The organism is Polyangium sp. 15x6 (genome assembly GCF_029960785.1).
Taxonomy (GTDB): domain Bacteria; phylum Myxococcota_A; class Polyangia; order Polyangiales; family Polyangiaceae; genus Polyangium.
The window spans coordinates 1-55,343 of sequence record NZ_JASBQE010000074.1; the positions used below are offsets into that span (position 1 = coordinate 1).

Genomic DNA, 55,343 nt, shown 5'->3' on the forward strand with positions numbered 1-55,343 from the left:
TGCGTACGCGAGGGCAACCGCGCCGCCGCCGCCGCCTGCGCACGCGGGGCCGTCCACGCCGCCGCCTGCTGCGGTCCCCACGCCGTCCGCGCCGCCGCCTGCGGTCGCTCCGCCGCCCGCGGCTCCGACGTGGCAGCCCCCGAACGACAACGAGCCGACGCCCATCGCGCCCGCGGCGGCCTTGGCTGCGCCTCCGCCGATGGTCGTGGCGCCTCCGGCATACGTCCAGGCCGAGCCGGCTCCCCAGCCTGCGTACGTGGATCCGCAAGCGCAGCAGCAGCAGGCGTACGCGCAGCAGCAGCCCGCGCAGACGCCGGAAGAGGCGTACGCGCAGCAGCAGGCGTACGCAGCGTACTACGCGCAGCAGCAGGCCTATGCGCAACAGCAAGCCGCGCAAACGCCGGAGGCGTACGCGCAGCAGCAGGCGTACGCGGCGTACTACGCGCAGCAGCAGGCGTACGCGCAGCAGCAGCAGGCGTACGCGCAGCAGCAAGCCGCGCAGCAGCCGGCCCAGGGCGAAGAGCTCGAAGAGGCCGAGCTCCTCGACGACGAATCCTGATGAGCTCGAGGGGGCGGTCCCGCCGCCCCCGCCTCACCAGAACACCGACCTCCGCTCCTTCAGCCCGCGGTTCAACATCGACTGGATGGTCGCCTTCACGCGGAGGACCTTCTCTTCGATGATCGCGTCGTCGTCGTCGGGATCGCCGTCGAAGCGCATGGGCTCGCCGAACGTGATCCTGTAGCGCGTGGGCAAGGGGAGGATCCCGCCCGGCAAGAGGAGCTGCGGCAGGATCGGAAAGCTCGGCAAGTGCAGCGTCTTCGCCACGCGACGGAGATTGCCGAGCGAGACGTACTGCTCCTCCGCGCCGATCACGGCCACGGGCACGATCGGCGTGTTCGTCTCGAGCGCAAGGCGCATGAAGCCGAGCCCGAAGTCCGTGAGCTTGTAGCGCTCGGCGAACGTCTTCGTCACGCCCCGCACGCCCTCGGGGAACACGAGGATCGCCTCGCCGAGCTCGAGCAGCCGGCGCGCGTTCTCGGGCACGCCCACGACCTGCCCCACACGCGAGAAGAACGTCGAGACGAACGGGAGCGTCTGCGACCACTTCTCCACCATGCTCCGCACGATGCGCGGCGGCTCCGCGTCGAGGAACATCGAGGCCGCGATGATCACGCCGTCCATCGGGATCTGCCCCGAATGGTTCGCCACGAGCAGGACACGCGACGCGGGCACGCGCTCGATCCCGCTGACGATCGTGCGGAAGTAGAACCGGTGGAAGAACGCCGTGACACCGATCGCGTACTTCGCCCACTCCGGATCGAGCCCGAAGGGATCGACGCCGCCGCCTCCCAAGGGGATCGGGACACGACGCAGGCGCTCCTCGAAGTCGCGGCCGAGCAGCTTGATCCCGAGCTCGCCGATTCCGTCTTGGGCGACGCCGAGGGCCGAGCGCGCGATCGGGAAGGCCTCGTGCGTCGCGAAGGTCGAGAGCCTGCCGAGGGTGCGCGCTGCTGCATCCAGCATGCATGCGAACGTAGCAAACCGAGGGCAACGCAGCACAGCGTGAAGTGCTTGACGTGACGTGCTCCCGAGCTTCACGGTGAGCATCGGGGATCGGGGGGATGAGCGTGACGAACGGGGGAGGCGAAGCGACGCGCATCGCGCCGCGGCTCACGATGCGGCCGCCGCGCAGGGCGAGCGTGAGCGTGGATGGGGACTCTTTACGCGAGCCGAGCGTGGAGAGTGATCGTTCGCATTTGCCGGTGCTCATCACGGGCATCTGCGGGCGGCTCGGGCGCAGGCTCGCCCGGCACCTGCACCGCGAGCGGCCGGTGATCGGCATCGATCGTCGATCGTTTGAGGGCAAACCGAAGGACATCGTCCATCACCAGCTCGACATCCGCCGCAAGAAGACGCAGGACGTCTTCCGCCACGAGCGACTCGCCGCCGTCGTGCACCTCGGCGTCATGCACGATCCGCGCGAGAGCCAGGTCGAGCACCACAGCTGGAACGTCGTCGGCCTGCAGCGCCTCCTCGAGTACGTCGCGCACTACGACATTCCGAAGCTCGTCGTTCTTTCGAGCGCCAACGTGTACGGCCCTCGCCCGGACAACCCGCAGTTCCTCACGGAGGACGCGCCTCTCCTCGGCGGGGCCTCGTTCAGCGAGATCCGCGATCTCATCGAGGTCGACATGCTCGCGCAGTCGTTCTTCTGGAAGAGGCCGCGCACCGAGACCGTGATCCTCCGACCCGTCCACATCCTCGGCGCCGTGCGCAACGCGCCTTCGAACTACCTGCGCTTGCCCGTCATCCCCACGCTGCTCGGCTTCGATCCGATGGTGCAAGTCATCCACCAGGACGACGTCGTCAGCGCCATCGCCCGCGCGCTCATGCCGGGCGCGCGCGGCATCTACAACATCGCGGGGCCGCCGCCGCTGCCCTTGTCGCGCCTCGTCGGCATGACCGGACGCTCGCGTGTCGCCATCCCGCATGGGATCGCGCAGGGCGTCGTCCGCAAGCTCTGGCAGTACCGGGCCACCTCGTTCCCCGCGCCGGAGATCGATCACATCCGCTACGTGTGCATGGTCGACGACACGCGCGCGCGAAACGATCTCGGCTACGCGCCCACGCACGATCTCGCGCAGACCGTGGCCGCGATCGACGACGTCTGCTGAGGCGCCGCGGCTCTCCGCGCGCATCCGCCGTCCGTCCGGGCGTCACGCGGTGATACGTTCGGCGTCCATCTCCCGCCATGTCTCTCCTGCCCGCGCTTTTCGCGGTGACCACCCAGGTGGCCACGCCGCACCTCACCGCGACGCGCGTCTCCACGCCACCGGTCCTCGACGGCCGCCTCGACGAGCTCACCTGGAAACGCGCCAAGGGCAGCGACGCCTTCACGCAGAAGCTCCCCACGCCCGGCGACAAACCGCGTTACCGCACGCTCGTGCGCGTCGTGTACGATGACGAGGCCGTCTACGTCGGCATCGACTGCGAGCAGACGGACGACGAGATCATCGCGCGCCTCACGCGGCGCGATCGCCAGGTCGAGGCCGACGCCGTGACGGTCACGCTCGACACGCGCGGTGATGGCCGGAGCGCGCTCGAGTTCGAAGTCAACGCGGCCGGCGTCCTCTCCGACGCGCTGCGCTTCAACGACACCGAGATCTCGCGCGAGTGGGACGAAATCTGGGACGCGCGCACCGCGCGCACCAAACACGGCTGGTCGGCCGAGTTCAAGATCCCGCTCCGGATCCTGCGCTTTCGCGATCTACCCACGCAGAGCTTCGGCCTGCAGGTCCGTCGCCGCGTCTCCATGCTGCAGGAGGTCGACGAGTGGACGTTCATCCCGCGCGACGCCGGCGGCGAAGTGTCGCGCTACGGCAAGCTCGACGGCCTCTCCGGCCTCCGGCCCAAGGCCGCGCTCGAGCTCAGGCCCTTCCTCGTCGGCGCTCTCCGCTACAGCGAGAGCGAGGCCGAGAGCCGCGGCGCCGGCGTGTTCCCCGCGGGCTCGGCGGGGCTCGATCTGAAGTGGCATCCCTCGCAGAGCCTCACCCTCGACGCCACGATCTTCCCGGACTTCGGTCAGGTCGAGGCCGACCAGGTCGTCCTCAACCTCAGCAACTTCGAACGGTTTTTCCCGGAACGCAGGCCGTTTTTCCTGGAGGGCTCGGACAACCTCGCGACGCCCTTCAAGCTCGTCTACACGCGCAGGATCGGCCGCGCGCCGGGCACGCCGGCCGTGCGCGACGACGAGGAAGCCGTGGGATCTTCGACGCCGGCCACGGTGTACGCCGCGGCGAAGCTCTCGGGCGAACTCGCGGAGGGCGTGTCGGCATTCGAGCTGCTCGGCGTCACCGCGCCCGTCCTCGTCGACGTGAAGCGCGGTGACGGCAGCTTCGTCTCGCGCGTCGCCGAGCCGCTCGCCGCGTTCAAGGTCCTTCGCCTCCGCAAGGACTTCGGCCCTCGCGCCTCGCTCGGCTTCATGGCCACGGCGAAGAGCCGCTTCGAGACGCCGTCCGCGTACCCCACCGTCGGGGCCGCTTCTGGCAGCGGCCAAACGCGCGTGCTTTGTCCCAAGGAACAACTCGTCGCGCAGGGCGCGCGTTGCTTCCACGACGCCTACGTGGCGGGCGTCGACGGCCGCTGGCGTTCGCCCGGCGGCGAGTACGTGATCAGCGGACAAGCCATCGCCTCGCTCGTGCATGACGGCCCGCCGCGCACCCTGCCCGACGGCACCGTCATCTCTTCCGGCGACATCGGCCCTGCGGTGCAGGCGCGTGTCGCGAAGGAGGGCGGCAAGCACTGGACCTTCAACGCCGAGTACGCCGGGCATGGCCGCAAGGTCGACTACAACGACGTCGGCTACATGCAGCGGCAGAACCTCCACGCGTTCACCGCGTCCGTCCGCTACCGGACGCTCGATCCGTGGTGGGTGACGCTCGAGACCGAGACGTTCGTCGACGCGGTCGAGCGCGACACGCTCGACTGGCTCACGCAGGAGCGCATGCTCGTGCTCGGCAACTACACGCGCTGGGCGAACTTCTGGGAGAGCTTCACCGCCATCCACGCCAAGCCCTCGCGCTTCGACGATCGCGAGGTCGGCGATGGCACGGCGCTCGAGCGCGCGCCCCTCTTCGGCGGCGAGCTCTGGGTCGCGACCGATGGCCGGCGCCTCGTGAACGGCGAGGCGTGGGTGATGGTCCAGGGCATCGAGACCGGCATCAACGTGGAAGCCGACGGCCGTTTGTCCGTGCGTATCCTGCCGCAGCTCGACCTCGATCTGATCCCGACCTTCCTCTACACGCGCGGCGAGCCGCGGTACGTCACGACGATCGGCGCGGGCCACGTCTTCGGCCGACTGCGGGCGCAGAGCCTCGGGCTCACGATGCGCGCGACGTACACGTTCACGCCGCGGCTATCGCTCCAGGCCTACGCGCAGGCCTTCCTCGAAGCGCAGAGCTTCGACGGCTTCACCCTTTCGAAGGCGCGTGGACCGGGCAAGGTCGCGCGCCTCGCGGAGCTCCTGCCGTTCGGATCGCCGCTCGACGACGATCCCGACTGGGAGGGCGGATCGATCAACGCGAACATCGTCCTGCGCTGGGAGTACCGGCTCGGCTCGACGTTGTTCCTCGTGTACACGCACGCGCAAGGCGACGGACGCGCGCCTCTCGGCCGGCGCGCAGCGGGCTTCGACTTCGGATGGCTCGGCCCCCGCGCCTCCGAAGAAACGTTGCTGGCCAAACTATCTTACTGGTGGGGCTGAAATCTCTTGCATCGACCGCATCGCGGTCGATGCACCCGAGGTCCAGGGCTGGCCCTGGTCCGGGTCGAGGGGCGGACAGCCCCTCGTCGGGTCCGGGGTGAAACCCCGGCGCTACGCCGTCAGAGCCCGGTACACGCCGCCGGCGTCGGATTCGCCTTGCAGTACGCGGCGTCCTTCGGCGCGCCCACGATGAGCATCGCGTCTTGCGACACGAGCCTCGGGCGTGAGTTCGTCACGGCCTTGCATGTCTTGCCGTCGGACGTCTGCGGCTCGGCGAGCGCACACACGCCGGCCTCGTTCGGCACGCTCCAGGCTTGCCCCGTCGGATAGACGAGGTTCATCGAGTACTGCCCTTCCGGCAGGCAGCCGTAGACGATGTCGAACGGGCGCCCGAAGCGCGCCGCGAGGCTCTGCTTCAAGGCCTCTTCATCGGCGATGATCGCCGTCCCGTCTGCGGCCGTCTTGCGGCTCAGCACGAACACGCCCTTCTTCGATGCATCGACCGGATCGATGCAGATCGCTGCTGGCCGCACCGCGACCGTCACCTCGGGCTCGGCCGACTGGAACGGCGGGTTCATCGGATCCGGCATCGCGGGCGGCAGCTTCGTCGCCGTGAGCAGCAGGTTCTTCAGGAGCGTCAGCCCCTGCATGATCACGCGCGGCCGCGCTTGCGTCTCGATGCGCTTGTCGTTTGCGAGCCGCGGCGCGTTGATCTTCGAGAACACGGACGTCGGGTAGAGCTGCGGCACGTTCGCCGACTCGACCACGTGATCCTCGTTGTTGAGCAGGCCGTCGCCGTTCACGTCCTCGACCGCCATGTAGAGCGTCGCGGCGGGATCCTTCACGGGCATGAAAAACGGCGTGATGGCGGCTGCGTCGATCTCGGTCGGATCGACGCCCGCCGAGAACGTGATGCGGATGAACGACGCGTCGTTCGGGGGGAACGTGGCGAACTCGAAGTCCGACGGCACCACGACCTTGCGCGGATCGGTGTTGCCCGCGACGCTGTCGTCCACGGCCGACGGGTAAAACACGGGGCGTTCGAGCGGGAGCACTTGCCCGAGCGTCACGCCGACGCCGGGCACGTGCACGCCGACCGGCGGGATCACGAGGTTTCCCTTGCCGTCGGGCTCGCCGACGTTGACCTCCGTGTACTCTGGCGCCGCGCCCATGAGCACCTCGGCTGCGTTGTCGATCGCGCCGCCGCCCACGTCGCCGGCCGTCGGCAGGTTCGAGATGGAGAAGGCCGGGTTGAAGTCGCCATCGCGATCGTAAAACCCGCGGAACTGGTACGTCCCGCCGCTCAGCGGCGCGATCGTCCACGTTCCGCTCGCGGTGACGTTCGGCGCCGAAGGATCGGGGCAGCGGAGCTTGCCGTCCTTGTCGAAGACGAGTTTGTCGCGGATGCTCGCGAAGAGCACGTCCCCCGGGATCGCGTCGAGGCTCGCGGCGCCCGTGCCGAGGCCCGAGGGCGGCGGCAGGAGGCGCTTGTCGAACGCGAGCACGACGGCCGCGCCGACGACCCGGCCGTTCTCCGTGCACGGCGGCGGACCCGCGTAGGTCAGCGTTCCTTCGACGACGCCCGCCGGACCGCTGAACCCGGGGATATCTGGGACGAAGGTGTCGAGATCGCCGCACCCGGCGAGCGCGAGGAGCAGCAAGGCAGGGAAGGGAAGCGCGAGGGAGCGGCGCATCCAGGATAGGGGACCTCATCGACGCACGGCCGTCAAGCCGCGGCCGGTTTGTCGCTCGCGGCGGTCAGCCGGCCGCGCGCTTCGACATGGCGTCGAGCACCTCCTGGATCTCCGGGAACCGCCCTGCCGACTGCTTCGAGAAGATCAGCTCGCCGTCGACGATCACGTCGAACTGACTGGGCTTTCCGATCTCGAGCTTGCTGTCGACGTCGAACGCATCCTTGATGGCGGCCGCGAAACTCACGGCCCGGGGCTTGTAGTTTCAGACGTGGCAGTACTTGATCACGACGTTCATGGAGGCCTCCTCGGAAATCCATGGATGCAGCCGCGGGCGAGCGCAAGGGGCAAGCCGCTTCACGCCGAAGGACGTTCGTCTCTCGCGAGCCAGAGAGCGAGGGCGACCGTGAACACGAGCGCCGTGGCCGCGACGAGGACGCCGCGCGTACGCTTGCCGCGTGAACGTGCGCGCGGCTTCTCGCGCGCTTTTTCCGCCGTGGGACGAACCTCGGGCGGCTTCTGCGTGGGCGCCGAGAGCGTGCCGGGCTCGCCGTCCGCGGGCAGATCCTCGCGGTCGAAGATCGCGTCCTCGGCGAGCGCGCGTCGCACGTCCCGGTCGAGCCAGTGCGAGATCCACATGCGTTTGCCTTCGGGGAGCCCGAGCGCGCGGAGCCGTTCGGGTGTCATGGCGCGCGCGACATCCTCCGCTTTTGCCTCGAAATCGTGCAGCAGACGCGCCGATGCGGGCGGATCCTTCCACACGTACCGCGAGGGCCCGACGAGCACGACGTGCGTGCGGCGCGCGGGCGTGCGCGGCGGCTTGAACGCGAGATCCGCGGAGAACTTCCAGCCCTCGTCCGTCCGCGGGAACTGCCGCGCGCGGAGGGTCGTCACGACACACCTCGAGAGCTCGCGCGTCGTCTCATCGCCGTCACGCTCGCCCGGGGATCGCAACGATGCCGTGTCGCCTTTCGGCCGGATCGAAGCCTCGATCGTCACCTTCGTGGCCTCGGGGCGATGTTCGAGGAACCGCTCGTAACAATCGAGGATCGGCCCGCTCCGCGCGCGGAGGACACGCGCGATCGCCTCGCTGCTCGGCGCCACGGCTTTCGGTTCGGCCCGCACCGACTCCACCACGAGCGGGAGCACCGCGCCTTCCTGCGCTTCGTCCGGAGGTGGCTCCGCGCGCGGCGGTTCGCGACGCGCGACGATCACGCGAGGCGTGTCGAACGAGACGTGCGCGGCCGGCGTCATGATCTCCAGCGAGCCTCCCGGCGGCGTGACCACGTCGAGCACGGCGAACGAAAAATTCCGATCCACGTAGCTCTTCGTCCACGCCGCGTCGAACGGCTGCTCGCCCGCGGAGGGGCCGACGACGAAGCCCGAGAGCGTCGATCGCTCCATCACCCACGCGGCCGGAGGCGCCGGCGCGCGTCCGCGGGTGCGTCGCTCGTACGGTTCGACGAGCGCATGCACGAGCGCGGCGAGATCGAGCTTCGGGAGCGGCTCGATCGTCGGCGTACTCGGCGTCGGCAAGCCGAGGAGCACGCGCGGCGCGGCGGGCGCGAGGCGCGCGGCGTAGAGCACGTGCTCACGCCCGCTCGCCTCGTCGTGACTCACGATCACGTAGTCCTCGTGCACCACCGGCGACGGCGTCGCGCCGCCCACGGCCACCGCGCTCGCCGGGGAGGCGAGGGCCACGATCGAGAGCGCGACGAGCGGCGCGAGCGTCTTCATGAGGCCGGGAACAAGCCGTGGCGCCCTTGCAGCTTCAGATCGTTCATCGTCCGCTGCATCGCGCTTCGTACGCGTTCGAAAAGATCCTCCACCGCGTCGGGATCCTCGGCCGCGGAGGGCGGCAGATCGGTGCGGATCGGCGCGAGGATCCGCGTGTGGATTTTCACGGGCGGCGGCAGGTGCGGCAGCGGAATGCCCGCGATGATCCCCCACGGCAGCGCCACGCCGAGCGGCGCCACGTTCGATCGCGCGAGCATCGGCAGCTTGAGCGCCTCCGCGATGCGCCGCCCATCGGTCCAGATGTAGAGCGAGTGATGCGCGCCCACGCTCACCACGGGCACGATCGGCACCTGGTGCCTGAGCGCCGTGCGCACGAAGCCGCGGCGCTTGCCGAACTCGATCTCGTAGCGTCGCGAGAACGGCTTGCACGCGTCGATGTCGCCGCCCGGGAACACGAGCACCGCCGCACCTCGATCGAGCGCGCGCGCCGCGTTGTCGGGGCTCGCCGCGATCGCGCCCGCGGCGTTCAGCCACGCGCCCGCGCCGGGGAAGCGGAACGGCACGTCGTGCATCAGCCCGTACGAGACACGCGCGGGCGAGTAAAGCCTCCAGAACGCGAGCATGTGACAGAACATGTCCGGCGTTCCGGTCATCGCGTTGTGGTTGCCGACCACGAGCGCGGGCCCGGGATCGAACGGCTCTTCGAGCTCGGTCTCGGCGCGGAAGTAGTGGTCGTAGAGCATCCCGAGCAGCGGCATCGCGCGCTCGATGAAGCGCGGATCGCGAGCCTCGAGATCATTCGGGCGCACCTTCGCGCGCGCCTTCTCCGCGAGCGCGGCGAGCCCGTCTTTCAGCGCGTCGACGGGAGGGACTGGCTCATGTGGAACGACGAAAGCAACCACGCATTCCTCGTATACCGAAACCAACAAAAGCGTGCCAAGACCCGCGCCTTGCGTTGGCTTCGAAAGCCGTCGCGCGCCTCGCCCCTTCGTCCTTTTTTCCTCGAATTCGTGCGACGATGGCTCGTCGATACCCCGGCGCCGCGCCCCATCGCGCGGCAGGAGGATTCATGATGTCCGCGCGTTCGATCTTCGCCGTCGCTTGCTCTTTTCTCGCGCTCAACGTGTTCGCTTGCGCCAAAGGTTCGACCGGCGGCGTGGGCGGCGGAGGCGGCGAGGGAGGCGACGACTGGGGTGGTCCTGGACCCGGCTCGAGTTCGAGCAGCAGCGGCTCGGGTGGCAGCGGCGGGAGCGGCGGCGGCGTCCCCATGACCACCTGCGACATGACCACGTCCGACTGCTCCACGTGCTCCGTGTGTTCGCGCGAGAGCGCCGACGGCCTCTGCTTGTCCGAGTACGGAGCCTGCGCCGACAGCCTCGATTGTAGTGACTTCGTCACGTGCATCGACGGGTGCGCGGATGGCGACACGGCCTGCTTCACGAGCTGCGAGTCGGCTTACCCGACCGGGGCGAACCTCTTCAACCAGTACGCCTCGTGCGTGATCTGCAACGACTGCTTCGTGCGCTGTGACGGCGCGAGCGCCTGCAGCGCGCCCTAGATCCCTTCGAGCCGCACCTTCTGGCCGGCGCGCACTCCATGCCGCCGGCAGTACCCCGCGTTCACCTCGACCACGTAACGCGACGGACACGGCACCGAGAACGTCGAGTCGTTCATCGTCGGCGTGTTCTCCTCGATCCCCACGATCGTGCCGTCCGCGTCCACGAACAGCATGTCGAGCGGGATGCACGTGTTGTGCATCCAGAACTGGTGCACCTCGTTCCGCTCGAAGACGAAGATCATCCCGCGCTCCTCGTCCATGTGCTTGCGGTACATGAGCCCGCGGGCGCGCTCGTGATCCCGCTGCGCGATCTCCACGGTGACCGTCTGGTCCTTCACGTCGGCGAACACCACCTTGCCCTCGCGCAGCACGGGCGGCTTGGCGAGATCGTCGGGCGGACACGCCGGATCGGGGCCCGGTTGCGCGAGCGTGCGCTTGGGTTTGTCCTCGGTCGGGTGGATGCACCGCGCCTTCGAGGGGCGATTTTCCGAGGCCTGGGCTTCTTGCCCGATCGGCTCGGGGCGCGCGTCGCGCGTGGGCGGTACCGGCTCCTCCACGCGCGGCTCGCAGGCGACGACCAGAAACCCGAGCGACAGGGCGATGCAGAGCTTCGTGACGGCCATGGCTCGGGCCCCTTCGTAGCACGATGCGAGCCCGCGCTTGACCTTCGCCTCGCCTCGCCGCAAGGGAAAGATCTCCTATGAAACTTCCCTCGATCCAAAGCCCTGCTTTCGCCGCCTTCGCCGCGGCTTCTGCCCTGGTCGTCACCGCCCTCGCGAGCGGCTGTGAGTCGAGCCCTCCCGAGCCCACGGCGGCCCCCGAACGCAAGACCGATGGGCTGATCCAGAACAAGGAAGCGCCCGGCCAGCCCGAGAAGAGCGCCCGGCCGCGCATCCAGCTGCCGAAGCCCACGAAGAAGAAGGTCTCGGCCAAGCCCGTTGCCGAGGTCAAGCCGAGCGAGGACGATCCGGTCAAGGGCAAGTGGACCCTCGCCGACGCCACGAAAGGCCTGCCCGCGGGCAAGAGCCTCGTGGCCACCATCGAGACGGACCAGGGCAACCTCGAGTGCACGCTCTTCGAGGACAAGGCGCCCATCACCGTCGCGAACTTCGTCGGCCTCGCGCGCGGCGTTCGCCCGTGGAAGACGCCCGAGGGCAAGTGGGAGAAGAAGCCCGCCTACGACGGCACGATCTTCCACCGCATCATCAAGGGCTTCATGATCCAGGGCGGCGACGCCAAGAAGAACGGCTCGGGCGAGGCCGGGTACGTGATCCCCGACGAGGTCTGGGAGGACGCGAACCACGATCGTCCCGGCCTTTTGTGCATGGCGAACCGCGGGCCGAACACGAACAGCGCGCAGTTCTTCATCACGGACGAGGCGGCGTTCCACCTCGACGGCGGCTACACGATCTTCGGCGAGTGCGCGCCGGTGGACGTCGTGCACAAGATCGCCTCCGTTCCCGTGGTCCGCGAGAAGCCGGAGAACCCGCCCGTCATCAAGAAGGTCACCGTCACCCGCAAGTGATCTTTTCTGCGCCGATCCCGCCTCGTCCTCGCGGCGCGCGCGAAAAAATTCGGTTACGCTTCGGGCATGCAGAAGCGGCTTATCTTGGTAGCCGCCGCGCTTGGCCTCATCGTCCCGGCCGCGGGTCTCGGCGGGTGCGGCAGCTCGATCGTGCGGGAGACGGAGGGCCAGGGCGGCGGCGGCGGCGAGGGCGGGGACTCCTCGAGCAGCACCGCGACGGGCCCCATCTGGGACGCGGGCAAGGACGCGTTCGACGAATACATCGATCCCGGTTGCCCCTCCACGCCGCCGCCGATCGAGGACTTCCAGTGTGATCCCTTCGATCAGCTGAACAGCGGCTGTTTCCCCGGCGATGGGTGCTTCATCTTCGTCTCGTACCCGAGCGAACCCTGCGGCCAGGAGGTCTACGGCGCGTTCTGCGCGCCCGCGGGCTCCGGCGTGCAGGGGGATCCGTGCGGCAGCAACACGGGCCTCTGGTGCGCGGCGGGGTTTGCCTGCGTCGTGACCGGCTCGGGCACGCAGTGTGTTCAGCTCTGTCCGCTCGATGGAAACGACGGCTGCCCGTCCGGCCTCGTGTGCGAGCCGATCGACGTCGAAGGGTTCGGCGGATGCCTGTGAAGCGTTTGCGGAAGGCGCGCGGCGGACGAAGCCTGATCGGACTCTCACTCGCCGCGCTCTCGGGCACGTTGGTGGCCGCGGGGATCGTGGCGGGCGGCTGCGGCGCGCGCACGCCGCTCGACGTCGGCCCGCCCCAGCCTCCTTGCTTCGTCGACTCGGATTGTCCCGGCCACAAGAACCTCTGCGAGCCCGTCTACTGCGACCTCGCAGCGGGCGCGGAGGCGGGCGCCCCGCGGAACGGCGGCCTCTGCGTCGATCTGCCGCCCATCGTTTGCGACGACAACGATCCCTGCACGGACGACGCGTGCGTCCCGAAGACGGGGCAGTGCACGTACGAGATCGCCACGCGGGACAACGACGGCGACGGCTTCCGCGGCCCGCGCCCCGGCACGCAGCCGGGTGATCCGAACGCGTGCGGCGACGACTGCGACGACAAGAGCGAGCTCGCGTATCCAGGCGGCACGGAGGTCTGCGACGGCGTCGACAACGACTGCAACGGCGTCGTCGACGACGGCGCGACGTACATCCCGCTCCTCAACGAGCCCATCCGCCTCTCGGGCGACATCGCGCCCGCAGGCACCGGCGGCCTCGCGTGGAGCGGGACCTCGTACGCGGCGGCGTACACGGGCACGGTCTCCGGCTTCTCGATGCGCCTCAACATGCTCGCGCCGACCGGTGTCCCGCTCGGCCCCGAGGCGCCGATCGTCTTCCAGAACGGCGACAACGCGGGCGGCCCGATCGTGTGGGTCGGCGATCGATACGGCATCGCGTGGCAGGATCGTCGCAGCGGCGACTACGAGGTGTACTTCACGCTGCTCGACGAGAGCGGCGCGAAGGTCCTGCCCGACACGCGTCTCTCCTTCGCCGAGGGTTTTTCGATCAACGTGTCGCTCGGCTGGACCGGCGGCGAGTTCATCGTCGCGTGGCAAGACGAGCGTGAGGGCCTCTTCGATCTCTACGCGCAGCGCCTCTCCATCGACGGCGCTCCGATCGGCGGGAACGTGAAGCTCACGCAGGCCTTCAACGTGGGCAACGAAGCGCCGCAGATGGCGGCCGGCCTCTCGTCGATCGGCGTCGCCTGGGCGCCCGGCGACGCGCTCCAGCACTTCATCCAGTTCCAGGTCTTCAACCAGGATCTCACGCCGCGATCGCAGGCCGTCTCGCTCACGCAGGGGAGCAGCGACTCGGTCTACCCCACGGTCGTCTGGAACCAAGATCGGTACGTCGTGGCGTGGTTCGACAAGACGGCAAACCCCAAGGCCATCTACGGCGCCGTCGTGGACGAGGACGGCAACATCCTCGTCGAGCCCAAGGCGCTCACGAACCCAGGCTCCTTCCGCTCGCGTTACCCGAGCCTCAAGGCCCTCGGCGATCGCGTGCTGCTCGTCTACGCCGACGATCGCGATCAAAACGACGGCTACGAGCTCTACGCGCTCATGCTCGACCAGAGCCTGAACCCCTCCGGCCCCGAGCAACGCGTCACGTTCGCCAAGCGCGACAGCATCTACCCGATCGCCACATTCGGCCCCGACGGCAACGTCGGCATCCTCTTCCGCGACGACCGCGAAGGCGATCAACACGTGTTCTTCACGCGGCTCGGCTGCATCGTGCCTTAGGCCGCCGCGCCGGGGCGCCGCCCCGGACCCCGCGGGGGGCTGTTCGCCCCTCGACCCGAACCAGGGCAAGCCCTGGACTCGGGTTGGAAGAACCGCGCGATGCGCGGTTCTTCCACAGGCCGGTGGCAAGACCACAGACAGCGTTGCCGATCGAAATGTCAGCGCGGCTGTCTTGATGGGCGGCGTTGTTGCTGATCTTGCCTCGGCCTGTTCGATGAACTGCGCATCGCGCAGTTCATCGACCCCGGGTCCAGCGCTTGCGCTGGTCCGGGTCCAGGGGCGGATAGCCCCTGGTGGGGCCTGGGGCAACGCCCCAGCGCAGCGGCGGCCCGAGGTCAGCTCGGCCGACGCCGGAATGCGCCGGCTTTGTGCACCTTGCCTGGCAGCGGGCGACCGAGCACTCGCTCGGCGACGTTGCCTGCTTCGATGAGTTTGTCGAGGTCGATCCCCGTCTCGATCCCCATCCCGTGCAGCATGTACACGAGATCCTCCGTCGCCACGTTTCCTGCGGCGCCCGGCGCGTAGGGACAACCTCCGAGACCTCCCACCGACGCGTCGAAGTCACGCACGCCGAGCTCGAGCCCGACCAAGATGTTCGCGAGCGCCGTCCCGCGTGTGTCGTGCAGGTGCAGCGCGAATTGATCCACCCGCATCGCGTCGAGACAACGCAGCACGATGTCGCGCGTCTGCTTTGGCGTCCCCACGCCGATCGTGTCGCCCAGTGACACCTGGTAGCAGCCGAGCTCCAGGAGCTTCTTCGTGATCTCGACGCTGCGCTCCGCGGACACCGGGCCCTCGTATGGACATCCCCACACCGTCGACACGTACCCGCGCACGCGCAGGCCTGCTTCGATCGCTGGCGGCACGATCTCCGAGAACACCCCCAGCGTCCGATCGATCGACTTGTTGATGTTCTTCTGGTTGTGGGTCTCGCTCGCGCTCATGAAGACCGCGATCTCGCCGAGCCCCGTGGCCAGTGCGCGCTCGAGACCCTTTGCGTTCGGGCAGAGCGCGCTGAACGTCACGCCCTCGGGCGGCCGCATCTCGCGCGCCAGATCCTCCGCGTCGGCGAGCTGTGGCACCCACTTCGGCGACACGAAGCTCGTGATCTCGAGCCGCTTCACGCCAGCTGCGACGAGTGCGGCGACGAGCTGCTTCTTCGCGTCGAGCGGGACGACCACGGCCTCGTTCTGCAGGCCGTCACGCGGGCTCACCTCGTAGATCGACACCCGATCGGGCGTGTGGGCGAACAGATCGTGCGGGGCGACGCTCGAGCTCGAGGGGCGATCCGTCATGGGGTGACCATTGTTCGGCATGCACGGGCGCCGTCAACGCGTTGTGCGCGCTAGCCGTGTACGAGCCGGAGGTGCCTCGATTTCGGGTTCGGGTTGAACGGCACAGGGTAGGTACCCGAGAAGCAGGCGGCGCAGTATCCGTTCTCGGCCGCCTCCCCGCTGCTCGTCGCCGGCGGCCCGTCCGGTGAGGCCCCACGCTCGATGTTGCTCACCGACGTCACCAGCCCTTCGAGCGACAGGTATCCGAGCGAGTCTGCGGTCACGTACTTGCAGATTTCGTCGAGGGTGTGCGTGGCCGCGATGAGCTCCGCGCGCGTCGGCGTGTCGATCCCGTAGAAGCAGGGCCAGCGCGTCGGCGGGCTCGAGATCCGCAGGTGCACCTCGCGTGCCCCGGCGTCGCGCACCATCTTCACGATCTTCCGGCTCGTCGTGCCCCGGACGATCGAGTCGTCCACGACCACGACGCGCTTGTTCGCGAGCGCTGCGCGGTTCGGCGAGAGCTTCAGCCGCACCCCGAAGTGCCGGATCGACTGCTGCGGCTCGATGAACGTCCGGCCCACGTAATGACTGCGGATCAGGCCCATCTCGAAGGGCGCGCTCGCGCGCTCCGCGAAACCCACGGCTGCGGGCACCCCCGAGTCGGGCACGGGCACCACGACGACGTCCTCTGCGGCATTCCCGCCTGGAACGGGCGACTCCTCGGCGAGCTTGCGGCCGAGCGCCTTGCGCACCTCGTACACGCTCGCGCCTTCGATGAGCGAGTCGGGACGCGCGAAATACACGTGCTCGAAGATGCAGAGCTTCCGCGTCCGCGGGGCGAAGGGCCGGAGCGATCTCGTCCCGTTCGCGTCCACGATCACCATCTCGCCTGGCTCGATGTCTCGCACGTACGTCGCGCCGATCAGATCGAACGCCGTCGGCTCGCTGGCGATCACCACTGCATCTACTCCGCCGTGCGACAGACGCCCCATGCAGAGCGGGCGGAAGCCCATCGGATCCCGCACGGCGATGAGCTCACGCTCCGTGAGAAACAGGATCGAGTACGCGCCTTCGACCTGCCCGAGCGCCTCGGCCACGCGGCTCTCCACCGTCGCCTGCGTGCTCGCGGCGATGAGGTGCACGATCACCTCCGTGTCGCTCGCGCTCTGGAAGATGCTCCCGCGCGCCTCCAGCCGATCACGCAGCGCCTCGTAGTTCGTCAGGTTCCCGTTGTGCCCGACCGCGACCGACCCGCGCGCGTAATCCACCGCGAATGGCTGCGCGTTGCGGATGTGCGAACCGCCGGCGGTCGAGTACCGCACGTGGCCGATCGCACGGTCACCGCGCAGCGCTGCGAGATCCGTCGGGGAGAATCCTGCTTGCACGAGGCCCATCGACCTGTGCGGCGTGAGCCGCTCCCCGTCGCTCGTGACGATCCCCGCCGCCTCCTGACCTCGGTGCTGCAGCGCGTGCAGCCCGAGGTAGGTGATGTTGGCGGCCTCGGGGTGGCCATAGATGCCGAACACACCGCACATGCGGCGTCTCTTTAGTACGAAAGCGAGAGCCGGCCACGCGAGGTGGCCCTTGCGGGGCGGGGAGGGGTGGAGAGGGCGGAAAGGCCGGGAGAAAACAGCGCTCGCGGGCGAGCGCTACTTCTTCGCGATGCCCCAGACCTTCGTGATGATGTCGCCCTCGAAGGGATCACCGTGGCACGTGCCGCACTCCATGTCCTTCTTGTCGGCGCGCGTGAGCTTGTCCTCGTACTGCTCGTCCATGAACTTCTCGAGCGCCTTCTTGTCGGAGTGATCGAGGTTGTGCTCGTTGCCGTCGTGGCATGTGTCGCAGAAGACCGCGCCGCCCTTCTCGTCGCGCAGCGCGACGACGAAGTTCTTCCACATGCCGCGCGTGATCTTGATCTTGCGCGTCTCGGCCTTGTAGTCGCCCTCGACGTGGCAGCCGTTGCAGTCCTTGTAGCCGAGCGCCTTCTGGAAGAGCGGCATCAGCTTCTTCTTCTGCGCGAGGCCGATCTTCGGCAGGTCCTGGAGCTTGTCCGGGGCGAGGCCGATCTTCTTGATGTCCTCGAGCATCTGGCTCTGGCGGATGTTCGTCGACGGCTTGCCGGAAGGAGCCGGAGGCGTCGCGGCGGTCCCGCCCGTACCCGTCTCCGCGGGCTTCGCGTCGCCGGCGGGCTTCGCGTCGCCTTCGGGCTTCGCGTCGGTCGCGCCGCCCGTCTCGGCGGGCTTGTCGGTCGCGGTCCCGTCCGTCTTTTGATCGTTGGCGGTGTCGGGCGGAGGCGTCGAACCGCCGCCGCAAGCCGCGGCGACGCCCGACAGGGCGAGAGCAAAAACGAGGGCGAGGTGCTTCGTGGCTACCATGGTGTCTCGGGCAGACACTACACGACCCGCCTCGCAGGACGGAAGTCCAAGGCGCGAAACTCGCGCCCGTGCCTTCAGAATTTGCCCGTGACCGTGAGGAACGTGAGCTTGTCGTTCGTCTCGCGGAGCCGTTGCGTCAGCATCCGGACGAAGCTCCAGAGCACTTCGTAGGCGAGATCCTTGTGCAGGAAGAGGAGGTCCTCGAAGGCGTCCTTGGGCACCGTGAGCAAGCGGCAGCGCTCGTGGACACGCGCGTCGGCCGAGCGCGGCGCCTCGTCGAGCAGGCTCATCTCGCCGAACACCGAGCCGGGCCCGAGCACCGCGAGCGCTTCCTCGCCCATGCCGGGCACCTCGCGGCTGATGCGCACCTTGCCTTCGATGATGATGTAGAGCTTGTCGCCCGGATCTCCGTGCTGGAAGATCTTCGTCCCGAGCGCGTGGGACTCTTCGTTTGCGACGCGCGAGATCAGCTCGAGCGCCTGGGTGGTGAGCCCCTCGAACAGGGGCACCTTGCTGAGCTTCTCGATGCGTTCGGCGACGTCCACGTGTCCGCGGAGGATAATGAGGCGCCGTGCGGAAAGGAAGCGCGGTGACTCGGCCGCGCCCGATCGTGGTCAGCGCGTGAAGCGCACGCGGATCGGCGGCGTCGGCGCCGTTATCGGGGTCCCGGTCCGGTCGAGCGCCGGCGTGTACCGCCTCGACAGGGCGCAGAGGCGCGCGGCACGGCCGAAGCCGTAGCCCGGATCGCTCACGACCTTCACGGCCTGCGGCGACCCGTCCGCTCGCACCGTGATGATGATCGACACCACGGCTTGATCGATCTGCTCGGCATCGGCCTCGGGCGGGAAGGGGCAATCCCACGCGGAGCTACCGACGAGGTTCGCGGCCTTCGACAGATCCGGCCCCGTGGGCGCGGGCGGCGGCCCGCCTTTGCCCGTACCCGTGCCGCCCTCTTTCCCATCGAGCGACGCGGCCTTGTTGTACGTCGGGGTCTTTCCGGTCCCCGCCGCGCTCACCATCCCGTAGCTCGGTCCGGTCCCTTCGCCGCTCACGAAGCCTTGCCCCGTCATGTCCACGGGCTCTTCTTCGTCCGGCTCCTGCGTGAGCACCTTCGCGGCCTGCGAGGGCGGCGGCGGCGGCTCCGGATCCTTGTCGGGGACCTCTTCTTCCGGCGCCTTCTCGGCCTTCGGCGCTTGCACCGGCGGCGGCACCTCCGGCTCCGGCTCGGGCTCCGGGGGTTTTTCCTCGGGCTTGGGTTTGTCCTCGTTCTTCGGCGTCAGATCGATGTCGTACTCGGTCCAGAAGAACTCGTGCAGACCCTGACGCATCTCCACGACCGCGCGCCGCATGTCGAAGAGGGCGGTCATCGCGCGTGCGGAGGCGTAGCCGTGCGAGAGCAGCGCGAGCACGAGCCCGATCGCCGTGCCCGTCTTCGCCGCGCGATCACCGAGCGCGACGACGGGCGCGAGCGGATCACGGTCGCGCTCGGCGGTGTGGTGGAACTGGCCTCCCCCCATCACGACTCTGTTCGCCGCCGAGCTCATGATCGATCCTATCTCCAAGGTTCAAGCATGGAGCTCCGCGTGGCCTTCCGGAGCCCCTCGAGTTCGAGCGAAGCTATCACGGCGTCACGGGCGTAGGCGGCGGGGCCGGGGCCGCCTTGCCGTCGTCGGCGGGCACGGGCGTCACGCCGAAGGCGATCTTCGTGATTCCGGCGCGCTTCAGGATATCGAGCGCGTGAAGCACGCGGCCGTGCTGGACCGTCTGCTCCGCGCGGATGACGGCGCGCAGATCGGGCGTCTTCGCCTGCGCCTCCTTCGCCTTCGGGAGCGCGGCGTCGTCGTTCGGCAGCTTCTGGCCGTCGATGACCATGTCACCGTTCGCGCGGAGCTCGACGCTGAAGACCATCTGCACTTCTTGCCCCGACGCGGCCTTCGGCAGGTCGAGCGGCAGAGCCTGCGACACGATGATCTTCGCCGTCACCATGAAGATGATGAGGAGCACGAGGGTGATGTCGACGAGGGGGGTGACGTTGATCCCCTCGACCATGTTGTCCTCGTTGTTCGAGCTCGACGCGGCCATCAGCCCTTCTCCTCGCTGGACTCTTCCTCGTCCTCGCCCTTCTTCGCCGCCTTCTTGTTCTGCGCGCCGTTCGTCTTCGCCGGCTTCGCCGCCTCGGACTTCCTCGCGCTCACGGCGAGCGCGATGTCCTCGACTGCCTCCTCGAGCGCGCTCTCCTTCTCGCCGTGCAGGTGCGCGAGAAGCACGCGCGTCAGCGCGTCGGTGTTCGCGATCGTCGAGCGGATGAGCCGCTGGAAGTAGTTGTTCGCGGCGACGGCCGGGATGGCGACCGCGAGGCCGACGGCCGTGGCGACGAGCGCCTCGGCGATGCTCGACATGACCTGCTGCGGGGCCATCGCCGCCGAGGCGGCCTGCGCCATCGGCTTCTCGGCGGCCTTGCCGAGCGCGTCGAACGCGCCGACGACGCCGATGACGGTGCCGAAGAGGCCGATGAACGGAGCGTTGTTGCCGAGGGTGCCGAGGTAGGCGAGGCGCCGCTCGAGCTTCATGCGCTGGAGGGCGAGCGCGCCGGCCATCGCCTCTTCGGCGGCCTTCGGCCCGCGATCGGCCTCGACGAGGCCTGCCTTCACGACGGCCGCCTCGGCCGAGGGCGAGGCCTCCATGCGCTTCTGCGCGGCCTCGATCGAGTCCTTCAGCGCATTACGCAGGTCCCGCGCCAGCACGACCACGTCGTCCCGCAGCGACCAGAAGAACCACGCGCGCTCGAGGATGATCGCGACGCTCACCACGGAGAGCCCGATCATGAGCCACATGACCCAGGCAGCGCCGAAGCCGACCATGATGCGCTGCAGCCACTCGATGAGATTCATCTTCCGGTTGTGCCTTTCCGTCGTCGTGGGCCGTTGCAGCCCGGGCTTTTGATCTGGTTCACACGCCCTCTCCACGAGCGTCGAGGCGGGCGCGAAGTGGCGCTAAGCGGGATCGGAAGGCTCGGAGGAGGACTCGTCGCCTTCTTCGCCACCGTCCGCGTCGCTGGCGCGGTGGGTCGCATCAACGATCTGACAGGCGGTGGCGAGGACCGTTGTGGCGTAGCCACCCTTCGGTAGCACAAAAGAAACGGTGAGCCCGCCGGATGCGTCAATCGGACGCACCAGCATGTCGGCGACCATGAGCCGCAGCGGCCGCCGGGTGCCCTCGCCGAGGGCGCGGAAGGCCTCGAGCCGGCTCGCGTCGGGCAGCACCGTGGCGAGCACCTCGCGCTCGATGTCCCGCGGCGCGCCCTCGGGCCAGCGCATCTTCGCGCCGAACATCGGCCCCGTGGGCGAGATGGCCCCGGCCTCGGCCCGCGCCCTCGCGTCGTCGAGGTCCCGCCCCTCTGCGGGGACGGCGAAGATCCCGCCGGAGTCGTGCTTTTTCGCCAGATCCCCCGGCAGCACCGCGGCCCAGGTCCCGGCCTCGACCCGCCGGGCGAGCACCTCGTTGAACAGCATCGACTGCAGGGCCGAGAACAAGAGCCGCTGCTCGCGCCGATCCCGCGGCCCCCGCTCCTCGCCGCGCAGCCAGGCGAGCGTCCGCGCGGGGTTCTGGCCGTCACGCCCGAACCGTTGCGGTCCAAACGAGTTCGGCACCCCCACGCGGCCTGCTTCCGCGAGCTTCTCCCCCACGCGGGCGGCGTCGCCCTGCGCGAGATCTCGCAGCGTGATCGTGAACCGGTTCCCCACGAGGTGCCCCGGCTTGAGCTTGTTTCCGTGCCGGGCCGCGCCGAGGATCTCCACGCCCGGCAGCGACGCCTGCGCGAGCTTCGCCTCTGCGTCCTCCGCGATCGGCACCTGGATCGAGATCGTCTGCGTGGTGATCGCGTGCCGATCCTTCATCCCGGCCCAGCCCGTGCCGCGTGGATCGGCGCCGAGGCAGCGCGCGAGATCACGCGCCACGTCGGGCGTGTTTTTTCCGGTCTTGCGCAGGGTGACGTAGAGGTGCTCGCCCTTGCCGCTCGGCGCGTACGCGGGGATCTCCTCGACGACGAAGTCCTCGGGGCTCGTACGGATCCTGGCGATCGGAAGGGGCGCCTGCATGGGCGGCAGAGGTTGACCGAAAACCGAGGCCCGTCCAAGCGGCCACGGCGGATTTGCCCTCGCCGGAAGCTTTCGGTATGAGTCGACGAGGCGGCTCGCTCGTCCTTCGTGGCGCCATGAAGCCCATCGTCTTTTTCCGCTCTCCTCAGGCTCTCGGCCTCGCGGCCGTCGCGCTCCTCGCGGCGACCTTACCGACGCCGTCGGAGGCGGAGGCGAAGGGGAAGAAGTGTGCCGAGGGCATGGTGCGCGTGGCCGACAAGTACTGCATCGACACGTACGAGGCGCACGTCGTCGAGATCGTCGGCAAGAACAAGACGAAGGCGCACTCGCCGTACCAGTCGGTCTCGGGCCTGCGCGTGAAGGCCGTGAGCAAGAAGGGCAAGGTCCCGCAGGCGTACATCAGCCGCGATCAGGCCGAGGAGGCCTGCAAGAACGCGGGCAAACGCCTCTGCGCCGACGACGAGTGGATCGGCGCCTGCAAAGGCAAGAAGCCCACGACGTTCCCGTACGGGAGCGATCACGTCTCCGGCGTCTGCAACGACGGCGGTTTTTCCTCGTTCAACGCGCTTTACGGCGTCGCCGGCGGCCCGCCGCCGCAGGAGGCGTACACGTTCGCGAACATGAACGACGAGCGCCTCAATCAGATGAAGGGCACGCTCGCGAAGAGCGGCGCGTACAAGAAGTGCAAGTCGAGCTACGGCGTCTTCGACATGGTCGGCAACCTGCACGAGTGGACCGCCTCGAAGTCGGGCACGTTCCGCGGCGGCTACTACCTCGACACGCACCAGAACGGCGACGGCTGCGACTACAAGACGACCGCGCACAACGCGCGGTACCACGATTACTCGACCGGCTTCCGCTGCTGTCAGTGACGCGTGATCACAGCTCGTGCGGCATCAGATCGCGCGGGCTCCGCCAGTACTGAAGCGGCGAGTACGCCAGCATGTTCGACACGCGCGACGTGTAGATGCAGGCGAACTCCTCGACCTGATCGCCGAAGCTACTCGGCTCGATCGACTCCTTCAGCAGCGAGCCCCAGTAGGGGTGGAAGCGCTGATCGATCTCGCGTTCGAGCTTCGTCGCCTCCGCGTCCACCGCGCGCAGCATGCCCCGGATCCGCTCCACGGCGCGCTTCGCCCGGCCTCGCTCGGCCTCGTACGAGATCCCGCTCCCGTTCGTGCTCCCGTGCCCGTTCTTCACGGCCTGCGCCGCGTCCTCGATCTTGCGCGTCAGGTCCTTGTACCGCTGCTGGTAGTACCGGAGCTGATCTTCGAGCTCGTCCCTTCGCTGCTCGAGCTCCGCGCTCTTCTGGTGCTCCTCGCGGCACATCTCGTGCGCGATCACCTCGGCCTCCATCTCCTGGATGATCATCGCCGTCCGCCAGGCCGACTCTTTCTTGGACCTCAAAATATCGCCGTAGATGTGATCGCCGACGTAGAGGATCCGGTCGCCGCCGATGCCGAGCGCGGCTTCGAGATCGTGGAGGTTGCCGCCCTCGTAGATCACGCCTCGTTCGAGCGGGTACGTCGCGGGCCGCAGGTTGTCACCGTCCCGCTCCAAGAGCGGCCTGCGCTCCTGGAAGAACGCCGGCTTCTGCGCCGCCACGATGATCAGGTCGAAGTAGTGACGGAAGCTCGGGTACTCCGGCATCGCGTCGCCGAGCAGGTACGTCATCATCCGCTCGGTGTACGGCCAGCGCGAGTTCGTCAGCAAAAACAGCCGTTTGCCCGCCGAACGTAGCTTGTGCAGCGTCGGCGCGAGCAAGGGGTCGCGCTCGATGAACCGCGGCAGATCCCCGAGCACCACGTCCAGGATGGATCCGTCGCGGTGCGCCTCGTCGATGCACTCGCGGATGTCCGTGAACAGGGTCGCGTAGTCGAGCTCGATCCGTCGCGCCTCGAACGCCTCCACGATGCCCGTGTAGAGCGCGACCTCGCTCAGCGCGTAGAGCGTGTCGATGAAGTGGTAGCGGCCGGTGTTCGGCTTGACGCGCTTCTGGTGGTAGAGCGACCGGAGCTCCTCTTTCGTGAGCTCACGCAGGCCGTGGTAGCCTTTGTGGACCACCTTGAAGCGGTCCATCTTGAGGACGTTCCCGGCTTTTTTGTCGATCAAGAGCCCGCGGAGCGGGAAGTCGATGGGCCAGGTGATCCCGCGGAGGATGTCCTCGTCGTAGCCGCGCTTGGCGAGCTTCGGGATCACGGCCTCGATGGACAGCTTGTCCATCTCGACCTGGTTGTAGATCGCCAGGGTGTAGTCCATGTCGAACCCCACCCAGTCGATCCCCGCCATCTTCAGGTTGCGGTTCACGAACACCCGCCGCGTGCGCGGGATTCGCGCGGGCGCGGTAGGGGTGAGATGCCCCTCGAACGGTAGAGAGAGCTGTTCGAACGCCACGGGACCCACAGCCATCCTACCTCATCCGCAGCACATAGGCGCGCCGTCCACGTTGCACGCGTGCGTTCTTGTTCCAGCCCGCTCTTCTTCGCTCGCTCGTTCGGCTTCTCCGTGGGCCCGTGCCCGCTCGGCCTCCGTGCGCTATCGTCCGCCGGCACCCTCCGTCCCAGGCAGCGATGACGAAGAACAGGGAGAGCGGTCCGCTCCGGCGCCCCACCTCGTGGTGGCTCGGCATGCTGAAGAGGCGGGCCGAGCGGATGTACGAAGAGAAGCTCGATCTCCGTGAGCCCATCGTGTGGGCGTCCGAGGTGGAGCGGCAGGCGGCCATCGCCTTCTTCAACGCGGCCTTCCGCGCCGAGGAGTCGGGCCTGCGCCAGGCGCACGAGCTCGCCGACGAGATCGCGACCTGGGATCCCGACCTCGCCGAGTGCCTGCGCCTCTACGGCAACGAGGAAGGCTGGCACCGCGAGCTCCTGACCGAGTTCCTCGCCTACCTCGGCGGCGAAGTCCGCCCCATGGGCCGCGTCACCGGCACGTTTTACCGCCTCTACGGCCGGGCCAAGCGGATCGAGACCATCGTCCTCACGAACCTCATGTTCGAGACGATCGGCTCGACGACCTACCGCCTCGCCTTGCGCCGCGCGCGCCACCCGGCCGTGCGCCACGTGCTCACGATCCTCACGCGCGACGAGTCCTTCCACGTCCCGCTGAACGTGCACTTCCTCCGCGAGACGCTCGCGCGAAACCCCGGCGCCTCGCGCCTGCGCCTGCAGGTGATCCACGACGTGCTCTACGTCGCGCTGCTCCTCTCGTCCTACGCGAGCCGCCGCCGCGCCGAGGCCTTCGATCACATCCCGTTCCGCGTCCTCTGCCGCGCCTATGCCGAGCACCTCGCGCGCCTCTTCGTGAAGGAGGACGACCTCCGCCTGCGGCCGCCGCAGCTCCTGCTCTGGCTCTTCGGCCTCACGGACGAGGCGCTGCGTGAAGGCGAGGACACGTCGGCCGTGAGCGTGCGCGCCGCCGAGGCCGCCGTGGATCGCGAGCGCGTCGCGGTCACGGCGCTGTGAGCGTCCCGGCCATCCGCACCCGCGGCCTCTCCCGCGTGCACGACGGCGGCCGCGACGCGCGCCGGGCCCTCGTGGACGTGGAGATCGCCATCGAGGAGGGCGAGTTCGTCTGTGTCCTCGGCCCGAGCGGATCGGGCAAGAGCACCCTGCTCGCCGTGATCGGCGGGCTCGATCGGGGCTACCAGGGACAGGTCGAGCTCTTCGGGGAAGACATCGGCCGCGTGAGCGACGCGGCCCTCGCGCGCCTGCGCGGCGAGCGCATCGGCTTCGTCTTCCAGCACTTTCACCTCCTGCATCACCTCACCGTGATCGAGAACGTCACGACGCCAGCGCTCTTCGATCCGCGCGGCGACGAGGAAGCTTGCCTCGCGCGCGCAAAGCACCTCCTCGATCGAGTTGGCCTCGCCGATCGTGCCGGCGACACGCCCGCGGAGCTCTCGGGCGGGCAGCGACAACGCGTGGCGATCGCGCGCGCGCTTTTGCGCAAACCGAAGCTTTTGCTCTGCGACGAGCCCACCGGCAACCTCGATGCCGACACCGGCGCGCGCATCATCGAGCTCTTCGAAGAGCTCCACCGCGAAGAGCGGCTCACGATCGTGGCCGTCACCCACGAAGAGCGCCTCGCGCGCGCCGCGACCCGCATCCTTCGCTTGCACGACGGCCGCGTGGACGCCTCGAAAGAAGAGCCCGCATGAAGCTCGCCGCCCTGGTCCGCCTCGTGCGCCGCGACCTCGCCCGCGCGCGCCGCGCCCTCGCCGGCAGCGCCTTCGGCATCGCCGCGGGCACGGCCACGCTCGTGTTTTTCCTCGCCCTCGGCCTCGGCGTGCGCGCCGTCCTCCTCGGCGAAGTGTTTCCGATCGACCGGATCGAGCTCGAACCCCCGAAGGCCAAGGATCCGGGCCTGCTCGGCTTGCTCCTCGGCGGCGGCGGCGAGCCCACGGGCATCCGCCCCGACGACGTCGACGCGCTCGGCCGCGTCCCCGGCGTCAAGCGCGTCCTGCCCAAGCTCTCCTTGGCCTTCCCCGCGAGCGCGCGCGGCGGCCGGGAGATCCTCGGCCATGACGTCGGCGCGAGCGAGCTGCCCGGCGACGGCATCGATCCCTCGCTCGCCGCGGGCGACGTCAAGCCCGGCCTCTTCGTCGATCCGATGGACACGCCCGGACCCGCCTGCGCCGACGACGCCGCCTGCACCGGCGGCGCGTACTGCGAGCGCGCGGAAGGCGCCGCCGAGGGCCGCTGCTCCGCGCCCGTGCCCGCGATCGTCAGCCGTTACCTCGTCGAGATCTTCGACAAGAGCATCGCGCCGGCGCACGGCTTCCCCGCCGTCGGCGAGACCCTTCTCAGCCGCGCGCAGGGCATCACCTTCACGGTTCGCCTCGGCGAGAGCCTGCTCGGCCGCGCCAAGCAGGGCAGCCCTCGCACCATCAGGGCCCGCATCGTGGGCATCTCGGGCAGCGCCACCGACCTCGGGCTCACGTTCCCGCTCGGCGTCGTGCGCCGGTGGAACCGCGAGTTCGGCGGCGAACGCGCGGCCGAGCGGTATTCGAGCGCCGTCGTGGAGGCGCGCTCCGGCGCCGAGGTCGCGGACGTCATCGACGCGGGCGCGCGCATGGGCTTGTCCCCGAAGGACACGCGCGCCCGTGACGTCAGCGTCCTCGTCTCGGGCGTGATGGCGCTGCTCTCGCTCGTCGCGGGCGTCGTCCTCGTCGTCAGCGCGTCGAGCATCACGCAGACCTTCCGCGCGCTCGTCCTCGAACGTCGCAGCGAGATCGCCCTCTATCGCGCGGTCGGCGCCACGGCGGGCGAGATCGGCGCGTGGACGGTCTCGCTCGCAGCCGTCGTCGGCTTCTTCGCGGGCGCCCTCGGCCTCCTCGTCGCGCGCATTCTCGCGTTCTTCGCCGACTGGGCCGCAGCGGAAAAGCTCCCGGACTTCCCCTTCAAGCCCGACACGTTCTTCGCATTCCCCTGGTGGCTCTGGCTCCTCGGCATGGGCTTTTCCGTCCTGTTTTCGGTCCTCGGCGCCATCGGACCTGCGCGGGCCGCCGCGAAGGTCGATCCGGCGCGGGCCCTCGCCGGCAGCTAGCAGGCTGCTTCGAACCACGCGGCGACGGGGTCCGGACCGGGGGGTCGTGTCACGAAACCATTCGGAAGGGGGGTTTGGACCGGGGGGTCGGTGGTTTCGTCAGGACGCCTCGGGGGTCGTATCCACCTCGCCGGTGGTTTCCTTGGCGGCATGGGTGCTCCGCGCCGACGCGACCCCGTCACACTTCGCCGAGCTCCGCCGATAGAGGGACAGCGCCATGCTTCGATCCCTCCGCCTCCTCCTCGTCCTCGCCGCGATCCTCTTTGCCGCGACCTCGGCCCAGGCGGCCGAGCCGCTCGTCGTCCAGGTCATCGTCCCTCTTTGCTCGAATGACCAGATCGATTGCGGCAGCAACGCCGCCGGGGACCCCGACCGCCTCGACACGAACCTCTACTGGGGCGCCGCCTTCGGCCATCGCCGCTACTTCGACCGCAAAAAGAGCGGTTTTTCCCGCGTCGACGTCATGGGCGCCGAGGGCGCGCGCCTCGAACGTGTGGTCTATCGCCGCAACGTCTCGGCCGAGCCGTTTGGCGGTAAATCCGGTGAAACCCTCGAACAGATCGTCGTCCTCGACGCCTACCACGGCGATTCCATCGACCGCGCCGTCGAGGCCTTCTGGCGCCTCGCGACCCGCGGCGGACGTATTCGATTCCACGACGGCGGCAAAGAGCGTGACGTGCGCATCTCCGTCGCCGGCTACGCGGGCCACAACCGCCTCATGGATGGCGTCCGCCTCTCACCGCCGCCCGGCCCCGAGGAGCGCGGCCGCGCCGTTCCCTCGTTCGTCCTGGCCTGCGACTCCGAGCCCTATTTCGGCCCCGCGTTGCGCGCCGCCGGCTCGGAGACGTGGCTCATGACGCGCTCGCTCATGGCTCCCGAGGGATACGTCCTCGACGCCGTCGTCACCGCGATCGGCGAGCACGCGCCTCCTACCATCATTCGTGACCGCGCCGTCGCCGCCTACGCGAAATGGCAAAAGCTCTCCCGCCGCGCCGCGGGCACCATCTTCGCAAAACCCCGCTGACTACCGCCCGCCCCGCGGATTCTCCATCGCCACGCGCGCGGCGTTCGTCCGAACGTACACCGTCCGCTCCAGGAACGCCTCGAAGGCCTGCATCATCCGCGCCTCGACCTCCGGCCCCTCCAGGATCCCGAGCGCCTGCGCAATCGCCTCCATCGTCGACATCGTCCCCTCGCGCTCGCTGCGCCGCAGCGCCCCGAACCGCGTGGTTTGTCCTTCCGGCAGCTTCACCGGCAGAGCCTTCTGCGCGTCCGGATCCCGCCGCGAAATGCGCCGCGCCTGCCCCCACGTCCCATCGGGCACCATCAGCACGGCGCGCCCTCCCTCCACGAGGTCTGCCGAGAGCACGCGCGCCTCCGCATCCGGGAACAACAAGAGCACGCGCCCCTCGGGCAAGGGCGCCGCGGGCTCTCGGCTCGGATCGCCGTGCACGCGCACGATCGTCTCGGGAATCATCCGCGCCACGAGCCGCCCCGTATTCGAGCTCTTGAAGCGCTCCAGGTGGTGCACCAGCAGGACGAGCTGCGTCCGCACGCTCGTGGGCGCGAGTTTGTCGCAAATGCAGAGCGACGGCGGCAGCCAGCACGCCTCGCACCGCAAAATACGCCGCGTCCGTATTGGCTCTTGCCCCGGGGGCGCCTCGGGCGGCGGGACGAACGCGCCCATCGTTACCTTTTTTTGACCTCGAACAGATGCGCGCCGTACGCCGGCAGCTCCACGTAGAGCCCGCGCCGATCGTCGAGCAGCTCGTCCCCGCTGCGCCGATATTCCTCGCCGCCGATGTGGTCGACGAGAGCCACGTTTCTCCCGGCGATCCCCGCGAGATCCAGCGTCAATTTGCATTGCCCGCGCGACGGACCGAAGTTCACCACGACGATCACGGCGCTCATCCGCGAATCCCAGCGATACGCGACGAACGATTCGAAGCTCGTGCTCCCGGGCCCCACGGCGCGCGGCGGCAGCATCGCGAAACGCCCGCGCCGGAGGACGTCGAGCTTCATCGCCTCGAGCAGCGATTGGTGGAACACGACGCTCGCCTCGTCCACGCGCTCGTCCGCGCGCCGCGCGAGCTGCACCGGCGCCCGGGTCTTTCGCCCTTCGAGCTGCCCGTCGTGGAAAAACCGCATCCCCGGCGCGGTCCCGAGCAGCACCGTGGCCGCCTTGCGCCGATCCGGCGGCAGCATCGCCGCGACCCGCGGCTCGTCGTGGTTCTCCAGGAATCGCGCCGAGCGCGCCTGATAATCGAACGACCCGCCGAGATGCCCGCGCACCGCGTGCGCCGATCCGTGCAAGAGCCGGTCGTACATGCTCTTGTCGTACGTGTAATCGAACCCGAGCGTCTGCAGCCGCCATTCGAGATCCCAGTACGCCTCGGCGAGCAGCACGAAATGCGGAAATCGCTCCCGCACCGCGTCGATCGCCTCGGCCCAGAACTCGCCCTCGGCCTCTTGTGTCCCCTCGGCCCGCCGCGCGTGCGCCCACGTCCGCCGAAAGACGTCCGAGAGCACGAGCATCGCCATGTCGCACCGCACGCCGTCACAACGCGAAGCGACGTCGAGGAGCGCCTCGATCGACGCCCGCCGCGTCTCCTTGGCGCGGAAATCGAGCTGCGCGGTGTCGGTCCACGGCGGGAAATACGGATCCTTGCCGCAAGCGATCTGCCCGTTCGCCTCCCGAACGAAGAGCTCCGGCCGCTCCGTGATCCAGTGGTGATCCCGCGCCAGGTGATTCGGCACGAAATCGAGCAAGAGCCCGATGCCCCGCGCCCTGAGCCTCTCGCGCAGCACGGCGAGCGCCTCGTCCCCGCCGAGCGAGGGATCCACCGCGTACCGCGCCACCGCGAACGGCGATCCGATCACGTCCGAAGGCCCGAGATCGGGCAGCGCCCGCTCGTATTCGGCGCGGAGCCCCGGCATCTCCCGCGAGATCTTCGGCCCCACCGCGCCGAGCGTCCACACGCCCATCAGGTACACGTAATCGAAGCCGAGCCGCGAAAGCCGATCGAGCTCCTCGTCGGGCACGTCCGCGAGCGTGACGCGCGCGCCCTTCACGCGCCCGAGATCGTGGAGCCACATGCGCGCGAAGATCTCGTACAGGGCCGGGCTGTGGACGCTCGTATCACCAAGGATCATCGGTTCTTCCCCCTGAGCAGGGACGCCATCTCCCGCGCGACCTCCGCCGGGACGAACCCGCGTTCGTCGAGGCCGCGCCGCGCATGATACGCCTTGATCGACCGGGCGAACCCCTCACGATCGATCCCCGCGCCCTTCGCGGCGCCGCCGGGCAATTTCTCCTCGAAGAACCGCGCGGGCAGCGTGTCCTCCGCGGGCGTCCACCCCTCGCGCTCGTTGAACAGCCGCCGCACGAGCGTGATCCGCCCCGCCGCGCGCGCGAGTTCCTCCGCCTCGAACGGCAGGCCCGTCACCGCCTGCAGCATCTCCGCCGATTCCCCGAAAAAATCCTCCATCGCCCGGCGCAGGAATTTGCACAGAATCAGCGCATCCATCACCGCCGCCCGATCCTCCGCCGCCACGGCGTGCGCCGCCGATTCCTCGCTCGCCTCGAACCGATTCACCTTCCCCGAAAAATCCGCCTCGTACGCCCCGCTCCGGTTGTGGTCGGCGCCGCGCGTCCCCACGGCGAACCCGAGCGCCATCGTTTGCAGCGCGCGCGGCTCGTAGCCCGGGATCTCCAAACCCTTCACGTGCGGCGCGAACGACGGCGCCTCGCCGCCCACGATCTCCGCCGCGCGCCGGCTCCCCTCCGCGAGCAGATCCCCGAGCGCCGTACGTCGCCGCGCGATGTCCTCGAGCAAAACGAGCATTCGCTCTCCCGCGCCGAACCCGAGATCCCGCGCCTCCTCGGCGAGCATACCCTTGGGGAAGAGGCCTCGCTCGGCGCACTCCATGGCGAACGCGATCGTCCCGCCCGCCGAGATCGTGTCGATCCCGAGCTCGTCACAGGCCGACGACGCCCGCAAGACCACCTCGGGATCCCCGATCCCACAAAGCGGCCCGAGCGCGAACAGGTTCTCGTATTCCATTTTGACGGGCCGCTCGCCCGGACGAACCTCGAAGAAATGCTCGCAGCCGATCGTGCAACTCTTGCACGAGCCCCGGCCTCGCTCGCGCGTCTCGTGCAGCACCTCGCCCTCGATCTTCCGCGCCTCCTCGAACGTGCTCGCCTGGAAATTGCGCGTCGGCAGCGCCGCGAGCCGGTTGAACGTCGAGAGGTTCGCCACCGTCCCGAGCGAGCGATATTTTTCCGTTGCAGGTCCAAGCGATCGACGCGCGAGATCCTTCGCGATGCGCAGCGTCGCCTCCGCATCCGCGAGCGGCACGGGCCGGCTTCCGCGCACGCCGATCGCCTTCACGCGTTTCGCGCCGAGCACCGCCCCGAGCCCGCCGCGCCCCGCATGACGCCCCTCGTTCGCGATGCCCGCGTACCGCACGAGCCGCTCGCCAGCGACCCCGATCACCGCGAATCGATGCGATGGATACGCCTTCCGGAGGCGCTCGCTCGCCTCTGAAATGGTAAAATCACGCCCCCACAGCTCGGGACAAGGCACGACCTCCGCGCCCTCCTCGTCGACGAGCACGATCGACGGCTCCGCGGCCTCCCCGACGATCACGATCGCATCGAGCCCCGCGCGTTTGCCCGCGATGGCGAACGACGACGACGACAGCCCGTCCGAGATGCGCCCCGTGAGCGGCGATTTCGCCACGAACGCGAGCTTCGCCGAGGTCGTGAGCGGCGTGCCCACGAGCGGCCCGAACGCGAGCACCAGCGCGGCCTCGGGCCCGAGCGGATCAAAACATGGCGGCGTCTCGCGCGTGAGGAGCAACGCGCCGAGCCCGACCCCACCGACGACGGCGCGCCGCGTCGCTTCGTCGAGCGGCACGTGCTCGGCGCTCGGGCGGCCGAGGTCGACGCGCAGGTATCGCTCGAAATAACCGCCGCGCCCCATGCTCGGTTTCTAACCGCCTGCGTCCGCGGACACCAGCACCACGACGTCCTCGTCGCCGAGCGGCGTCTCCAGATTGGCCGTGATCTGCGCGCCGTTGAGGGCCACGAGCCAGCCCGGCGCGAGGCGTCCGCCCGCGACGATGAGCGGCTCGAGCGCCGGGCACGCGGTGCCGAGGGCGGAAAGCGCCTCGCCGAGCGAGCGCGCGGCGACCTCGATCGCCTCGCGACCGGCGCGCAGCCGGGCCACGCCGTAGAGCTCGATGGTCACCACACGGCAAACCTACCAGCACACCGCACGAGCGCCCTCGAATCTCGCGAGGTTTTTCCTCGCCTGGACCTTTGACGCATCCCGTCACGAACATTCGTGGAAATTCGTCGCTTGACGTTGCGTGGCTTCTCATGGTTTCACGTCAAACGAAGGCCGTGGGTCATTCCGGCAGCCCGCGCACGCGTTTTGCGGGCCGGGGCGGTCATGAAAGCCACCACCCCCATCGGCGGAGGTCAGCGCGATGCAACTTCGTAGGCGACAGCTTCCCCTCTTCTTCTCGATCCTCGCGGCTCTCTTCCTGTTCGGCACGGGCGCCTTCGCCGAGGACTGGAAACTCACGGGCACCGGGACCCGCGTCAAGACCGTGGTCCTCGTCGACGTGAACGTCTACCAGATCTCGCACTTCATCAAGGGCGCGGTCGAGAAGTCGAAGAAGGCCGTGATCGACGCCGACATCGACAAGAAGTTCGAGTGGACGATGAAGCGCGACGTGGATCACGAGAAGGTCGTGCAGACGCTGCGCGACGCGTTCGCGATGAACGGCTACGCGGACAAGGGCAAGATCGACAAGTTCCTCGCCGCCTTCTCGCGCGAGCTCAAGGAGAACTCCAAGATCTCGATCGTATACGACTCCGCGAAGAAGGCCACGACGGTCTCGGTCGGCGGCGGCGGCAGCGCGACGGTCGACGGCGTCGACTTCATGAAGGGCGTCTGGGCCATCTGGTTCGGCAAGATCGATCAGCCGAAGCTCGGCGACGCGCTCATCAGCAAGCTGTGAACGAAACGCGGCGCGCTCTGCACCGCGAATAGGCCGGCCGCTCGTCAACCTTGGAGACAAGGAGACGAGGCCGGCCTTCGTTTTTCCCGGCGTCCTTGCTCGTCGCGTCCCTCGGCGACAAGCTCCGCGCCTCGCATGGCCCGCGCACCTTTTACCCGGCGAACCGACTGGGATCGCACCGAAAATCCGCTGACCACCCTGCTCGTCGACGCAAGACGCGCGGGCCGCGAGCTCGTCGATCTCACGGAGTCGAACCCCACGCGCGCCGGGATCGTCGACACCGAGCCGCTCGTCGCCTTGCTCGGTCATCCCCGCGGCACGACGTACGCGCCGCTTCCGCTCGGCCACCCGAAAGCACGCGCGGCCGTCGCTGCTTCGTTCCACGAGCGCGGCTTGCCCGCCCGCGAGGACCGCGTGGTCCTCAGCGCGAGCACGAGCGAGGCGTACACGTGGCTCTTCAAGCTGCTCTGCGAGCGCGGCGATCAGGTCCTCGTCCCGGCGCCTTCGTATCCGCTCTTCGAGTTCCTCGCCCGGCTCGAAGACGTCGAGCTCGTCACGTACCCGCTCGTGCGCGAGGAGAGATTCCGTATCGATCTCGGCGCGCTCGATCGCGCCGCCGAAGAGGCTCGAGGGCACGCGCGCGCGATCGTCCTCGTGCACCCGAACAACCCCACGGGCACCTACGTGCGTCGCGACGAAGCGGCCGAGGTTTCACGCATCGCCGCGCGTCACGGCATGGCGCTCATCGTGGACGAGGTCTTCGCCGAGTATCCGCACGGCGTCTTGCCCGCGGATCGGCTCCCGAGCTTCGCGGGCGAGCGCGAGGCGCTCACGTTCGTGCTCGGCGGCCTCTCGAAGAGCCTGCTCCTGCCGCAATGCAAGCTCGGCTGGACGCTCGTCTGCGGCCCCGACGCGCTTTGCGACGAGGCGATCGCGCGGCTCGAGCTCATCGCGGACACCTACCTCTCGGCCTCGACCCCGGTGCAGCTCGCGCTCCCGGAGCTGCTCGCCGCGCGCGCCTCGGTGCAAGGGCCGGTCCGCGCGCGCACGGCGGAAAACCTCGCGACGCTCGATCGCGCGCTCGCGGCGGCAGGCGAGGACGCCGCGGTTCGGCGCTTGCCCACGGACGGCGGCTGGTGCGCGATCCTCGAAGTTCCGCGGACACGCGACGAGGACACCTGGGTTGAAACGCTCGTGCGCGAGCACGGAATCGTCGTTCATCCGGGCTATTTCTTCGACATGGAGCGCGAGGGATTTCTCGTGGTCAGCCTGCTGCCGCGCCCGGAGATCTTCGCGCGGGCGATCGAGATCGTCGTCGCGTCCGTCGCGAAAGGTTGAGTGCCGCGACGGATCGCCTAGGATGCGCCGCATGCGCGAAGAGACGGAGGTCATCGTCGTGGGCGCCGGTCCGTCGGGGCTCTCCGTCGGGGCGTGCTTGCGGTCCCGCGGCATCTCGTTCGAGATCCTCGAGCGATCGGGCGAGGTGGGGTCGTCCTGGCGGAACCATTACGAGCGGCTCCACCTGCACACCGTGCAGCGCTTTTCCGCATTGCCAGGCATGCCCTGGCCCGCCGGGACGCCGACCTACCCGTCGCGGGCGCAGATGGTCAGCTACCTCGACGCGTACGCCGGCGCCTTCGATTTGAATCCGCGGTTCGGCGAGGACGTCCGCTCGGCGCGGCGCGTCGACGGCGGGTTCGTCCTTCGCACCGAAGCGAATGAGTACCACACGCGTGGGCTCGTCGTCGCCACGGGGTACAACCGCGTCCCCAACGTCCCGACCTGGCCGGGCGAGGCCTCGTTCGGCGGCCCGATCCTGCACAGCTCCCGCTACAAGAACGGCGATCCTTGGCGGGGCAAGCGGGTCCTCGTCGTCGGCGCGGGCAACTCCGGCGCCGAGATCGCGCTCGACCTCTGGGAGCACGGCGCGAAGCCCGCCCTCTCGGTCCGCGGCCCCGTGCACGTCGTGCCGCGTGATTTGACGGGCGTCCCCTCGCAGATCAGCTCGCTCTTCCTGTTCTCGCGCCTGCCGCCCAAGGTCGCCGACGCGATCTCGCTCTTCGCCCTCGATCGAATGCTCGGGGACCTCACGCCGTACGGTTTTACGCGGCCGAAGCTCGGACCGATCTCGCAGGTGATCGTCGAGAAGCGCATTCCGCTCATCGACGTGGGGACGCTGGAGCTCGTCAAGCAAGGGCAGATCGATGTGGTGAAGGACGTGCGCTCCTTCGACCCCGGCGAGGTGCATTTCGTCGATGGGACGACGCGCCCCTTCGACGCGGTCGTGCTCGCGACGGGGTATCGGACCGGGATCTCCGAGTATTTCGAGGACGCGGAGGGTTGGCTCGACGAACGTGGGTATCCGCGTTATTTCGGCGAGCCGGTCCCGGGGGCGCCGGGGCTCTTTTTCATCGGCTTCCGGAACCCGCTCACGGGCGCGCTCCACGACATCGCGATCGAGGCCCAGCGCGTCGCGGATCATCTCGCGGGGGAGAAACGTTGAAATGGCCGAGCTCGATCACTGGCACCCAGTGCTCTTCGCGGACGAGCTCGGCCGGAAGCCCGCGCACGTCCGCGTCTGTGATCGCGAGCTCGTCCTGTTCCGCGCCTCGGATGGAACGGCGACGCTCGGCGCGCTCGCCGACGTGTGCCCGCACCGGGGCATGCGCCTCAGCGAGGGGCGTGTGGAGGGCGGGCGGCTGGTTTGTCCTTACCATGGCTGGTCGTTCGCGCCGGACGGCGAGGGCAAAAGCCCCGCCACGCCCGCGGCGCGCCCTTGCGCGGACGCCTTCGACGTGGTCGAGCGATACGGCCTCGTCTGGATCAAGCGCCGCGGCGCAGAAGCCGCGTTCCCCGCGCTCGACGTGAGCGGATATCACCTCATCGGCAAGACGCGGCAGCGGGCGGAGGCGCCGCTCGAGGTCACGCTCGACAATTTCATCGAGGTCGAGCACACGCCCGAGGTCCACGCGCTGCTCGGGTATCCACGCGAGCGCATGGCGGAGGTCACGTGCGAGGTGACGAGCACGGAGACGAGCGTACGCGTCTACAACGAGGGCCCGCAAAGAGCGCTCCCGCGGCCGCTCTATACGCTGCTCCAGATCGAGCCCGGTGATGCGTTCGTCGACGACTGGACCACGTGGTTCTCGCCGGTCTACACCGTCTACGATCAATACTGGCTCGATCCGGCGACGGGGCAGCGGCGGCCGAACGCTCTGCGGATCGCGATCTTCTTCGTGCCCGTCACGACGGGACAGACGGACATCTTCGCGCTCTCGTACGCGCTCGCAGCGCCGTGGGACCGTTATGGCCTCAATGCCTTCGCGTATCTGCTGACGCGCGCCTTCGTGGTGATGGAGCTCCGGCGCGACGTCGCGCTCCTCGGCAAACTCGCGGACAAAAGCCCCGAGCTTCGCGGCAGATCGTTGAGCCGCTTCGACAAACCGCTCGGACTCGCGCGAAAACGCATCGAGACGATCTATCGCGGCGGCTAGATCGCCCGATGCGCGCGCTTCACCTCGTCGGCCGCTTCGAGCGCCGCTTCCATTTCCTGCACGAGCTCGTCGGCGGCTTCCTGCTCCTTCGCGGCCTGCGCCTCCCGCATCGAGGCGTCGAGCCGCGCCGATGTTTTTCGAAGCGCCTCGGCGACCCGCTTTCCTTCCGCCGACGCCGGATCCACGCGCCGCTCGCGTAACGACCGGATCGCCGCGTCCACCGCGGGCGCGAGCGGCGCTGCCAGCACCGGATCGGCGCGCCGGAGCTGCTCCTTCACGCCGCGCGCGAGCGCGAGCATCTGCCCCGCGGGCGAGCCGTCCCGCTTCTTTTTCCACGTCCACGCGGCGAACCCGACCACCGCGGCGATCGCAACGCCCGCGCCTGCCTGCAAATACGGCATCACGCCCGGCGCGACCTCCACCACGGGCGGCGGCGGCAGCACCGCCTCGACGCCCTGGCCGACGAGCGAGCCCTTGAACTCCTCCCAGCCCATGAGCCGCTTTTGCAGGGCGATTCGCTTGTTCACCACGAGGCACGGCGCCTCGACGCCCGCCGCCGCGCACGCCTCCGCGCCCGAGCCCGTCGCGACGAGCTCCATTTCGTGCGTGTCGACACTTCGTTTCGTCAGGTGAAACCCGCCCGATTCCACCTCGACGAGCCCGACCGGATCGATCGACGCGCCCCCGGGCGCCTCCTTCGGCCAGGTCGTCGTGGCTGCATCGAGGATCGAGCCGTCGTGCTTCGACGTGTAGAACCCGCGCAGGGTGATGGTTTGTCCCGCCGTGACATCCACGTGCACGGCGGGTTGGTCGAGCGGGATCCTGAGGACGATCGGATCGGACATGCTCGTCTCAGCCTAACGCAGGTGCGAGCGGCTCGCGGTCTCGAGCAGCATGGCGAAGAGGAGCGGATCACCCATGCCCGTGCTCTGCGCCGCGTGCTCGCGCATGCGGGCGAGGCGATCGGCGTCCTTCAGGAAGAGCGGCTCTTCGAGGGTCTTCGCCGCTTCGCGCAGGATCGTCTCGCGCTCGGTGAGCAGGCTGATCGCGTAATTCTTGTCGCCCCCGGCGACGTTCTGGGCCGCGCGCGCCAGCGTCTCGCCCGCCGCGAAACCCTGGATCGTGCGGGCCACGGAGCCGTCGATCGTCGCTCCGCTCGCCGCGTCGGAGTCGGCCCACTCGACGTCGATCGGGAACTCCTCGGTCACGTTTTTCTTGGAAATGCGGTCCTTGTACTTGAGCTCGACCAGCGCGAGCTGCGACTTGCCCACGCCGGCGCCCGCGCGGAGCTGGAAGAGCAGCGCGTGGCTATCGCCAGCGGCGAAGGCGGGAATGAAGAATCGCATGCCGCCCTCGGTGTCCTCCTTGCGGTCCTGCTTGATGTTGTCGCGCTTCGCCGCCTGCTCGTCCGCCGCGACCTCCTGCGCCCGCACGCGCTGCGCCTCGGCCTCGGAGAGCCGGCGCGAGCCGTAGACCTTCAGCAGATCGAAGCCCTTTTTCAGGCGCACGCGGACCTCGACGGCCGTCGCCGCGGGGTCGAGGCGCTTGTCGAGCTCGGTGCCGAGCGCCGGGGCGATCTGCGCCGCGTCGCGCAGGTAGTAATAACCGCCCGCGCCGTCCTCGGCGATCGCGCTCATGAGCGCGCCGTCGTAGTCGGCGCCGAGGCCGAACGTGCTCGTTTGAATGCCCTTCTGGAAGGCGTCGAGCGCGAGCTTCGAGATGCCGCTCGCCGACTTGATGCCGCTGTTCGCGCGGCCGTCGGAGAGCAAGAGGACGACCTTCACCGCGTCCTCGGGGATGGTCTTCGTCTCGGCCTGCGCATACCCGAGCTCGAGGCCGCTCGAAATGTTGGTGCCGCCGCCCTCCTTGATCTCGGAGATCACCTTCTTGATGGCCTCGCGGCGCGCGCCGACGGGGCCGTCGGGGATCTTCACCTCGGCGTCGCTCGAGAACGTCACGAGGGAAAAATCGTCGGTCGGGGCGAGCTTGTCGACGAGCGCGCTCGCGGCCTCGCGGGCCTGCTTGATCGACTCGCCTTGCATCGAGCCGCTCACGTCGAGGACGAGGTGCACGGAGAGGTGCGGGCGCTCGGCGGGTTTGTCGGGGCTCGATTTCAGCGTGAGGCGGAGGTGGAACGGGCTGCCCGAGGGCGGGAGCTTTCCGCGTTCGAGGCCGGCCTGGATGCCGAGGGCCTTGCCCTTCGGGACCTCGAAGCCAGTGACGTAACGGGCGCCGACGTCCGAGACGAGCTCGCGCTCGCCCGGCGGGATGATGCCCCGCGCGACGGCGGATTCGAACGCGGCGAGGTGGCCGCCGCCGGGGCGGTATGTCGTGGCAAACCGGCCGTTCGGGTCGATCGTGGGCGCGTCGCTCGCGGCGGGCGGGATGAGCGCCTGGGTCGGGGCTTCCGGCGGGGCGGCGCCGCCGACCTTCTTGCCGGCCGCGGCGGCCTCGCCCGGCCCGCGCGTCCCGTCGCCGCCGCGGATGTCGTACTTGCGCGCCTCCGCCTCCTTGGGATCGGCGGCCAGGAAGCCTTGCTCGCCCTTGGCTCGGGTGTTCGGCTCCGCGGGCGCCTGCGCGGGCGCTTCCTCGTTGCTCGGGGCCGCCTTCGTGCACCCGCCTCCGCCGAGGACGCTCGCCAGGCAAAGGCTTCCGAGGATCATCGAGGTACCGCTCTTCGACATGCGCGACATGGTCATATCCCTCAGGCTCGAGATGTCGTGTTCGGTGCGGTTCGACGGAGCAGGGCCGCGGACGATCTATGGCGGCGTGGCTGATCTTCGCCGATTTTCGAGCGCATGGGGAGCGGGAACTCTCGGCGAAGGTCGTTGTCGAAGCGTCGCCGGGCGAGTGGAGCATCGACTGCTTCGATGCTCGGAAGATCGCGAAGCGATCTTCCCTCGGGGGGTGAATCGGCCGGGCTTTGCCCGGACGAGAGGGGGACGCGAGGCGTCCCCCTCGGGACAAGAGAGCTAGAACATCGAGCGATTGCAAACCGCTCGATGTTCTAGCGGGCGCCGAGGCCCATGGCCGTGTCGAAGGCGAAGAGGAAGCTGCCTTGCAGGGCGACGCCCGCGCCGGCGCCGCGGACCCAGTCGTTCTTGCCAAACCCGATCATCAAGGCCCCGGCCGTCACGTAAAGGACGTCGAGCCCTGCATTCATGAGGAAGATCGTGCGCGCCCTGCGATCCTCGGCCTGCCAGTAGGAAATAGGTTTGTCGAGGCCACGCTGCTTCGCGAGGCCGCGGTAGCCGAACCCGGCGATGACGCCGTCGACCGCGCCCCAGGCGACGTTCTGGATGCCGATCGAGCGTGTGTAGTCGTCGCCGCCCGTGGCCCAGAGCGCGGCGCCCGTGGCGATGCTGGCGACGGCCCAGCTCGTGAGCACGGTCATCGCGCGCGTCTGCGTTTCGAGGTGCGCCTCGCGCGCGGCGATGGCCGCGGGATCCGGCCCTTTCGGCGCAGGCAGGGGCACGGGCGCGAGCGCGGGGGCGGGCGGCTCCGCGTGCGCGATCGCGGGCGCGAGGAGCAAGGTGAGGGCGTGGATCCCGAGGGCGCGCCGTGGCATCGTGGTTTGGAATGTACCAAGACCAAGCGCTCCCCCGAAGACCCTTCCTCGGCCTCGAGTTACGCGCGCGCCCCGCGGAGGGCGCCTCGGAGGGCCTCGAGGTCGTGCGGGTAGCCGAAGGCGGGGCCGCCGCGCTCGCGGGCGTGCGTGCGGGCGATCGCCTGGTGGCGCTGGGAGATGTGACGGTGTCCGAGCCGCGCGCGCTCGTCGCGCTCGTCCGAGGCCTCGTGCCCGGCGCCCCGCTCCATTTCGAGATCGTGCGGGACGGCGCGCGCGTGACGCTCCCCGGCAAGGCCACGCCGCTGCCGGTCGAGCGTATCGCGGGCGCGGAGGTTCGTCTGGGACACGTGACCGTGCGGGAATCGTGGCGGCAAAGGACGCTCGTTGCGATTCCCACGGCGGGCCGTCCTCCTTTCACGACCGTGGTTTTTCTTTCGGGCCTTGGCACGGCCTCGTGCGAGCTCCCGCAGGACCCGGATGATCCCATGCGCGCTTTGCTCTCGGGCCTCGCGGACGCGGGCATCGCCACGATGCGCGTCGAGCGGAGCGGCGTGGGCGACAGCGAGGGTCCGCCCTGCCAAACCACGGGGTTCTTCGACGAGGTGGAGGCCTACCGGGCCGCGCTCGAATCGCTCGCGCAGGACCCGCTCGTGGGGCGGATCGTGATCTTCGGCCATAGCCTCGGGGGCATGATCGCGCCGATCCTCGCAGGCGAGGGAACGCAGGCGCGCGGCGTCGTCGTGTTCGGCACGTCCCAGCTCAAATGGGTCGACTGTATGGTGCGGGCGACGCGGCGGCAGCGCATCCTCGCCGGGATGGAAGGCGAGGAGCTCGAGAGGTACGTCGCCGCGTGGAGCGAGATGCATGCGAGCGTTTGTCGGGAAGGTATGTTCCCGCGGGACGTCTTCGCGAAGCGCCCCGAGCTCGCCTGGCTCGAAGGGCCCTCGTGCCACGGCGAGACGATGTTCGGCCGTCACGTCTCGTTGTTCCAGGAGATCGAGCGCCTCGATCTGCCCGGGCTCTTTCGGACGACGAACGTGCCCGTGCTCGTGCTGCACGGGAGTTACGATTATGCCGCGGCGCCGGACGAGGGGCGGATGATCGCGGACGAGATCGCGGCCGCGTCGCCGGGGCGGTCGCACTTCGTGCTCCTCGACAAGGTGGGGCACGACATGCGCCGGCACGAGAGTTACGCGCAGAGCTACAAGAACCCCCGTGCCGGCGTGTGGGACGACGGGCTCCTCCGCGCGATGCTCGAATGGCTCTCGCACGAGGGGCTCGGGCCCGCCGCCTGATCAGCGAAGATCCTCGTCGACGAGCGCCCACGAGGCGCGATCGAACGGAAGCCCCTCGGCCGGCGCGACCCGCATGACCCGCTCGCGTTTGCCGAGGCGCTGCATTTCGAGGGCGCGGTGATGGCAATACGGGTTGTTCCCCGGTTTGCCGAAGAGGGCCGTCGCCATCCAGGTGCATCCGCCGCGACAAACCTCGCCGTAATAACACGTGCGGCAATACCCCCAGCGCTCCTCCTCCGTGCGATCCCGCATGTGGCGGAGCGCGGACGAGCGCTCCCAGATGTCGCGCAGGGAAGCCTGCCGCACGTTGCCGCCGACCCAGGACTCCGTGGGCAGCGAGGGGCAGCCCTTGACGTCGCCGTTCGACTCGATGCCCAGCGTGGAGCGGCCGGCGCTGCACGAATCGGCATGTTTTTCCGTGGTGTAGCTGCGCAGGAGGTGCTCGAAGGGCCCGTAATAACCGACGTTGTTGCCGGCGAGCATCTTGACGCGCGCGGCGTCGGCGCGCGCCTTGAGCGAGGCGAGCAGCGGGAAGAGCTCCAGGAGATCGTACGGCTGCAAAAGGACGTCCGGCTCGTCGGCGGCGCGGCCGACCGGGACCGTGAGCTGCACTTGCCAGCCGTGCGCGGAGACGTCGAGGATCAGATCGAAGACATGCGGGAGCTCGCAGAGGTTCAGGCGGTTCACCTGCGTATTGACCGCGACCGGGATCCCGGCCTCGCGGCCATTGCGGAGCGCCTGCACGGCCGCCGCGTACGAGCCCGAGAGCCCGCGCAGCCGATCGTGGGTGGGCTCGGTGCCGTCGATGGAGACGGCGATGCTCTGCACGCCGGCCTCCTTGGCCAAACGCGCGCGCTCCGGGGTCATGCCGCGGCCGCCCGTGACGAGCGTGCTTTGCATGCCCGCACGGCGTATTTCCCGGACAACCTCGGTCCATCCTTCGTGCAGGTATACTTCGCCGCCGATGAGCGCGACCTCGCGCACGCCGAGCGCCGCCATCTGCCGGACGAGATCCGTGGCCTCCGCGGTCGTGAGTTCGTCTGGGCGCGACGCGCCCGCGCGCGAGCCGCAATGGCGGCAGGCGAGGTCACAGGCGAGCGTCAGCTCCCAGACCGCGTAAATGGGGCGGCATTCGAGATCGATATCGCGGACCTCGCGCGCGAGCGGGAGATGCTTGCCCCGCGCCTCGCTCGCCATCTGCCCGGCGCGCGGCAAGAGCGGCAGGCCTCGGGGCCGCGTCGCTTGCATGACGGCGCGGCGCTTCTCGGGATCGAGCGGATCGTTCGGCCGATCTTCCACGGTCAAACGCGCAGGATGTCGCAGGCCTCGTCCGGGAAGACGCATCCATAAGGCGGACAGACGTTGTCCACGCACGGGCCGCCGCCGGGGTGGCGCTCCCGGCTTTCGTCGATCGCTTTCTGGCGCTCCCTTGCGAGCTCCTCTTCGGTCTGGACGTCGTTCGGGCCACGGGCCGGCTGGTTGTTACATCCCGCGACGGCCACGGTCGCGGCGATCGCGGCGCCGACGAGGTAACGCTGGGCGCGCGAGAGCTCCGGCGTGAGGGCGTGCGGAGGCGCGCCCGGCTCGGCGGAAATGGCGAGGCCGCAGAAGGGGCACGAGGTCTCGCGGGGGAAGACGTGCCGCTTGCAAGACGGGCAGAGGACCATGGAAGGCATGGCGAGGCTCCTCGGGAGAGGACAACGCAGCGAGCCGCCCTTGTCAATCGGAAGCGATCGGCAGCCTGCGCCGCGGCGCGTCGCCGGTCAGCGGGCTCGCCGTTTCCGCCCCGAGCGGCTCCTCGACGAGCTCGAAGAGGCCGAAGTCGTAGGGCCGTTGCGGCGCGTTTTCCCGCTTCTCGATGCGCTCGCGCACGCCGCGTTTCTCGAGCTCCTTCACCCGGTGATAACAGAAGGGATTGTTCCCGCGTCGCCCCAGCGTGCAATGGGTTGTCCACGAGCAGCCTGCGCGGCAATACGGGGCGAAATAACAGGTCCGGCAGAATCCCCAGAGCTCGTCCTCCGTCCGCTCGCGGGCAAACCGGAGCGCCTCTCCGTGCTCCCAGATGGCGTCGAGCGAGAGCGCGCGCACGTTGCCGCCCGCGTAAGGCGCCGTGGGCAGCGAGGGACAGCCCTTCACGGTCCCGTCGGATTCGATGCCGATGCCGGAAATGCCAGCGCGACAGCCGCTCCAGTAGGCCTCCTGGCCGCCCGGTCGCGAGCGGAGCAGGGCCTCGTGCGGGCCGTAATAACCGAGGTTGTTGCCCGCCACGACGTCGAAGATCCATCCCTTGCCCTGGGCCTCGCTCGCCGCCTCGCGCTGGATGGCCGCGAGCGTGTCGATGATCGGCACCACGTGCCACGGCTCGACGATCCATTCGGGCCGATCCGCCGCGCGTCCCATCGGCACCGTGAGCTGCACCTGCCACGCGAGCGCACCCCGAGCGCGGATGTCGGCCGCGATCTCGCGCAGGACGCCCATGTTCAGGCGATTGATCTGTGTATTCGCGGTGAGAAGGAGGCCCGCGGCGGCGCCCGCGTCGAGCGCGCGCATCGCGGCGGCGTGGCTGCCTCGGTTGCCGCGGAGCTCGTCGTGAATCGGGGCCGTCCCGTCGACGGAGACGCCGAGCACCGTGAGGCCGGCGTCGCGGAGCTTTCGCGCCCGTTCTACCGTCATGGCGCGGCCGCCCGTCTGCATGACGACGCGCAGCCCATGCCCGGCGAGGCGCCCGATGACCGTGTGGATGTCCTCGCGGAGATACGCCTCGCCGCCGATGAGCACGACCTCGCGGCAGCCAAGGCGGGCGAGGCTGTCGGCGACGTCGAGGACCTCGGTCGTGGAGAGCTCGGCGCTGCGGGCGTGGCCGGCGCGGGACCCGCAATGCTGGCAGGGCTGATCGCATTTCATCGTCAGCTCCCAGACGGCGAAGAGCGGGATGGGCGCGTCGCCGTCCTCGGGCCTGCGCGCGCGGGGGGCGGGGGTCGTCTCGGGGCTCGCAGGCTCGGCCATGGGCGCCGAGCTTAACCGTTTCGTGCTTTCGTGTCGCGGGGCGCGAGGGCGCTTGACGAGGCTGCCGGGTCGTTGCGATCATCACGACATGCCTCCCAGCCTCGTCCTCTGCTCGGCCTGTGGGTGTCATGCGCGATCGACCGAGAGCGAGTGCCCTCATTGCGGCGCTCGCCTGCGCGGCGAGGGCGGCACACCGCTCCGCAGCGCGGCGGCGCTCCTGCTCGGGCTGACCCTCGCGGCGGCGGCGGCCGAGGGCTGCGTGATGACCGCGGCCTATGGCGGTCCGCCGATCGACGGATCGGGCGGAGGAGGGAAGGGCGGCGCGGGAGGCGCGGGCGGCGCGGGCGGCGCCGAGGATGCCGGGACGGATTGAAGCAAGGGGGCTCCGACCATGTCCACTTCGACCCGACCGTGTACGATGTGCCGTGCCTTGAATTCGCTCAAGGACCCTCATTGCCGGGTGTGCAATTGGTTTCTGGGATACTCCGCGGAGGACCGCCCGCCCCCTCCTGAATCTTGGCCGGAGCCGCCTCCGGTCCCTCCTCCGTGGGATCCATCGAGCGGCGCACCGCCGCCGGTCCCGGGGTATGGCGCGCCGCCGCTGCCGGCCAACGCGTCGATTGTACGGGAAGAAGGATTCGGCCCGCCGCCCATGCCGCCGAATCCTCCCACCTTGGGCCCCTCGCCGCCGGATTGGGTTCCGCCGGGGTTCATGCCCCCGCCGAATCCCCCGGACGACGAGGGCGAAGAGAAGTAAGCTCAATCGCCTGCGCACACGCCCGCGCTGCACACCTGGCCGCTCGGGCAATCGCAATCCACCTGGCAGGGGATCTGCGGCGCGGGAGGCGCCTCGCAATAGCCGCCGACGCAGCTCTGGCCCGTCGGGCATTCGCACGACGCCGCGCAGGCGACCTTGCACGCGCCGTCGATGCACGACGAGCCGCTCGGACAATCACAATCGGCCACGCAGTCGACCGGCTCATAGCCCCCTTCGCCGCCGGCGCCATTGCCGCCGGTGCTGTACCCGCCGGCGCCGACGCCGACGCTGCCGTAGCCGCCGGCCCCGTCGTTGCCGGAAGGGTTCGGCAGCGGCGCGCCCGGACAATCGTAGGCGCCGAGATCCACGCACCCCGCCTCGATCACGCAGATGCAGCCCGTCTCCACCAGATAGGGCGTCGACGCGTGCTTCGCATTGCAGCCATCGATGCACGCGACGTGCGCGCTCCCGTCGATGGCCCCGCAGCCGGCGAGGTGATCACACATGTCGAAGCAGATCCCGGCCGGCCCGTACTCGCCCTCGCCGGACCCGTCATCGTCCCACGAGCCGTTCCCGTGCTCGATGTAGCACCCGCCCGTGACCGTCACCATGGACAGAAACAACCCGAGAGCCCAAGCGTGGGCCGCGCGACGCGTCATCATTCGTCACCTCGAACGGTGGTAGGTTTTTCCCGACGAAGGCTCGCCACCCGCGCGCCTCCCGTCGATTCGTCCGTGGGTGCCCCGTACCCCGCCGTTCGTTCAAACCTTTTCTGTTTGTGCGAGATGGCACATCATGAGGAGCCCCCGGAACGTCCTGCCGGACCGGTTCACCCCGGAGGGCACGAAATCGACGTTGGGCGTTGAACGAAGGGCATCTTTCCGGGCACGAAGGGGGGCGATGAGGGCCCTCGATCTGCTTGCGCCTCTCTTCTTCTCGCGCCCCACGGCCAGCGCCGCCCGGGCCGAGGAAGAGCTCGTGGAGCGGCTGCGTCGCGGCGAGAGCTCCGCGATCGCCGAGGTGTACGACGAGCACTACGCCACCGTGCGCGCCTTCGCCCGCCGCCTGACCGGCGATGACGCGGCGGCCGAGGATCTCGTCCACGACGTGTTCGTCAGCTTGCCCAGCGCGGCGCAACGCTTCCGCGGTGAGTCGTCGCTCAAGACGTTCCTCGTCTCGATCGCCGTGAACCACGCCCGCCATCACCTGCGCTCGGCCGCGCGACGTCGCGCGGCCCTCGAGAGGCTCGGCCGCGAGCCTTTGCCGGACGCGCCGAACCCGGAGCGAGACGTGAGCCGCGCCGCGCTGGCCCGCGCGCTCGACCGCGCCCTCGATCAACTCCCCGTACCGCAACGTGTGGCGTTCGTGCTCTGCGAGGTCGAGGATCGCAGCGCGCGCGAGGCCGCCGAGATCATGGGCGTGCCCGAGGCCACGGCGCGCACGCGCCTGTTCCACGCGAAGCAGAAGCTCAGGGCCCTGCTCGAAGAGGAGGAGAGCCAATGAACGACGACGTGCTCCGCGCTGCGACCCGCGCGCTCCGCGAAGAGGCCGACGCATCGATGGGCCGGCAAGACGAGACGCGCGCCCGCGTACTCGCCACGCTGAAGGCGCGTCGCGCGCGCAAACTCACGGCGATCCGCGTGATGGTCCCGCTCGCCGCCGTGCTCGTGGGTTCGGTCGCGTGGGCCGAGGCGACGCACCGATTGCCGGACGTCTGGTACGAGCTCAAGCACGATCTCGGGTTCGGTCGAGACGCAGAAGAGGCGCCCGCGGAGGTGATGCCGAATCCGCCGGCCGCGGTGCCCGTCGCGAAAAACGTGAAGGGGGCGGCCCCGGCGGACGTGCCCGCGGAGAAGGCGGAAGCACCCGCGGAGAAGGCGGCCGAGCCCGAGGTTCCGCCGCCGAGCGAGCCCCAGGTCGCGTCCGTCGATACCGTTGGTACTCCAATGGTTGCGGCTCCAAGGATTGCGGCAGCGGAGCCCCCGAAGCCGAGCGAGAAGGCTGCCGAAGCAGCCGAAGCCCCCGCCGCCGCGCCTGCGCCTCGGGTCGACACGGACGACGCGCTGTACCGCGCGGCCCATCAGGCCCATTTCGTCACGCGTGATCCCGCCGCCGCGCTCGCGGGATGGGACGCCTATTTGCGGGCAGCGCCGCGTGGTCGTTTCGCGCCCGAGGCGCATTACAACCGCGCGCTTTGCCTCGTGCGGCTCGGGCGAACGGCCGAGGCCGAGCGGACGCTCGAGCTCTTCGCCTCGGGCTCGTTCGGCGGTTATCGCAAGGCCGAGGCGAAAGCGCTGCTCGACGCGATGCGCGGCCCCACGCCGTGATACCCTTCGAATCGTACGCGCCGAAAGAACGAATGGGTCGCCTCCGGGCACGAAGTCCGCGATGAACCGAAACGACGCCGCCACGAGGGCCTCGCGCGCCATTCTCCTCGCGCTCCGCGTCTCCTTGCTCGCCGCGGGCCCGCTCGCCATTTCCACGTATGCCGGCGCGGCGCTCGCCGAGGAGCCCGCGAGCAGCGCCGTCGTCCTCGTCGTCGAGGGTTTGCCCTGGGACGTGGATCCGGAAGCCGTGCGCGCGGCGATTGGTCGCGAGATTGGCAAGACCGTCGTCCTTTCGGGCGCGGCGCCCGCGGGCAAAGCGTCCTTCGTTCTGCGCGGCGAGGGCGGGCGGCGCGTGACGCTGACGTATCGCGCAGGCGGCGAGGGAGCGAGCGTCGGTCGTACGATCGATCTTCCGGACGACTCCGATCGCGCGGCGGAGACGTTGGCCTTGCTCGCCGGAAACCTGGCGCGCGACGAGGCCGCCGAGCTCGCGGCATTGCTCGGCAAACGGCCCGAGGACGAACCAGCGGTCGAGCCGAGCGAGCCGCCGAGTGATGCGCCGAGCGACGCGCCCGTCGAGCCTCCCCCCGTCGCAGAAAACAGCGAGCCTCCGGCGCAGGAGCCACCCGCGAAGGTGACTCCGCCAAAAAACACCCCCGCGCCTCGCAAGGCTGCGCCTGCGCCGGCTCCCGTGCCTGCGGTCGGGCCCCCCGCCACGCCCACGCGGACGCCCTCGCTCGAAGAACTCGCGCCTTGCTGGCGTCACGATGCCACGCAATTTTTTGCAGGCGCCAACGTGCTTCCGCGAGTCGGGACGTCGACGAGCCGGGGGTCGAACGTCGTGCACAACGTCTCGGCGAACTTCCTCGCCGGTTATGCCACGGGCCTCGATGGCCTCGAAGTCGGCGTCGGATTGAACATCGAGCGCGAATTCGCCTGCGGCGTGCAGCTCACCGCCGTCGCGAACATCGTGGCCGGCCCCGTGCGCGGCGTGCAAGCGGCGAGCGGATTCAATTTCGCATCCTCGCTCCGCGGCGTGCAGATGGGCGCCATCGATATCGCCGCGGGTCCGGTCTACGGCGTGCAGATGGGCGCCCTCGACATCGCCGGCGACGTGGTCGGCGCTCAAATAGGCGCGTTGAACATCGCGGGGGGGGCCGTGTCGGGGGTGCAGATCGGCGCCGTCAATGTGGCCACGGGCCCCGTGAAGGGCGTGCAGCTCGGGCTCGTCAACTATGCGGACCGCTCCAGTTTGTCGTTTGGCCTGATCAACATCATCCGCCGCGGCCGCCTGCACATCGATCTCTGGGGGCAGGAGACGGGCATCGTGATGGCCGGCATCGAGCACGGCGGCGATTACATGCACAACATCTACGGCATCGGCACGCGCCTCGTGGGGAGCGAGCGGCGACTCGCACTCAGCTTGGGCCTCGGCGGGCACGTGCAGATCTCGAAGCGGTTCTCCCTCGACCTCGATCTGCTCGGTTATTCGCTCCACGAGATGCCGAGCCTCGCGCCCACCGCGTTCCTCGTGCAGGTGCGCGCGGTCGCTGCTCTGGAAATCGGCGCGCGCCTCGGCGTCTTCGCGGGCCCGAGTTACACGGTCGTGAATGCACGTTCGGTGGAAGACGCCCTGCTCGCGCCTTACGACAGCTCCGGGCTGGATCCGACCAATGCGAACCCCATTCTCGGCTGGCCCGGCCTCACGATTGGCATGCGGATGTTTTAAGCGCGCGCCGCGACCGACGACAAGACACGCTCGAGCTCGGTCGGATCGATCGGCTTCGTCATGTGCAGATCGAAGCCCGCTTCCCGCGCGCGGCGGCGATCCTCCGCGTGCCCGTACCCGGTCTGCGCGATGAGGTACGCCCTCGCCGTCGTCGGATCGGCCCGCAGCGCCCGCGCGAGCGCATAGCCGTCCATTCCCGGCAAACCGAGGTCGCAGAGCACGACGTCCGGCGCGAGCCTGCGCCCCACGTCGAGCCCCGAAGGCCCGGTATATGCGACCTCGGCGCGATACCCGAGGAGGACGAGCAATTTCTGGAGGATGTCCGCGGTGTCGCGGTTGTCCTCGACCACGAGCACCCGCAAAGTCTCGTCCCGCGAAGGAGAGACGGGCCGGGCGGGCGCCGGTTGTCCGATGGAACGCGCTGGCGCGGACGAGAGAGGCAGCCGCACGCAGAAGGTCGAGCCGCATCCCGGCCCCTCGCTGTGGGCCTCGACGGATCCGCCGTGCAGCGTGATCAGGCTCCGTACGAGCGAGAGCCCGAGCCCGAGGCCGCCGCGCTTTCGATCGAGGCTGCTGTCGGCCTGGCTGAAGGTCTCGAAGACACGCGGGATCATGGACGGCTCCATGCCGATCCCCGAATCCTGCACCACGATCGTCGCGCTGTTCGTCGCCGGATCCGTCACGAGGCAAGCGAGCACCTGTCCGCCCGCGTCCGTGAATTTGAGCGCATTGTGCAGGAGGTTGCCGATGACCTGCGCCAGGCGCGTGTGATCCCCGAGGGTCCAGACGGGCTCGTCCGGCAGCGAGACCAGAAGCTCGATGCCATTGCCCCGGAACGCAGGCCCGTAATCGTCGGCCACCTGGCGGACGATCCGCGCGAGGTTGCACGGCTCGCTGCGCAGCTCGATCTTGCCGCGGGCGACGCGCGATACGTCGAGCAGGTCGTCGATCATCCGGGCCATGTGCGTGACCTGCCGCTGGATCATCTCGCGCGTGCGGACCACGTCCGGCGCGGTGCCGCCCGTGATGTCGAGGACCTGAATGGCCGTACGAATGGGGGCGAGGGGATTGCGCAATTCGTGGGCGAGCATCACGAGGAACTCGTCCTTGCGGCGATCGGCCTCGCGGAGCGCCTGCTCGCTCTCGCGCAGAGCCTGCTCGGCGCGCTTTCTCTCCGTGACCTCTTGCACGACCACGTTGATGCCGAGGAGCGTGGACGCCTCGCCATGCACGGGGTGGACGCTGACCAGCCAATGCCGATCCCCCTCGGGGCGCTCATGACGGAGCTCGCAATTCGTGACCGCCTGCCCCGTGTCGAGGACCTGCTGGCACAAATCCTTGAACGGCGTGGCCTCGGGGATGAACTCGCCGAGCGTGCGGCCGAGATGCTCGGATACGGGCCGGCCGGTGATACGCGCGAGCGTCTCGTTGACGTGCACGTACCGGAGCTCTCGGTCGAGAAAGCAGAGGCCCACCGGCGCGGTGGAATAGACGTTCTGGAGGAGGGTGAGGTGGCGCTGCGCCGTCTGTTCGCTCGCCCGCAGGTTCCGGACCAGGCGATTGCGTTCGAGCACCGCCGCGACTTGATCGCTGAGGAGTTGCATGATCTGGAGCTCGTCGGCGTGGAGGCGCGAGCGCTTGGTACTGGCGAACGCCAGGGTGCCAAGCAGGCGGCCGTGCGACATCAGCGGATATCCCGCATAGGCCAGCACGCCCGACTTTTTCAGCTCCGCACCCTGACAAAGGTTCGAATGCTGGAGATCGAGGGCGATGAGAGGTCTTCGGGTCGCGGCGATGGTCCCGGACATGTACTGGCCGAACGAGATCTGCCGGTATCGTAGCTTGTCCTCGGCCGAGATTCCCCCGGCCGATTCGAGGACGAGGGTGTCCGGCGCTTCGCCGACCATGTAATTGAAGTAAAGCTCGACGCCGAGGTCGGTCGCCAGCTCCTCGAAGAGCGACCCGAACAGCTCCGACGGCTCGTCGCAGAGGACCAGCCGACTCGCCGCTTTCGCCAGGATACGCAGATGCGTGGGCTCGGCACGCGTGTGCTCGGGCGTCTCGGTGGCGAGGGCGAATTTCCGGTGAGGCAATTGAACCGATCAGGCGACGCCGAGGATTCCACCTCGGTACGGTCCCGTTCCCTGTGCCGTCGAGTGTACTGCGAGGCAGGCACTGCGCCACGTCGACGCTCGTGGAGGCCGAGGCGGATCGGAGCGTATTGCCGTCAGGCAGGAGACTCTCGATGTTGCCGATTTTCGGCTTTCAGATGTCCTTGCAGCAGCGGAAACCGAGGTGGTAATTCGCGTGGCTGTTCTCGCTCGCGAGGCGCGTCTCGTGCCAGCTCGGCGCGCGCCAGCGGCAATCGTCCTCGTGGGCCTCGATCGTCGCGAAGACGAACCAGCTCCCCTTCATTTCCGTGAATCCGAGCCCCCCGCTCACGGCGAGCTCCTCGGGCAACGTGGGCAGGTTCATGTGCTCGGCGGCATTGCCGTGCATGTCGAAGACGCCGAGCGGGCTCCGGCAAGCCGGGAAGGCGCCGGCGGGATAGGTGTTCGAGCCGCACTGGTCGTAGCCGCCGCCCGGACAACCGGGGGTGCGGCTGCTCGACGTGCCGCAGAGGGCGTGGTTCTTCGCGGCGCCGTAGGCCCAGACCTTTTCGCGTTTGTAGTTGTGGTACCAGGTCGCCTCGGCGCGCGGGCGCCCCCATTCGTACTCGGCTTCCGGCGTGTGGACCGCGCCCGCGCAGGCGCCCTCCCATTCGTGCGTGTCGCAGATACGCTTGCCGATCGCGCGGCAGAGCGCCGCCGCCTCGCTCGCGCGCACGTGCACGACCGGGTATTCGCAGGGCAGGTTCGGGAATTCGAGCTGGTCGATGCAGACCCGCGCGTCGGCCTCGGTTTGGCCGGACGAAGGATCGTGGAGCGGCACCATGGAAGGAGCCCCGCAGGCGGGCACGTTCGCCTCCGTGACCCCAGCCTCGAGGCGGATGCGCCGGCACTCCGAGCGCGACATCGGGTGGCGCGAGATCACGGGGTTGCCCTGGCCGAGCACGGGCGAGGCGTCGAAGATGGCGCGTACCGCGTCAATATGCGTCTCCGACAAACCAAGGCCGACGCGCATGCGATCGAGCAGGCGCGCGCGCTGCGCGTCGAGCGTCTCGGGCTCCTGGTCGAGATCGTCCGGGGCGAGCGCGCGGGGCGGCGGAGGCTCGGGGACGAGCGACGCGAGCCTGCGCCCTTCGAGGCGCCGCTGCGGAGGAAGGGTGACCGAGAGGACGAGCGTCGCGGCGGTCCCGACCGCGAGGAGCACGAGCGTCGCTTCGGCCAGGGCGCGCCGTCCGGGGCGCGTCGCCTTCGGCGCCTCGACGAGCGTCGAGGCGAGGGGCGGCACGGAGTCGGGGCGGGGAGGATCGAGGGACGTCACGATCGCGCCGCTCATTGTGTCCACGCCTGCCCGGCGTGGCCAAGAGAGCGGCGGCCTAGCCGCGCGCGCGGACCGGGTTGCGCAAGGTCCCCACGCCCTCGACCTCGACCTCCACGACGTCGCCGGCCGCGATGGGACCCACGCCGTGCGGCGTTCCAGTCGCGATCAGGTCCCCGGGTTCGAGCGTCATGACGCCGCTGATGTACGCGATGAGCCGCGCGATCGAGAAGATCATGTCGCGCGTATTCCCGTCCTGCCGGATCTCCCCGTTCACGCGGCAACGCACGGCGAGCGCGCTCGGATCGATCCCGGTGACGAGGAGCGGGCCCGTGGGGCAGAAGGTGTCGAACCCCTTCGCGCGCGTCCACTGGCCGTCCTTCTTCTGCAGATCGCGCGCCGTGACGTCGTCGACGCACGTGTAGCCGAAGACGAAGTCGAGCGCGCGCTCCTCCGAGACTCGTCGGCAACGCGCGCCGATCACCACGCCGAGCTCGGCCTCGTGATCGATGCGGCTGCTCTCCTCGGGCAGCTCGATCCCATCGCCCACGGCGACGATCGACGAGGGCGGCTTGAAGAAGAGGAGCGGCTCGGCCGGGACGTCGTTGCCGAGCTCGGCGGCGTGCGCGCGGTAGTTCCGACCCACGCACACGATCTTGGTGGGCGTGACCGGCGCGAGCAGGCGCGCGCCGGCGAGCGGCACTTCCTCCCCGGTCTCGGATGCTCGCTCCCAGGGCGCGCCCGCGAGCAAGCGGAGCTTGTCCCCGTCGAGGCGCGCGAAAGCCGCGCGCCCCTCGCCTCGATCGATGCGTGCAAACGTGGTCATCGTGCCTCCGAGGAGCGTAGCATGACAGGTGATGTCGCCCTTCCGGATCACCATGGCATTCCTCTTCGCGTTCGGCGTGATGCTCGCGGCATCCACGCCCGTCCGAGCCGAGCCCGTTCGTCGTGTCGTGGTCGATCGGATCGTCGCCGTGGTGGATCGCGAGGTGATCACGCTCGTCGAGGTGCGCCGCCGCGCCGCGCCGCTCCTCCGGGGGCTCGCCTCGGTCGATGAGGCGACACGGCCGGTCGCCGAGGCCCGCATGTACCGCGAGCTCGTGAGTCAAATGGTCGACGAGCGGCTGATCGCGCGGCGCGCGCGGATGGCGTCGATCGTGGTGGCGGCGAGCGAGATCGACGCGGCGATCGACTCGCTCGCGCAGAAGAACAACCTCTCGCGGGATGCCTTGCTCGCCGAGGTCCGCACGGCCGGGCACTCCGAGGCCGACTACCGGGACGATGTTCACAGGCAGCTCCTCCTGTTCAAGTGCTTGCGCGTGTACCTCGCGGGGAAGAAGAAGGGGCTCGCGGAGCTGAACGACGCGCTGGTGCAGGAGGCGTCGCGCGCGATGCTCGAGGAGAGCAAGCGCGAGGTGCACATCGAGGTGCGACTGTGAACACGCGCGCCGGCCTGATCCTCGCGGCGTTCGTCGCCCTGAGTGCACCAGCATGCGGCGGCGCGGGCCAGGGCACGCGCACGACGGCGCCGGCCAAGGACGCAGGCGCGAAGAGCGAGCCGGCTCGTGCGCAGGATCCTACGGTCGTCTGTGCAGACACGCGCGAGAGCGGGCCCGCGGATCAGATCGCTCGGATCGAGATCCAGGGCGCCGGTGTGCCTCCGGAGCTCTGCGCGCGCGTGAAGCACGGGATCGGCAAACCCTTGGACGAGCAACGAGTCGACGACGACGTCCGCGCGCTCTACGCGGACGGCCGGATCGAGGACATCATCGTCCACCGCGAAGAGGGCCTCCGCACGGTGCTCGTCTACGGGGTGCGGATGCGGCCTCGCGTCGTCGCCTTCGAGATCGAGGGTGCGGATCCCTCGGGGGCCTTGCCTGCGGGCGTGGTCGTCGAACGACCCGAGGTCGCCGATCCCGGGCTCGTCTACGCGATGACATCCGACGCGACCCGCAAGATGCTGGACGCCGGCTACCTGCACGCCAAGGTCGACTTCGAGATGACGCCGCGCGACGGCGGCGTGGCCCTCGTCATCCGCGCCACGCCCGGACCCCGCGCGATCGTGCGCGCCGTGCGCTTCGAAGGACCTTCGTCCGATCGCGCGCGAGAGCTCTCCGCCTCGATGCGAACGACCGCGGGAAAGCCGCTCGATCGCCTGGCACTCGAGCGCGACGTCCTCGTGATCCAGGCCGATGGTTACGACAAGGGCCGCCTCACGACGAACGTCGCGGCGCCCGATATCGTCGCGTCGGACGACGGCGCCGCCGTGGAGATCGTCCTTCGCGTGACCGAAGGCCCCATCTTTCGGCTCCGTAAGGTCACCTTCGAGGGAGATCTCATCGGCCCGGTGAAGACCTACGAGCGCGACTTCTGGACCCTGAAGTCCGGCGCGATCTTCTCGCGCACGAGCGC

Annotated in this window: 50 protein-coding genes and 2 pseudogenes (1 of these 52 running past the window's edge); 23 read left to right on the top strand and 29 right to left on the bottom strand. The window is 69.2% G+C overall.

The features are described from left to right. Positions 1 to 559, top strand: a pseudogene (locus tag QHF83_RS37535) (hypothetical protein); the annotation flags it as partial. A 33-nt stretch (positions 560 to 592) separates the two neighbouring features. Here QHF83_RS37535 and QHF83_RS37540 read toward each other — a convergent pair. Further along, complete coding sequence (locus QHF83_RS37540) at positions 593 to 1,525, bottom strand: lysophospholipid acyltransferase family protein (RefSeq protein WP_282422865.1); 933 nt, start codon at positions 1,523 to 1,525, stop codon at positions 593 to 595. 98 nt (positions 1,526 to 1,623) lie between these two features. Between QHF83_RS37540 and QHF83_RS37545 the strand changes: the two genes are divergently transcribed. Next, positions 1,624 to 2,676 carry an NAD-dependent epimerase/dehydratase family protein gene (locus QHF83_RS37545; protein WP_282422866.1) on the top strand — a complete coding sequence of 351 codons (1,053 nt, stop codon included), beginning with the start codon at positions 1,624 to 1,626 and terminating at the stop codon, positions 2,674 to 2,676. Positions 2,677 to 2,753: 77 nt separating this feature from the next. After that, on the top strand, positions 2,754 to 5,264 hold the full coding sequence (locus QHF83_RS37550; protein WP_282422867.1) for a DUF5916 domain-containing protein: 2,511 nt from the start codon (positions 2,754 to 2,756) through the stop codon (positions 5,262 to 5,264). Positions 5,265 to 5,383: 119 nt separating this feature from the next. Here QHF83_RS37550 and QHF83_RS37555 read toward each other — a convergent pair whose 3' ends face one another. From QHF83_RS37555 to QHF83_RS37570, 4 genes and pseudogenes are all read right to left on the bottom strand, one after another. Further along, entirely contained in the window at positions 5,384 to 6,958 is a 1,575-nt protein-coding gene (locus tag QHF83_RS37555) for a hypothetical protein (protein WP_282422868.1), read from the bottom strand. A gap of 64 nt (positions 6,959 to 7,022) precedes the next feature. Next, positions 7,023 to 7,208: pseudogene (locus tag QHF83_RS37560) on the bottom strand (Rdx family protein); the annotation flags it as partial. A gap of 104 nt (positions 7,209 to 7,312) precedes the next feature. After that, complete coding sequence (locus QHF83_RS37565) at positions 7,313 to 8,692, bottom strand: hypothetical protein (RefSeq protein WP_282422869.1); 1,380 nt, start codon at positions 8,690 to 8,692, stop codon at positions 7,313 to 7,315. Next, positions 8,689 to 9,594 carry a lysophospholipid acyltransferase family protein gene (locus tag QHF83_RS37570; RefSeq protein WP_282422870.1) on the bottom strand — a complete coding sequence of 302 codons (906 nt, stop codon included), beginning with the start codon at positions 9,592 to 9,594 and terminating at the stop codon, positions 8,689 to 8,691. Before QHF83_RS37570 ends, QHF83_RS37565 begins: the two co-directional genes overlap by 4 nt. A gap of 167 nt (positions 9,595 to 9,761) precedes the next feature. Between QHF83_RS37570 and QHF83_RS37575 the strand changes: the two genes are divergently transcribed. After that, positions 9,762 to 10,250, top strand: a complete 489-nt coding sequence (locus QHF83_RS37575; RefSeq protein WP_282422871.1) for a hypothetical protein — start codon at positions 9,762 to 9,764, stop codon at positions 10,248 to 10,250. Here QHF83_RS37575 and QHF83_RS37580 read toward each other — a convergent pair. Then, a complete protein-coding gene (locus tag QHF83_RS37580; protein WP_282422872.1) occupies positions 10,247 to 10,873 on the bottom strand; it encodes a DUF192 domain-containing protein in 627 nt (208 codons plus the stop codon). The genes QHF83_RS37575 and QHF83_RS37580 overlap by 4 nt on opposite strands. Before the next feature lie 77 nt (positions 10,874 to 10,950). Here QHF83_RS37580 and QHF83_RS37585 point away from each other — a divergent pair, with 77 nt between their 5' ends. The 3 genes from QHF83_RS37585 to QHF83_RS37595 all read left to right on the top strand — a co-directional run bounded on the left by QHF83_RS37585 (position 10,951) and on the right by QHF83_RS37595 (position 14,009). Next, a complete protein-coding gene (locus QHF83_RS37585; protein ID WP_282422873.1) occupies positions 10,951 to 11,775 on the top strand; it encodes a peptidylprolyl isomerase in 825 nt (274 codons plus the stop codon). 66 nt (positions 11,776 to 11,841) lie between these two features. After that, positions 11,842 to 12,393 carry a hypothetical protein gene (locus QHF83_RS37590; protein ID WP_272424686.1) on the top strand — a complete coding sequence of 184 codons (552 nt, stop codon included), beginning with the start codon at positions 11,842 to 11,844 and terminating at the stop codon, positions 12,391 to 12,393. Beyond that, positions 12,384 to 14,009: a putative metal-binding motif-containing protein gene (locus QHF83_RS37595; protein ID WP_282422874.1), complete on the top strand. Its 1,626-nt coding sequence runs from the start codon at positions 12,384 to 12,386 to the stop codon at positions 14,007 to 14,009. Before QHF83_RS37590 ends, QHF83_RS37595 begins: the two co-directional genes overlap by 10 nt. A gap of 335 nt (positions 14,010 to 14,344) precedes the next feature. Here the strand turns inward: QHF83_RS37595 and QHF83_RS37600 are convergent, their stop codons facing one another. The 8 genes from QHF83_RS37600 to QHF83_RS37635 form a co-directional block, all read right to left on the bottom strand. Further along, positions 14,345 to 15,304 (bottom strand): hydroxymethylglutaryl-CoA lyase, encoded by a 960-nt coding sequence (locus QHF83_RS37600; protein ID WP_282422875.1) that lies wholly within the window; start codon positions 15,302 to 15,304, stop codon positions 14,345 to 14,347. 50 nt (positions 15,305 to 15,354) lie between these two features. After that, positions 15,355 to 16,818 (bottom strand): amidophosphoribosyltransferase, encoded by a 1,464-nt coding sequence (gene purF, locus QHF83_RS37605; RefSeq protein ID WP_282422876.1) that lies wholly within the window; start codon positions 16,816 to 16,818, stop codon positions 15,355 to 15,357. 114 nt (positions 16,819 to 16,932) lie between these two features. Next, positions 16,933 to 17,658 (bottom strand): hypothetical protein, encoded by a 726-nt coding sequence (locus QHF83_RS37610; RefSeq protein ID WP_282422877.1) that lies wholly within the window; start codon positions 17,656 to 17,658, stop codon positions 16,933 to 16,935. A 74-nt stretch (positions 17,659 to 17,732) separates the two neighbouring features. Further along, a complete protein-coding gene (locus tag QHF83_RS37615; protein ID WP_281320178.1) occupies positions 17,733 to 18,203 on the bottom strand; it encodes a cyclic nucleotide-binding domain-containing protein in 471 nt (156 codons plus the stop codon). A 69-nt stretch (positions 18,204 to 18,272) separates the two neighbouring features. After that, positions 18,273 to 19,202: an energy transducer TonB gene (locus QHF83_RS37620; RefSeq protein WP_282422878.1), complete on the bottom strand. Its 930-nt coding sequence runs from the start codon at positions 19,200 to 19,202 to the stop codon at positions 18,273 to 18,275. 76 nt (positions 19,203 to 19,278) lie between these two features. Further along, positions 19,279 to 19,740: a biopolymer transporter ExbD gene (locus QHF83_RS37625; protein WP_282422879.1), complete on the bottom strand. Its 462-nt coding sequence runs from the start codon at positions 19,738 to 19,740 to the stop codon at positions 19,279 to 19,281. Continuing rightward, positions 19,740 to 20,549 (bottom strand): MotA/TolQ/ExbB proton channel family protein, encoded by an 810-nt coding sequence (locus tag QHF83_RS37630; RefSeq protein ID WP_282422880.1) that lies wholly within the window; start codon positions 20,547 to 20,549, stop codon positions 19,740 to 19,742. Before QHF83_RS37630 ends, QHF83_RS37625 begins: the two co-directional genes overlap by 1 nt. Before the next feature lie 102 nt (positions 20,550 to 20,651). Continuing rightward, positions 20,652 to 21,755: a tRNA pseudouridine(13) synthase TruD gene (locus QHF83_RS37635; protein ID WP_282422881.1), complete on the bottom strand. Its 1,104-nt coding sequence runs from the start codon at positions 21,753 to 21,755 to the stop codon at positions 20,652 to 20,654. Positions 21,756 to 21,871: 116 nt separating this feature from the next. Here QHF83_RS37635 and QHF83_RS37640 point away from each other — a divergent pair, with 116 nt between their 5' ends. After that, complete coding sequence (locus QHF83_RS37640; protein ID WP_282422882.1) at positions 21,872 to 22,627, top strand: SUMF1/EgtB/PvdO family nonheme iron enzyme; 756 nt, start codon at positions 21,872 to 21,874, stop codon at positions 22,625 to 22,627. 7 nt (positions 22,628 to 22,634) lie between these two features. Here QHF83_RS37640 and QHF83_RS37645 read toward each other — a convergent pair whose 3' ends face one another. Then, the gene (locus tag QHF83_RS37645; RefSeq protein WP_282422883.1) at positions 22,635 to 24,149 is read right to left on the bottom strand and encodes an HAD-IG family 5'-nucleotidase; all 1,515 of its coding nucleotides are present in this window, start codon (positions 24,147 to 24,149) and stop codon (positions 22,635 to 22,637) included. 176 nt (positions 24,150 to 24,325) lie between these two features. Here QHF83_RS37645 and QHF83_RS37650 point away from each other — a divergent pair, with 176 nt between their 5' ends. The 4 genes from QHF83_RS37650 (at position 24,326) to QHF83_RS37665 (ending at position 28,323) form a co-directional block, all read left to right on the top strand. Then, entirely contained in the window at positions 24,326 to 25,216 is an 891-nt protein-coding gene (locus QHF83_RS37650) for a ferritin-like domain-containing protein (RefSeq protein WP_282422884.1), read from the top strand. Continuing rightward, complete coding sequence (locus tag QHF83_RS37655) at positions 25,213 to 25,911, top strand: ABC transporter ATP-binding protein (protein ID WP_282422885.1); 699 nt, start codon at positions 25,213 to 25,215, stop codon at positions 25,909 to 25,911. The genes QHF83_RS37650 and QHF83_RS37655 overlap by 4 nt, the downstream gene beginning before the upstream one ends. Next, positions 25,908 to 27,299 (top strand): ABC transporter permease, encoded by a 1,392-nt coding sequence (locus QHF83_RS37660; protein ID WP_282422886.1) that lies wholly within the window; start codon positions 25,908 to 25,910, stop codon positions 27,297 to 27,299. Before QHF83_RS37655 ends, QHF83_RS37660 begins: the two co-directional genes overlap by 4 nt. Before the next feature lie 217 nt (positions 27,300 to 27,516). Further along, positions 27,517 to 28,323 carry a hypothetical protein gene (locus tag QHF83_RS37665; RefSeq protein WP_282422887.1) on the top strand — a complete coding sequence of 269 codons (807 nt, stop codon included), beginning with the start codon at positions 27,517 to 27,519 and terminating at the stop codon, positions 28,321 to 28,323. Here QHF83_RS37665 and QHF83_RS37670 read toward each other — a convergent pair whose 3' ends face one another. From QHF83_RS37670 to QHF83_RS37685, 4 genes are read right to left on the bottom strand one after another with little or no spacing between them, the layout of a single operon-like run. After that, positions 28,324 to 28,986 (bottom strand): tRNA-uridine aminocarboxypropyltransferase, encoded by a 663-nt coding sequence (locus QHF83_RS37670; protein ID WP_282422888.1) that lies wholly within the window; start codon positions 28,984 to 28,986, stop codon positions 28,324 to 28,326. 2 nt (positions 28,987 to 28,988) lie between these two features. Beyond that, positions 28,989 to 30,452: an alpha-amylase family glycosyl hydrolase gene (locus QHF83_RS37675; RefSeq protein ID WP_282422889.1), complete on the bottom strand. Its 1,464-nt coding sequence runs from the start codon at positions 30,450 to 30,452 to the stop codon at positions 28,989 to 28,991. Then, complete coding sequence (locus tag QHF83_RS37680) at positions 30,449 to 32,287, bottom strand: aldehyde ferredoxin oxidoreductase family protein (protein ID WP_282422890.1); 1,839 nt, start codon at positions 32,285 to 32,287, stop codon at positions 30,449 to 30,451. The genes QHF83_RS37675 and QHF83_RS37680 overlap by 4 nt, the downstream gene beginning before the upstream one ends. Positions 32,288 to 32,296: 9 nt before the next feature. Beyond that, positions 32,297 to 32,557 carry a MoaD/ThiS family protein gene (locus QHF83_RS37685; protein ID WP_282422891.1) on the bottom strand — a complete coding sequence of 87 codons (261 nt, stop codon included), beginning with the start codon at positions 32,555 to 32,557 and terminating at the stop codon, positions 32,297 to 32,299. 238 nt (positions 32,558 to 32,795) lie between these two features. Here QHF83_RS37685 and QHF83_RS37690 point away from each other — a divergent pair, with 238 nt between their 5' ends. The 4 genes from QHF83_RS37690 (at position 32,796) to QHF83_RS37705 (ending at position 36,826) form a co-directional block, all read left to right on the top strand. Then, a complete protein-coding gene (locus QHF83_RS37690) occupies positions 32,796 to 33,332 on the top strand; it encodes a chalcone isomerase family protein (RefSeq protein WP_282422892.1) in 537 nt (178 codons plus the stop codon). A 135-nt stretch (positions 33,333 to 33,467) separates the two neighbouring features. Beyond that, on the top strand, positions 33,468 to 34,670 hold the full coding sequence (locus tag QHF83_RS37695; RefSeq protein ID WP_282422893.1) for a pyridoxal phosphate-dependent aminotransferase: 1,203 nt from the start codon (positions 33,468 to 33,470) through the stop codon (positions 34,668 to 34,670). Positions 34,671 to 34,701: 31 nt separating this feature from the next. Beyond that, a complete protein-coding gene (locus tag QHF83_RS37700) occupies positions 34,702 to 35,835 on the top strand; it encodes an NAD(P)/FAD-dependent oxidoreductase (RefSeq protein ID WP_282422894.1) in 1,134 nt (377 codons plus the stop codon). A gap of 1 nt (position 35,836) precedes the next feature. After that, positions 35,837 to 36,826 (top strand): Rieske 2Fe-2S domain-containing protein, encoded by a 990-nt coding sequence (locus QHF83_RS37705; protein ID WP_282422895.1) that lies wholly within the window; start codon positions 35,837 to 35,839, stop codon positions 36,824 to 36,826. Here QHF83_RS37705 and QHF83_RS37710 read toward each other — a convergent pair. The 3 genes from QHF83_RS37710 to QHF83_RS37720 form a co-directional block, all read right to left on the bottom strand. Then, complete coding sequence (locus QHF83_RS37710) at positions 36,823 to 37,671, bottom strand: hypothetical protein (RefSeq protein ID WP_282422896.1); 849 nt, start codon at positions 37,669 to 37,671, stop codon at positions 36,823 to 36,825. The genes QHF83_RS37705 and QHF83_RS37710 overlap by 4 nt on opposite strands. A 12-nt stretch (positions 37,672 to 37,683) precedes the next feature. Next, complete coding sequence (locus tag QHF83_RS37715; protein WP_282422897.1) at positions 37,684 to 39,519, bottom strand: VWA domain-containing protein; 1,836 nt, start codon at positions 39,517 to 39,519, stop codon at positions 37,684 to 37,686. Positions 39,520 to 39,833: 314 nt separating this feature from the next. Then, positions 39,834 to 40,394: a hypothetical protein gene (locus QHF83_RS37720; protein ID WP_282422898.1), complete on the bottom strand. Its 561-nt coding sequence runs from the start codon at positions 40,392 to 40,394 to the stop codon at positions 39,834 to 39,836. Between the two features lie 11 nt (positions 40,395 to 40,405). Between QHF83_RS37720 and QHF83_RS37725 the strand changes: the two genes are divergently transcribed. Continuing rightward, on the top strand, positions 40,406 to 41,689 hold the full coding sequence (locus QHF83_RS37725; protein WP_282422899.1) for an alpha/beta hydrolase: 1,284 nt from the start codon (positions 40,406 to 40,408) through the stop codon (positions 41,687 to 41,689). Here QHF83_RS37725 and QHF83_RS37730 read toward each other — a convergent pair whose 3' ends face one another. Genes QHF83_RS37730 through QHF83_RS37740 form a run of 3 tightly spaced genes read right to left on the bottom strand, consistent with a single transcriptional unit; the run spans position 41,690 to position 44,695 of the window. Continuing rightward, a complete protein-coding gene (locus QHF83_RS37730; RefSeq protein WP_282422914.1) occupies positions 41,690 to 42,988 on the bottom strand; it encodes a radical SAM protein in 1,299 nt (432 codons plus the stop codon). A gap of 2 nt (positions 42,989 to 42,990) precedes the next feature. Further along, positions 42,991 to 43,365 carry a hypothetical protein gene (locus QHF83_RS37735; RefSeq protein ID WP_282422900.1) on the bottom strand — a complete coding sequence of 125 codons (375 nt, stop codon included), beginning with the start codon at positions 43,363 to 43,365 and terminating at the stop codon, positions 42,991 to 42,993. A 43-nt stretch (positions 43,366 to 43,408) separates the two neighbouring features. Continuing rightward, complete coding sequence (locus tag QHF83_RS37740) at positions 43,409 to 44,695, bottom strand: radical SAM protein (protein WP_282422901.1); 1,287 nt, start codon at positions 44,693 to 44,695, stop codon at positions 43,409 to 43,411. Between the two features lie 88 nt (positions 44,696 to 44,783). Here QHF83_RS37740 and QHF83_RS37745 point away from each other — a divergent pair, with 88 nt between their 5' ends. Next, positions 44,784 to 45,068 carry a hypothetical protein gene (locus QHF83_RS37745; RefSeq protein ID WP_282422902.1) on the top strand — a complete coding sequence of 95 codons (285 nt, stop codon included), beginning with the start codon at positions 44,784 to 44,786 and terminating at the stop codon, positions 45,066 to 45,068. Between the two features lie 386 nt (positions 45,069 to 45,454). Here QHF83_RS37745 and QHF83_RS37750 read toward each other — a convergent pair whose 3' ends face one another. Beyond that, positions 45,455 to 46,114 carry a hypothetical protein gene (locus QHF83_RS37750; protein WP_282422903.1) on the bottom strand — a complete coding sequence of 220 codons (660 nt, stop codon included), beginning with the start codon at positions 46,112 to 46,114 and terminating at the stop codon, positions 45,455 to 45,457. A 238-nt stretch (positions 46,115 to 46,352) separates the two neighbouring features. Between QHF83_RS37750 and QHF83_RS37755 the strand changes: the two genes are divergently transcribed. The 3 genes from QHF83_RS37755 (at position 46,353) to QHF83_RS37765 (ending at position 49,508) form a co-directional block, all read left to right on the top strand. Then, complete coding sequence (locus QHF83_RS37755; RefSeq protein ID WP_282422904.1) at positions 46,353 to 46,955, top strand: RNA polymerase sigma factor; 603 nt, start codon at positions 46,353 to 46,355, stop codon at positions 46,953 to 46,955. Further along, positions 46,952 to 47,779, top strand: a complete 828-nt coding sequence (locus QHF83_RS37760) for a hypothetical protein (protein ID WP_282422905.1) — start codon at positions 46,952 to 46,954, stop codon at positions 47,777 to 47,779. Before QHF83_RS37755 ends, QHF83_RS37760 begins: the two co-directional genes overlap by 4 nt. Positions 47,780 to 47,840: 61 nt before the next feature. Next, positions 47,841 to 49,508, top strand: a complete 1,668-nt coding sequence (locus QHF83_RS37765; RefSeq protein ID WP_282422906.1) for a hypothetical protein — start codon at positions 47,841 to 47,843, stop codon at positions 49,506 to 49,508. On the opposite strand, the gene QHF83_RS37770 is transcribed toward QHF83_RS37765, so the two are convergent. From QHF83_RS37770 to QHF83_RS37780, 3 genes are all read right to left on the bottom strand, one after another. Continuing rightward, positions 49,505 to 51,601 (bottom strand): ATP-binding protein, encoded by a 2,097-nt coding sequence (locus QHF83_RS37770; RefSeq protein ID WP_282422907.1) that lies wholly within the window; start codon positions 51,599 to 51,601, stop codon positions 49,505 to 49,507. The two genes, QHF83_RS37765 and QHF83_RS37770, sit on opposite strands and share 4 nt — an antisense overlap. Positions 51,602 to 51,773: 172 nt before the next feature. Then, positions 51,774 to 52,949 carry an SUMF1/EgtB/PvdO family nonheme iron enzyme gene (locus QHF83_RS37775; protein WP_282422908.1) on the bottom strand — a complete coding sequence of 392 codons (1,176 nt, stop codon included), beginning with the start codon at positions 52,947 to 52,949 and terminating at the stop codon, positions 51,774 to 51,776. 40 nt (positions 52,950 to 52,989) lie between these two features. Further along, a complete protein-coding gene (locus QHF83_RS37780; RefSeq protein ID WP_348980510.1) occupies positions 52,990 to 53,757 on the bottom strand; it encodes a fumarylacetoacetate hydrolase family protein in 768 nt (255 codons plus the stop codon). A 52-nt stretch (positions 53,758 to 53,809) separates the two neighbouring features. Here QHF83_RS37780 and QHF83_RS37785 point away from each other — a divergent pair, with 52 nt between their 5' ends. Then, positions 53,810 to 54,370 (top strand): SurA N-terminal domain-containing protein, encoded by a 561-nt coding sequence (locus QHF83_RS37785; protein WP_282422910.1) that lies wholly within the window; start codon positions 53,810 to 53,812, stop codon positions 54,368 to 54,370. Further along, positions 54,367 to 55,343, top strand: the 5' portion of a protein-coding gene (locus QHF83_RS37790; RefSeq protein WP_282422911.1) for a POTRA domain-containing protein. Its footprint extends 133 nt past the window's final position; only the first 977 of its 1,110 coding nucleotides appear in the window; it begins with the start codon at positions 54,367 to 54,369; its stop codon lies beyond the right edge, outside the window. Before QHF83_RS37785 ends, QHF83_RS37790 begins: the two co-directional genes overlap by 4 nt.

Bases quoted from the DNA above. Each gene is read 5' to 3' on its own strand.
- QHF83_RS37760 (WP_282422905.1), top strand. From the start codon at position 46,952: ATGAACGACGACGTGCTCCGCGCTGCGACCCGCGCGCTCCGCGAAGAG.
- QHF83_RS37590 (WP_272424686.1), top strand. From the start codon at position 11,842: ATGCAGAAGCGGCTTATCTTGGTAGCCGCCGCGCTTGGCCTCATCGTC.
- QHF83_RS37650 (WP_282422884.1), top strand. From the start codon at position 24,326: ATGACGAAGAACAGGGAGAGCGGTCCGCTCCGGCGCCCCACCTCGTGG.
- QHF83_RS37675 (WP_282422889.1), bottom strand. From the start codon at position 30,452: ATGATCCTTGGTGATACGAGCGTCCACAGCCCGGCCCTGTACGAGATC.
- QHF83_RS37740 (WP_282422901.1), bottom strand. From the start codon at position 44,695: ATGGCCGAGCCTGCGAGCCCCGAGACGACCCCCGCCCCCCGCGCGCGC.
- QHF83_RS37550 (WP_282422867.1), top strand. From the start codon at position 2,754: ATGTCTCTCCTGCCCGCGCTTTTCGCGGTGACCACCCAGGTGGCCACG.
- QHF83_RS37620 (WP_282422878.1), bottom strand. From the start codon at position 19,202: ATGAGCTCGGCGGCGAACAGAGTCGTGATGGGGGGAGGCCAGTTCCAC.
- QHF83_RS37665 (WP_282422887.1), top strand. From the start codon at position 27,517: ATGCTTCGATCCCTCCGCCTCCTCCTCGTCCTCGCCGCGATCCTCTTT.
- QHF83_RS37555 (WP_282422868.1), bottom strand. From the start codon at position 6,958: ATGCGCCGCTCCCTCGCGCTTCCCTTCCCTGCCTTGCTGCTCCTCGCG.
- QHF83_RS37600 (WP_282422875.1), bottom strand. From the start codon at position 15,304: ATGACGGATCGCCCCTCGAGCTCGAGCGTCGCCCCGCACGATCTGTTC.
- QHF83_RS37540 (WP_282422865.1), bottom strand. From the start codon at position 1,525: ATGCTGGATGCAGCAGCGCGCACCCTCGGCAGGCTCTCGACCTTCGCG.
- QHF83_RS37780 (WP_348980510.1), bottom strand. From the start codon at position 53,757: ATGACCACGTTTGCACGCATCGATCGAGGCGAGGGGCGCGCGGCTTTC.
- QHF83_RS37640 (WP_282422882.1), top strand. From the start codon at position 21,872: ATGAAGCCCATCGTCTTTTTCCGCTCTCCTCAGGCTCTCGGCCTCGCG.
- QHF83_RS37715 (WP_282422897.1), bottom strand. From the start codon at position 39,519: ATGTCGCGCATGTCGAAGAGCGGTACCTCGATGATCCTCGGAAGCCTT.
- QHF83_RS37705 (WP_282422895.1), top strand. From the start codon at position 35,837: ATGGCCGAGCTCGATCACTGGCACCCAGTGCTCTTCGCGGACGAGCTC.
- QHF83_RS37725 (WP_282422899.1), top strand. From the start codon at position 40,406: ATGTACCAAGACCAAGCGCTCCCCCGAAGACCCTTCCTCGGCCTCGAG.
- QHF83_RS37720 (WP_282422898.1), bottom strand. From the start codon at position 40,394: ATGCCACGGCGCGCCCTCGGGATCCACGCCCTCACCTTGCTCCTCGCG.
- QHF83_RS37775 (WP_282422908.1), bottom strand. From the start codon at position 52,949: ATGAGCGGCGCGATCGTGACGTCCCTCGATCCTCCCCGCCCCGACTCC.
- QHF83_RS37575 (WP_282422871.1), top strand. From the start codon at position 9,762: ATGATGTCCGCGCGTTCGATCTTCGCCGTCGCTTGCTCTTTTCTCGCG.
- QHF83_RS37765 (WP_282422906.1), top strand. From the start codon at position 47,841: ATGAACCGAAACGACGCCGCCACGAGGGCCTCGCGCGCCATTCTCCTC.
- QHF83_RS37635 (WP_282422881.1), bottom strand. From the start codon at position 21,755: ATGCAGGCGCCCCTTCCGATCGCCAGGATCCGTACGAGCCCCGAGGAC.
- QHF83_RS37625 (WP_282422879.1), bottom strand. From the start codon at position 19,740: ATGGCCGCGTCGAGCTCGAACAACGAGGACAACATGGTCGAGGGGATC.
- QHF83_RS37695 (WP_282422893.1), top strand. From the start codon at position 33,468: ATGGCCCGCGCACCTTTTACCCGGCGAACCGACTGGGATCGCACCGAA.
- QHF83_RS37750 (WP_282422903.1), bottom strand. From the start codon at position 46,114: ATGATGACGCGTCGCGCGGCCCACGCTTGGGCTCTCGGGTTGTTTCTG.
- QHF83_RS37690 (WP_282422892.1), top strand. From the start codon at position 32,796: ATGCAACTTCGTAGGCGACAGCTTCCCCTCTTCTTCTCGATCCTCGCG.
- QHF83_RS37610 (WP_282422877.1), bottom strand. From the start codon at position 17,658: ATGGTAGCCACGAAGCACCTCGCCCTCGTTTTTGCTCTCGCCCTGTCG.
- QHF83_RS37545 (WP_282422866.1), top strand. From the start codon at position 1,624: ATGAGCGTGACGAACGGGGGAGGCGAAGCGACGCGCATCGCGCCGCGG.
- QHF83_RS37700 (WP_282422894.1), top strand. From the start codon at position 34,702: ATGCGCGAAGAGACGGAGGTCATCGTCGTGGGCGCCGGTCCGTCGGGG.
- QHF83_RS37745 (WP_282422902.1), top strand. From the start codon at position 44,784: ATGCCTCCCAGCCTCGTCCTCTGCTCGGCCTGTGGGTGTCATGCGCGA.
- QHF83_RS37580 (WP_282422872.1), bottom strand. From the start codon at position 10,873: ATGGCCGTCACGAAGCTCTGCATCGCCCTGTCGCTCGGGTTTCTGGTC.
- purF (WP_282422876.1), bottom strand. From the start codon at position 16,818: ATGTGCGGTGTGTTCGGCATCTATGGCCACCCCGAGGCCGCCAACATC.
- QHF83_RS37680 (WP_282422890.1), bottom strand. From the start codon at position 32,287: ATGGGGCGCGGCGGTTATTTCGAGCGATACCTGCGCGTCGACCTCGGC.
- QHF83_RS37755 (WP_282422904.1), top strand. From the start codon at position 46,353: ATGAGGGCCCTCGATCTGCTTGCGCCTCTCTTCTTCTCGCGCCCCACG.
- QHF83_RS37735 (WP_282422900.1), bottom strand. From the start codon at position 43,365: ATGCCTTCCATGGTCCTCTGCCCGTCTTGCAAGCGGCACGTCTTCCCC.
- QHF83_RS37585 (WP_282422873.1), top strand. From the start codon at position 10,951: ATGAAACTTCCCTCGATCCAAAGCCCTGCTTTCGCCGCCTTCGCCGCG.
- QHF83_RS37630 (WP_282422880.1), bottom strand. From the start codon at position 20,549: ATGAATCTCATCGAGTGGCTGCAGCGCATCATGGTCGGCTTCGGCGCT.
- QHF83_RS37710 (WP_282422896.1), bottom strand. From the start codon at position 37,671: ATGTCCGATCCGATCGTCCTCAGGATCCCGCTCGACCAACCCGCCGTG.
- QHF83_RS37565 (WP_282422869.1), bottom strand. From the start codon at position 8,692: ATGAAGACGCTCGCGCCGCTCGTCGCGCTCTCGATCGTGGCCCTCGCC.
- QHF83_RS37785 (WP_282422910.1), top strand. From the start codon at position 53,810: ATGGCATTCCTCTTCGCGTTCGGCGTGATGCTCGCGGCATCCACGCCC.
- QHF83_RS37660 (WP_282422886.1), top strand. From the start codon at position 25,908: ATGAAGCTCGCCGCCCTGGTCCGCCTCGTGCGCCGCGACCTCGCCCGC.
- QHF83_RS37670 (WP_282422888.1), bottom strand. From the start codon at position 28,986: ATGGGCGCGTTCGTCCCGCCGCCCGAGGCGCCCCCGGGGCAAGAGCCA.
- QHF83_RS37595 (WP_282422874.1), top strand. From the start codon at position 12,384: ATGCCTGTGAAGCGTTTGCGGAAGGCGCGCGGCGGACGAAGCCTGATC.